Raw genomic sequence first — 44,704 nt, forward strand, 5'->3', positions numbered from 1 at the left:
GCCATGCCCTTTTTTATTTGCTCTGTCGTAACAATATACTTTTTTCAAAGTTCAATAAGGTTTTTTACCTTGTTTTTTATGAATCAAACCTGAATTTTTGTTTTCAAGCCAATTACCAGTTACTTTTCGAAACTATACAATAATATTAATTGATATATAAAACCTCCATCATTAAAGCCCATGTATATAGATTTTAATTTATGAGATATTATATCACTCCTTAATAGCCCCTATCATAACCCCTTTAATAAAATGCTTCTGTATGAACGGATAAACACATACTATGGGAATAGTGGCAAACATAACACTTGCAGCCTTCAAACTGTCCGGCAGCATACCTGGAGACATATTGCCCTCAGCAAAAGCAGACTCCAGTGACTGGCTGTTTGCGATAATCTGATAGAGTTTAAGCTGTAACGGGTATTTATTTGGATCAGTAATATAAAACAAAGCATCCATAAAACTATTCCATTTTCCTACTGCATAAAACAAACTTAATGTAGCTATGATTGGAAGAGACAGCGGCAGCACTATCCTTACCAGAACTCCAAAGTCGGTACAACCATCAATTCTGGCTGCTTCCTCCAGGCCTTCAGGTAATGAATTGAAAAATGACTTCAAGAGAATCAAGTTAAAGGCACTGATTGCACCCGGAAGAATAAGGCTCCACATATTATCCAATAGCCCCAGACTTTTAACCAGGATATAGTCCGGTATTATACCTCCGCTAAAATACATGGTTATTACAATTATCAACAAGAAACCGCCTCTGCCTTTAAGCTGCTTTTTTGAGAGCGGGTATGCTGCTGCAATGGTCAAAGCCATACTTACCACTGTGTATATAACAGTTATTATTATTGTAAAAACCATAGACCACATCATTGACTTATCTGCAAATATAGCTCTATATGAGTCAATTGTAAATTCAACAGGCCACAAAAATACCTTTGAGGATATGATTGCTGAATTTGAACTAAGGGATACGGCTGCTACATTTATTACAGGCAATAGACAAAGTAGTGCTGCAATTGCTGTAATAACTATCATAACCACATCAAAACCCTTGTCAAAGTTTTTTTGCTTTTTATTATTACTTATTTTATCTTTACTTAATATACTATTTGATAATTTAGCTTCCATAGCTTATGCACCTTTCTTTACCAGATTCCCTGTTCGCCGGATTTTTTAGCAATAAAGTTGGTTAGTATTATCAGTATCATACCAACTACAGACTGGAACAATCCTACTGCTGTAGCAATACTATACCTGAAAGACTGAATACCTACCCTGTATACAAACGTACTGATAACGTCCGAAAAGTCATTAACTTGTGGATTACCGATAATAAAAGGACGATCAAAACCGATCATTGCGATTTTACCTACATTCAATATCAATAACACAATGATTGTCGGTTTAAGTGCAGGTAATGTAATATGCCATATCCTTCGGAGCCTCCCTGCTCCATCCACCTCTGCCGCCTCATAAAGCTCAGGGCTTATACCCGATATTGCTGCAAGATAAATAATCATGCCCCATCCTGCACTCTGCCAAACACCAACCCCTGCATATGTGAAAAGCCAGTTCCATTTTTCTGTGAGAAACGCTATTTCCCCTAATCCTAAAGATTTCATTAAGGAAGGTATTATACCTGTACTTGGCGAAAATACTTGAAGAACTATACCTCCTATTATTACCCATGATAGGAAGTGAGGTAGATACAAAAGTGTTTGTGAAGTTCTTTTAAACCAGTTTATCTTGAGTTCATTAATTATAATAGCCAAAATAATTGGAGCCGGAAAACTCATAATCAAGTCAAATAAATTGATCATCAAGGTATTTCTGACAGCTCTATAAAAGTCACTCATTCTAAATATCTCTTTAAAATTGTCCAATCCAACCCATGGGCTTTTTAAAACTCCTTGAAAAGGGTTGTATTCTTTAAATGCAATTATAGTTTGGTACATGGGTATATACTTAAATATAATAAAATACGCCATTGGAAGGAGTAACATCAAATACAGAATCCAATCTTTTTTCAAATAGAATAGTATATTCTTTTTTTTAGGCATGTCAGTAGGAGCAGGAATGCTAGTTTTTGCAGCTATATCACTCATTATTATTACTATCCCCCTTTTTATATTTTCTCTCTCTCTTTACTTTATCAGGAAATGAGTTACATTTTCATTATACTGCCCTCCAAAGTTTATTCAAGAATGACAATTTTACGATATATCACTTTTACTTATCCATTGATTCCAGCCACTTTAAAGGTTTTTGGAACTTCTTTTCATAATGGAAACAAACAGACCCCAGTGTTTTACTATATTTCCCAGTAATAATCGTTTGCATCTTCATGAACTTAGATAAATTAATACAATTGAAATTAATATTGATTGCTGTATAATAATTAAAAGTGATATATTTTACAAAAGTGTAACTTGTTATATAATTATTTCTGCTATAGGAAAACAACATATTAGTAAAGGATTCTATTCATGCTGATTTAGGGGTGTACTGTGAAGAATTATACTTTGATAGTTAAGCTTTTTATAGCACTTTCACTTTTTATTATTATTCCGGTAATAATAGTTGCCACCATATCCAATTATACTATTATGGATTATTCAGAAGATGAAATCACAAAATGGGGTATAGATAAACTAAAAGTTGCAAACAGCATTACCGGCTTGTTAACTGATCTTGTAAATAAGGATGCTGTACGTATTTCCATGGATAGTAACCTTACAAATTTTTATGACTATACCAAGTTTCAAGCAAATTCAAAAAACAAAGAAGACTTATTCATTATGTATAGGATACAAAGCATGCTTTCCGGTATTGTCAACATAAATGACCGATATCACTCGGTGTATTTGTATTTGGATAATTCAAACTATGTAATTACAAGTGAAAAAGTATGCCTTAAGGAAAACTTTGATGACACAGAATGGATTAAATCTTATATGTACAGCAAATACTTAAAGGAACCCATAGCATGGCTAAATCCCAGGCTGACAAGTCAAAGGCGTTCAAGCAATACAGTTGATGGTTTGGATGAGAGCAAAAGTTCCAACTCGTCAAACTATGTTTTGTCATATATTTATCCGCTTACTTCCTACACAACGGAATTAAGCGGAGCTATTGTTGTAAATATATATGAAAATCAATTAAGCAAATTAATTAACAGCGACAATCTAAATAATGAGGGATATATAGGCATCATTAATTCAAAAGGTGATGTGGTATCAGATGTGGATAAAACATCGGTTGGCTCAAACATATCCTCCAAGGATTACGTAGCAAGTATACTTACCAACAAACAACAGGTTGGTGACCTGACTACCAGGATTAATGGCAAAAAACATTTGATAACATATACAAAAGCAGACATTAATGATTGGATATTTGTGGGCACATTTTCCCTTGATAATCTTACAAATAGCTTTACTTCCATTAGGATGCTTATAATTTATATATGTGTGGCTCTTCTGGTAATTGGAATTCTTTTGTCCTATTTTATATCACGAAGGTTATACAACCCTGTTAAAAAGCTGGTTAATGACATAAAAAGCAGAAAAGGTATAGATATAATAGGAACTGAAAATGAAGTCACCCTCTTGTCTAAAGCCTTTGATTCTTTGATTAAGCAAGAGGACCATCTTTTTAATACAATTGAGAAAAATACAAGGCACCTTAGGGAGAATTATCTATTAGGGCTTTTAAAAGGCAGGTCTTCAGAGAGTGATGAGCATCAGGATATGTTTTACAACCAGTATTTCATATGTGCAATTATATCTATTGACTGTTTTAATGAATTTGCAGCAAACTTTTCAAGCGATCAGCAGTACTATTTAAAGACAGCTATATTAAGTATATCTCAAGATGTAATCTCGGAATCCATTCCATGTTCGGGACTGGTTATGGAAAAAGATAAAATAGTACTTGTCATTAATCCTGACAAGTCTGATTACTGGAATATTATTGCTGTTTTGAAACAGTGTTTTGGAACGATACAAAAAGAAATTTCCAAGGTAATTGACAGTTCTGTTACTTTCAGCATTGGAAATATTTATAGCAGTCTGACAGATGTAAAAACCTCATATTTTGATGCACAGAATATCTTAAAGCTCAGGTTTATGAAGGGCCATGGAAGCATAATATCCAACGAAGATATATATGATGGAAACAGTAAATACTATTATCCGTTTACATTTGAAAAACAAATTATAAACTTTGTTGATGCAGGCTCTAAAGAAGCCCTTATAAATTCATTGAACGATTTCTTCAATGATATCAAAGAAAACAAAAAGCTCACTTATGACAATGTTATCTTAATTATCAATCAATTGCTTGGAAGCACCATCAAGTACCTCCTTGATTTGAATATAAGTGTAAGTGATATTTTTGGAAACGACTTCAATATATACAGCCAATTGACTGAAATAGAAACATTGGATGATGTAAGCCTGTGGCTGGCAAAAATATACCTTCGCATTATTGAATACTGCGAGAAGCCCAAAGCTGACTCCAGGACACATATTAACAATATCTTGAACTATATACATAAAAACTACAAAAAGGATATTGATATAAACATGCTGGCTGATCATGTAGGCTTAAGCTATTCACATGTTCGTAAGATATTTAATGATGAAACGGGAGAAAACATAGTAAACTATATAAACAATTTAAGAATAGAAGAGGCACAGAGACTTTTAAGGCAAACTGACCTTAATATAAACGAAATCGCACTTAGCCTGGGATATAATAACAATCAGAGCTTTAACCGATTCTTTAAGAAGTATGTTGGTATAACACCCGGTGAGTACAGAAATATAAAGGCGAAGGCAATATAAGATAAGTGGCTTTTGATAAATTCCACATCAAAAGCCACTTATCTTAATATAATTTTATTTAAACTCAATCGGACTACCGATTACCTCAAACCTGACCCTTTGAACCTTAGTACCTGTCAGCTTCTGGCTTCTTTCATCAGGCTGGCTTCCTCCGGCAAACAATTCAAATACGCCTGGCTCTAGAATACTTCTTCCTTCATCATCAACCATGGCCATTTGTTCAGGGCTTACCTCAAACTCTGTTGTTACCACCTGCCCCGGTTTCAGTTGATAGAGTTTCTTCACGCCCACCAGCTTCCATCTAGGAACAGTACTGCTAGCCTCAAGATCCTTAAGATAAAGTTCCACAACCTCATCCGATTCATAGTCTCCTATATTCTTTACAGATACACTGCATTTTATTTTGTCACCTATATTAATTTTATCCTTTGAAATCTTAATATCACTATATAAAAACCTTGTATAACTAAGACCGTATCCAAAAGGATAGAGTGCTTCATTCTCCATGTACTTATATGTCCTGTTTTGCATGGAATAATCCTCGAAATCGGGAAGCTCTTCAGTAGTCCTATAGAAAGTAACAGGGAGCCTTCCTGCCGGGCTGAACTCTCCAAAAATCATCGATGCAATTGCCCTGCCTCCCTGTGCTCCGGGATACCAGGCCTGTATTATGGCAGGTATATTCTCATCTGCCCATGTCACGGAAAGTGCACTTCCTGAAAGAAGCACCAAAATAACAGGCTTTCCTGACTTATATACAGCCTCAAGAAGCTCCTGCTGTAGTCCGGGAAAGTTTAGGTGCAATTTGTCTCCTCCTGCATACTCGTTTGAAACATCCCCTTCTTCCCCCTCAAGAGTTGCATCAAGCCCCATACACATAACAACCAGATCAGACATTTCAGCAGCCGCCATAGCCTCTGCAAATCTCTCCCTGGGCTCTGCAAGCCCGGTTTTTACCTTGTACAGATGGCAGCCTGACGAGTAGTTTATTCTAGTGTCCTTTGAAACAGCTTCACGTATTCCATCCAAAACAGTAATGTATTGGGATGCCGTACCAAAATAATTGCCAATTAAAGCATCTCTGCTGTCGGCATTTGGGCCTATAACCGCTATTGATTTTATCTTGTTCTTATCTAAAGGCAGCATGTTGTTTTCATTCTTTAGGAGCACAAGAGATTTTCTAGTGACTTCAAGTGCAAATTCTCTGTGCCTAGTACAATCATTCATTTCATAGGGAATTTTTGTATACGGAACTTCGTTCGGGTCATCAAACATACCAAGCTTCATTCTTGTAACCATAAGCCTCACGACAGATTCATCTATGGTTTCTTCTGTCACAAGGCCTTCCTTATGTGCCAATAACAAATTTACATACATGTTTCCGCAGTTGAGGTCACATCCATTATTAACAGCCAGTGCAACCGACTCCGGTGCGGTCTTTGTTACCATATGGTTTTCATGAAAATCCTTGATAGCCCAGCAGTCAGATACCACATGCCCTTTAAATCCCCATCTTTCCCTCAGTATTTCTTTAAGAAGCGTCGGGCTGCCGCAGCAAGGCTCTCCATTGGTACGGTTATACGCTCCCATAACAGCCTCTACATTTGCTTCCTTGACACAATCCTTGAATGCAGGAAGATATGTCTCTCTAATATCTTTTTTTGATGCAACGGCATTAAACTCATGTCTTTTGCTTTCAGGACCGCTGTGGACTGCAAAGTGCTTTGCACAGGCTGCGGATTTGAGATATTTGTCATCATTTCCCTGAAGACCTTTTATAAAAGCTACACCCAGCCTTCCTGTCAAATATGGATCTTCCCCATATGTTTCATGCCCCCTGCCCCACCTTGGATCCCTGAATATGTTTACATTTGGTGACCAGAAGGTCAATCCCTTGTAAATATCATGATCTCCTTTTCTTTGAAACTCATGAAATTTTGCCCTGCCCTCAGTTGATATAACATCCGCTGCTTTATAAAGGAGGTCTTCGTCAAATGTTGCAGCCATTCCTATAGCCTGTGGAAACATTGTGGCAGTACCTGCCCTTGCTACTCCATGAAGTGCTTCATTCCACCAATTGTAGGAAGGTATTCCCAGCCTTGGTATAGCTGGAGACTGATGCAGCATCTGGGTTACCTTTTCCTCAAGTGTCATTCTGGAAACTAAATCCTTAGCCCTCTCTTCAAAGCTTAGTTTTGTATTTTTATAATCCGGTACATCTTGCATAAAAAATCCTCCCCTTGTAAGGCGTTATTAATAGATTTGTCTATTCAATTCATCTTCAATTCCTGATTTTCTGTAAAAATACGAGTTGACCACATCCCTCCATTCCTTTGCATGTTCTATCTGTCCTTCCAGTCTCTCAAGCACATGGGAATAAAAATCACAATCAACTTTGTCTTTTAAGCTATGCCACTGCTCTTTCAGATGAATTGCCTGCTCCACCCCTTCAAAATGGGTATTATATATATACTGAATGATGGTTTCACCGGATTTCAACTTATATGTGTAGGGAACATGATGAAAAAACAACAAAAGCTCCTCGGGACAGGTATCTATGTTTTCATATGTTTCCGCGTTTTCTTTATAGTACTGATTTGTATAGCCTGTTCCGTTTTTCACTGTCCTGTCAATCCCTATCCCCTTGCAGTCCGCACGATGGTATGTGCCCCATTTTGAATATTCATAGCCGTCCACATTAGGTCCGAAATGGTGGCTGGGATTTACCATCCATCCGATTCCAAGAGGCGATGTATAATTCTCATATATCCTCCATGAGCTTAATAGCATGCTTGATATGGTATCAACAACAATCTTGTCGTTGGAATAAGTCATCCTTATCCATTCTTCAGTTATCTCCTCTTTTGAAAGGTCAGGGTTCCAACATAGCCTTCCAAATCCGTAAAGGTTTGACTGGGCCATTTGAAAACCTGTCCAGCTCATCTCATTCCCCACATTCCCAACGGCTGCAATTCCTCCATGCTTATTGTTGAAGGCCTTTCCGTTGACGATGTTCTTGACATTTGATCCTTCCCCTTTTGCAAATGTATCAAAGTCTAGTATTTCCTTCCACATCGGCACCAAATAGCACAGGTGCCTTTGCTGGCCTGTATATTCCTGAGTAATCTGAAGCTCAAGAATGGTATTGGTTTTTTTAAGTCCTCCGAATAGAGGCGATACAGGCTCCCTAACTTGAAAATCCATGGGGCCGTTTTTAATCTGCAATATCACATTATCATGAAACATTCCGTCAAGAGGCATAAAATGATCATATGCAGCCCTTGCTCGATCTGTTTTTCTATCCCGCCAATCCTGCTGGCAGTTATAAACAAAACACCTCCATATAACTATACCTCCATGGGGTTTAAGAGCTTCTGCCAACATGTTGGAGCCATCCGCATGGTTGCGGTTGTATGTGAAAGGCCCTGGCCTGAACTCCGAGTCCGCCTTGACTAAAAATCCCCCAAAATCAGGTATATAGCTGTATATTTCCTCCGCCTTCCTTGCCCACCATCTTTTTACCCCCGCGTCAAGGGAATCAGCGGTTTGAAGGCCACCAATCTCCATGGGGGCTGCAAAATTAACGCTTAAAAATGTTTTAATTCCGTATTCCCTGAATATGTTTGCAACCTTTGCAACATAAGGCAGATAATCTTCTGTTATGAGTCCTGTTTCAACTTTATGCACATTAACGTTATTAATTGCAATACCGTTAATGCAGATTGATGCCAGAAGTCTTGCATAGTCCCTTATTCTTTTCAAATTACCTGTAAATCTATTATTCGAGTAAAAAATTGAATTTCCTGCATAACCTCTTTCAACGCTTCCGTCCATATTGTCCCAATGATTTATAATTCTTAAAGGGTTGGCGGGATTTTCTATCATGTTTATCCCATCAAGTGCCTTATTAGTCTGAATAAGCCTAAGCAGCGAAAAAGCTCCGTAAAGCACTCCCTTATCAGTTTTTGCTGTAACTATAATATATTCTTTTTCCCCATTTTTTACTGACTTTATTAGGTATCCATCTTCATTAATTCGGTTTTGCTCAATTTCACCCACAGCATTGTCAATATCACTCTGTCTTCCTAAAGTTCCGATACAGATAAACTTCCCCTTATGGCTTGCAGCGGATATACAAGGCTCTGTTCCCAGCATTTTCTTAATTCCTGTACGAAACTCCGCTAATACTGATTGGATGATAGGCGAATCCTCAACTGCAATTATATCTGTACACCAGTTTAAATATTTTTTTCTTAATTCAGGGTCATTAATCTCCTTATAGCTTAGCCAGCAGCTATACCCCTTATTCATTTTAAATTCTTTTTCCATATCTGATCCTATCATGCTATATCCCCCCATAACAACCAATAAATTTATCACTATGCCCATAATTAGTCATTCATGCCTTAATATAATTTTAATATGATTGGTCAGTATGAAGAATAGAATAATTAAAGTTTACTTGTAAAAATTAAAGATTCACTTGAGATATTTTTTATTATGATATATCATGTATATAATCTTTTATTTCTCTATAACCCGTTTAAATACGGCATTGATTTTACTTTGTTAAAAAATATAATGGAATATTTGCACTATTTCAATATAGAGGTGCATGTAAAAAATAAATAGTTTTATATAATTTTATTTAGTCTTTAGTCATTTTCATTCATGCCTTATTGAAGGGAAGTTTACATAATGAATTTTACAGAAATTGATAACCTGATACCTGATATCAAGTATTTTATCAACAGAAAATCCACTCCGTCATGGAGCGTTGAGAATAGCACAATTGATTTTGACGACCTTACTTTTGTATACTCAGGGTGTGCTGTGTATATGGTCAACGGTATCGAATACTCACTAAAACCTGGAGATTTTATCTATATCACAAAAGGAAGCCAAAGGCAGGCTCATACTTATCAAGATAATCCTGTTAAATGCTATGCAATTAATTTCGGCTGGCTCCTGCCCCTCCATGATATAGTGCCTTTACCGCTTCCAACCATATTCAGAACCGGTGTCTTTAAAGATCTCCTGGATTTATATAAGGACCTGGATTCTGTCTGGATTGAAAAAAGCCCCGGCTATATGCTAAAAGTAAGGGCAATCTTTATGTTAATCCTTCACAAGCTTTTATGTATTGCTCATTATAATAAATCTTCCCTTATTACCGATATGCGGGTGCAAAAAGTCAAGGAATACATCATTGCAAACTACAATAAAAATATATCTTTAGAAGATTTATCATGCATTACAGGCCTAAATCCCGTATACCTGGGTGCTTTGTTCAAAAAGAACAACAATTGCTCGATAAAAGAGTATATCAACAAGGTGCGGATAAATGTTTCTGAAAATCTTCTTTGCACAGGAGGATATACAGTAAGCGAGGCAGCACAGTTAAGCGGGTTTAGCGATATTTTTTATTTCAGCAAGGTATTTAAAAAGCATAAGGGAGTTCCACCGTCAGATGCTTTGAAAGGATCAAAATCGCTTGCGATTTTGCAACCTTGATTGTTGTCGTGAGAAATTGTGGTGTAGCATACACCATAATTTCCTAGACATAAACAAAAGCCTATTAATCAAAGCTTTTTATCAATAAAATTCCAGAAGTTGACTCCAAACAGGTTTTCCACATCCCTTTGTACCTGCTCTTGCGTTACTCTATAGCCCACTGCCATCAAGTCGCTGTACTTACTTTTAAGTACAGCGGCTATAACACCTTTGGAATGCTCCCACTTGCTGATAAGCTGTTCAAACACACGGCAATCGGAATGCTGAGGTATAAATGACGTACCCAGCCATTCAAATCTCATTTTTGTTATATGATCTATCAATGAAGGAGAATTGAGATACCACCAACACCCGAAAATCATTAGATTTCGGAATTTTCTTGCTGTTATCACAAGTTCATGCTGGTTTTCAAGAGACAGCAAGGTAACTAAAAACTTATTGTATTTATAATTGGAGCACAGATATTCCAGCTCCTTTATATCAACCTTGCCAAGCGAATCTCCTGCCAGTTCCAGCTCCGGATTAACATCACGCTTTACCCCTATCATCAATGCAAAGGGAATGTTTTTCTGTCTGCATACCGGCAATACACAGCTGTCTATAATTTTAGCCCTTATTGAGCTGTCCGACATGCTAAAATCCGGCGGCAGAGATACGGCACAGTATAAAGCCTCCATCCGCTCTATGCACTCTAAGAGAAACCTTTTTATTTCATCAATGGTTTGCCTTGACAGATCTTTCTGCACATTAAATCCAAGCCCCTTAAGTTCTAAGACCGAGTTCTCCCAGCCGTTTAACACCCTGTCGACACGAAGGGCAGCCTTAAACCTGTCATCCTTGATGTAACCATTTTCCCACACTGCACTTTCAGTTTTATCAAGGGGGTCATTTGTCATTACCACGCACTTGAGATTGGCTATGTCAAAAACTCTGTTTATATGATCCTTTAGCGTCCTGGAACTGAAATATTCACGATAATAGTTTAAATCCCTGTTGTTTACGTCAATTCCAAGCTTACTGAATATGGTGATTATTGATCTGGCAGGCTCACTCACAGGAGAATTATTAATAAACAGAGCATCCCACACGCACTGAGCCTGATCACTTTTACTCAGGCTGTAGAAGCTTTTGCAGTCCATATCAATTTGCCGCATTGTTTCTGCAACGAGATAATGATATGTCAATAGTTCATCTATTCCATAAAGAAACAAGCTTTTAAAGCACTCTGAAAATAGGTGTGTGTGAATATCCGTTATTCGTACATTATCGACTGCTTTATCCACTATTTGTGTCAACTCGTATAAATTATTCATAGCTTAAAATATTCTCCCTAAGTTTTATCTCTGCACTCTTCCTGAGCCATCACCGCCCATAAGGGTTTTTACCTCATTAACGGTAACATGGTTGAAGTCGCCCTCTATGGAATGCTTAAGGCACGAAGCTGCTACCGCAAATTCGATGGTATCCTGCATATTGTATTGATTAAGGATTGCATATATCAGGCCTCCACCAAAAGCATCTCCACCTCCGACCCTGTCTACAATATGAACTGGATAGCTTTTTGAGAAATAAAACTCATTTCCGTCATAAAGCATTGCGGCCCAATTGTTGTCAGATGCGGATATGCTTCCCCTTAGGGTAATAGCTACTTTTTTAAACTTAAATCTGTCTATTAGCTTTTTTGCAACATCCTTATAACCTCCGTGGCTCAGCTTGCCTCCTGATATGTCGGAGTCGTCGGCTTTTATTCCAAAGACTTTTTCGGCATCTTCCTCATTGGCAATGCAAACATCCACACATTCCATCAATTCACCCATTATCTGCCCTGCTTTTTGTGTTGACCATAGGCTTTTCCTGTAGTTTAGATCACAGCTTATTGTCAATCCTTTTTCTTTTGCCGCCTTACAAGCCTCTTTTGCCAATATGGTTGTATCTACTCCTAAAGCAGGCGTTATTCCTGTAAAATGGAACCATTTGGCTTTATCAAATATTTTATCCCAGTCAAACTCCTCAGCTTTAGCAGAAGAAATGGAAGAATGTGCTCTGTCGTATACAACCTTGGAAGGCCTCTGTGATGCACCTTTCTCAAGAAAGTATATACCTAGCCTTTCTCCTCCTTTTGCTATAAATTCTGTATTTACCCCATATCTTCTAAGTTCATTTATGGCTGACTGACCGATAGGGTTGTCAGGCACTTTTGTTACAAATGCTGTATCTATTCCATAATTGGCCAGAGATACGGAGACATTGGCTTCTCCTCCTCCATACGCAGCATCGAAAGATGTAGCCTGGTTAAACCTTAAATACCCAGGGGGTGAAAGCCTCAACATTATTTCTCCAAGACATATAACCTTTGACATTACGGCACCTCCCAAATTTTACATTCTAATTTGCACCATTATCATTAATATACTTATTTTAGATATGCTTTACTTCTTATTCCTGGCCTCATTAATCTTTTCAATAAACTGCTTTGCCAGCTGAGTTATTGAGTTGTAGTCACCATTTTTAGCTCCTGCAGTCAGATTCCCTCCAACGCCTACAGCTACTGCTCCGGCTTTTATCCATTCACCCACATTTTCCAGTGTTACTCCTCCTGTAGGCATCATGACAGCATAAGGCATAGGCCCTTTAACTGCTTTAATAAAAGTCGGCCCCAATACTTCTCCCGGGAATACCTTGATTATATCTGCACCTGCCTCAAGACACTCCACAGCCTCTTTCACAGTCATAGCACCAGGCATGCATGCCACTTGGTACCTGTTGCATATCTTTACAACATTGGCACTCAAATATGGACTTACTATGTACTGTGCTCCTGCAATAATTGCAGTTCTTGCCGTCTCCGAATCCATAACCGTTCCGGCTCCTATTATTATTTGACCCGATGTGTATTTGCTGCTTAGTTCCTTAATAATTTCCGTAGCCCCCGGTACTGTATATGTAATTTCTATTGAGGCAACTCCCCCCTCAATACATGCATCGGCAATTTTAAAAGCCATATCGGCATTGTCGGCTCTTACAACAGCCACAAGTCCTCCCTCTTTGATATTTGAAAGAATTTTCTGTTTATTATACATAATCCCACTCCCCCGATTTAATATAATACAGATATAATATACTACAATACTTTTGCCGATTTCTTGTTATAAATTGCTTGTAAATATGCAAAAATTGCTATAATATAAATTCATAACTTTTGTAGCAAGTATTAAAAGAGGTGACGTTATGAAGCTTCCACGCCAGCATTTCACTTTAAGGCAGCACATGAAAACCAATGATTTTGAGCTTTTTCACTACAATGACAGCATACCTGTTGAAGTGGATTTTCATAACCACGATTTCTATGAAATATACTTGTTTCTTTCAGGAAGTGTTACATATGTAATCGAGGGAAAATCATACAGATTAAGACCTAAGGATATTTTAATAATAAACAACAAGGAGCTTCACAAGGCATTTATCAATGAAGGGGTTCCCTATGAGCGAATTGTAATATGGATTAATCCCCAGTATATAAAAAGTCTATGCAGCGAAAAAACAAATCTGTTTGAAGCTTTTGATTCCTCATCGGTAAACAAACACAACCTTTTAAGGTTAACCCCCGATGCCTCGGAATTCATATATAGCATTGTCGAAAAGCTGGGCCTTGCATGCAGCAGCATAGCTTTTGGAAACGATATATTAAAAACGTCTTACCTGATGGAGCTTCTGATTTATTTAAACCGTGCATTCCAGTTACCTATCGGCAAGGAAACCCAATTGGATATTACCTGCAATGATAAAATTAATAACATTATTCAATACATAAATAATAACCTAAATGGTGATGTCTCACTTGAAACATTATCATCCCGGTTCTTTTTAAGCAAATATCATCTTCTCAGGGAATTCAAAAAGAATACAGGGTATACCGTTCACAGGTATATACAGCAAAAACGGCTTATTATAGCCAGAGAGCTCCTAAAGGACAATAAGCTTGTGACTGACGTTTGCAGTCAATGCGGCTTTGGAGATTATTCAAATTTTATCAGGGCCTTTAGAAAAGAATTCGGAATATCTCCCAAAAAATACAGCAAAAAACTGCATTACTAGCTTTATAATTTTGCTTCACTTACAAACAGCAATATTTGCAATATTTTCGGCAATAAAAGCAATAAAAATGGCACTTTCGTCCTATATAATAATATTGAAAAATTGCTTGCAATTTTTATTGGGAGGAAAGGGGATCTTTACATGAAACTAAGCAGAAATACAGTTAAAGAATATTCAATTTGGAAAGATGCAAATATTGGTGTACCAAATTACGATATTGAAGAAATGGTTTCTAAAACCAAGAAAAATCCTACCTGGATACATTTTGGAGCCGGAAATATATTTAAAGGTTTTATTGCACCTCTTCAGGACACATTATTAGGTTTAAAAAAATCAGAAACTGGAGTAATTGTTGCAGAAACCTATGACATTGAAATTATAGATAAAATATATGCCCCATATGACAACTTAAGCCTTCTGGTGCTCATGAATCCTGACGGAAGTCTTAAGAGCAGCGTTGTAGGAAGTATCGCAGAAAGCCTTATAGGTGATTCTTCAATGCAAAGTCACTGGGAAAGGCTAAAAAGAATATTTGAAGAGCCTTCTCTGCAGATGGTCAGCTTTACAATAACCGAGAAGGGCTACGCCCTTACCGGAGCCTCCGGTGATTATTTAAATGATGTAAAACATGACTTTGAAAGCGGTCCGGAGCAGCCAAAGCATATCATGTCAAAAATTGCATCCCTTGCGTATTGCAGATACTTAAAAGGAGAATCGCCCGTTGCATTTGTCAGCATGGATAACTGCTCCAAAAACGGAGAAGTACTTCAAAATTCTATTAACACCATTGTTCGGAATTGGATAAAAACAGGCTTTGTAGACAATAAATTCCTGGACTATTTAAATAATCCGAAAAAGGTGTCCTTCCCATGGAGCATGATTGATAAAATCACCCCCAGACCCTCAGATAAGATAAAAGAAAGATTAGGTGAGATTGGATTTGAAAGCACCGAGGTAATTTGTACAGACAAGAATACGTTCATATCCCCCTTTGTTAATGCTGAAATATCACAGTATCTGGTGATTGAAGATCATTTTCCAAATGGCCGCATGCCACTTGAGGCAGCGGGTGTACTATTTACAGACAGGCAAACAGTGAATATGGTTGAAAAAATGAAGGTTGGAGCCTGTCTAAACCCTCTTCACACTGCCCTTGCAGTATTCGGATGCCTTTTAGGTTACCGGTCAATTGCAGATGAAATGAAGGACCGGTATTTGAGAAAACTTGTGGAAAAAATCGGCTATGATGAGGGCCTTCCTGTTGTAGAACACCCCGGAATCCTTGATCCGCAAGCCTTTATTAAAGAAGTTATTGAAGCTCGATTTCCAAATAAATACATACCTGATACACCTCAGAGAATAGCCACTGACACATCCCAAAAAATTCCTGTAAGATTTGGCGAAACGATCAAAACCTATTTTGCTAATGACAAATTGGATATCAACAGCTTAAAATACATTCCTCTTGCTATTGCAGGATGGTGCAGATACCTCTTAGGAGTAGATGACAATGGAGATTTTATGGAGCTAAGCCCTGATCCAATGCTAGCTGAGCTAAAAAGCTATGTTTCCGAAATCAAATTTGGCAATGAAGCATCTGTAGATGATCGGCTTAAGCCCATATTGTCCAACGATAAGCTATTTGGTATAGATCTATATTCTACCGAATTGGGCACAAAGGTTGAAGGGTATTTCAAGGAAATGATATGCGGCAAACACGCTGTTAAAACGGTTTTAGAAAAATATATTTAGTCATGCATTAATTAAAATTGATTAGGAGGGGCAAAATCTAATGAAAATGACATTCAGGTGGTTTGGTGAGAGCCATGACAGCATCAAGCTTGAGCACGTAAGACAGATACCTGGAATTACAGGTGTAGTTGGAGCACTTTTTGATATTCCTGTAGGTGATGTATGGCCTATGGAAAATATACTTCAGCTGAAAAAAACTGTTGAAGACGCAGGTTTGGAACTGGAAGTAATAGAAAGCGTCAACATCCATGAAGATATAAAACTTGGGCTTCCAACCAGAGACATATTCATCGATAATTACAAGCATACTATAAGAAACCTGGGTAAAGCAGGCGTTAAGGTTATCTGCTACAATTTCATGCCGGTATTCGACTGGTTAAGATCGGAGCTGGCCTTTAAGCTTCCTGATGGCTCGGAGGTGCTTTATTATGATAATAACATTATTAAGGATGTAGATCCCATAAAGCTGGTTGAAGATATGGAAACGAATTCAAACGGCTTTTCGCTTCCCGGATGGGAACCATACAGGCTTAAGGAATTAAAGGAAACATTCGACAAGTATAAGCATGTGGATGAAGACAAACTGTTTTCAAATCTTCAGTATTTCCTGGAAAATATAATCCCAGTATGTGAGGAGGTTGATGTTAAAATGGCCATTCACCCTGATGATCCACCTTGGCCTCTCTTCGGACTTCCCAGAATAGTTACTGGCAAGAAAAACCTTGAAAGGCTTGTAAAACTAGCAGATAGTCCCTATAACGGTTTAACCCTTTGCAGCGGATCTTTAGGTGCCAACCCCGAGAACAATATACCTGAGTTAATCAGGCACTTCGGCAGCATGGGAAGAATTTATTTCGGGCATGTAAGAAACATTAAGTTTATATCGGAAAGAACCTTCCATGAAACTTCCCACCTGTCATCCGACGGTTCTTTTGATATGTTTGAAATAATGAAGGCATACCATGACATAGGTTTTGAAGGATATATACGTCCCGATCATGGCAGGATGATTTGGGGCGAGAAGGCAAGACCCGGATACGGGCTTTATGACAGGGCTTTAGGAATTGCTTACTTAAATGGAATATGGGAATCATTAAATAAAATGCAGAAAATAAATTAATCCCACATATAATTATAAAAAAAGAAAAAGGATGTATGGAAATGAGTCAAAGAAGTCATGAAATTGATTTTGAAATCATTGGCAGTGAAATGCAGTTGGTTGAAATAGAACTGGATCCTCACGAAAGTGTAATAGCAGAAGCCGGTGCAATGATGTATATGGACAGCTATATTCAGATGGAAACCATCTTTGGTGACGGCTCTGATAAAAGTAATGCAGGCGGCCTGATGGGTAAATTCCTTACGGCAGGAAAGAGACTTCTTACAGGAGAGAGTCTTTTTATGACCATTTTCACAAACTGCGGCTCGGGAAAGCAAAGGGTTTCTTTTTCAGCTCCCTATCCTGGCAAAATCATACCCATGGATTTAAAGCAATTTAATGGAGAGCTTATATGCCAAAAGGATTCATTCCTTTGTGCAGCAAAAGGAGTATCTGTGGGAATTGCATTTAACAAAAAAATCGGTGTAGGGCTGTTCGGCGGTGAAGGTTTTATTATGCAGAAGCTTGAGGGCGACGGGCTGGCCTTTGTTCATGCCGGTGGAACCATCATAAAAAAAGAGCTTCGTCTGGGTGAAACCATTCGTTTGGATACAGGCTGCCTTGTTGCTCTTACAAGGACCGTAAATTATGACATACAGATGGCAAAAGGTATTAAATCTGCTATATTTGGAGGAGAAGGTCTATTCCTTGCCACCCTCACCGGTCCTGGAACAGTTTGGCTCCAGTCACTCCCATTCAGCAAGCTGGCCGGCAGAATTATGTCAAATGCAGGATCAAAGTCAAGGGATGAAGGATCTATATTGGGCGGAATTTCAAACATATTCGAAAACCGCTAAATATTGCATAAAGTAAAGATAGCCCATAATGAATCTTCATTCAAAATGGGTTATCTTTATTTTGCAACATTAGTCGTTGTCAAAAATCCTAGTGTATCCTTCAAGCTCATGCAGCGAACTGAATTCCTCATCCTTTTCAAGATACTCCAATAACTCCGGGCTTAAAGTTACGGCAGTTTCCAGGTCTTTTACAGCTCCACCTTCGCAGCCCTCATACATAAGAAATAAAGCCCTGTTATAATATAAAAATGAGCAGTTGATATTATTCCTTATTCCATCACTTATTACTTCAACCGCCCTTTTATAATCATTTCTGTCCTTGTAGATTATCGAAAGGTTCAAATAAGCATAAGGGCTATCTCGTTTCATACCTATGGATGCTTCATATTCCTCTATTGCTTTCTCTATGTATCCCAGCTTAAACCATATTACTCCCATATTAAAATGGGCTTTATAATGATAAGGATCTATTTCCATACTTTCTTTAAAATGCTTTAAAGCTTCCATGTCATTAGCCATTTCCTCATAGATAACCCCCAAATTGTTATGGGCCCAAAAATCATCAGGCACAATTTCGATGACCTTTTTATAGGCTTCAATGGCCTCTTCCCTGAAGCCTGTTTCATCCAAGGCGTTAGCTAGAAAAAACCACGCTCTGCTGTACATTGGGTTAATCTCAATTGCTCTTTTATAGTTTTTTATAGCTTGCTGGTACTCCCCCTTATTATCATGTAAAGTAGCAAGCCCATAATAAGCCCTTGCCTCTTTATTATTTATCTCCAGGACCTTTTTATAAAGCTCTTCAGACCTCATATCATTTCCAATAGAGTCGCTTAATACTGCCATATCAAGTAAAAGCTCGGTATTTCTCTTATTTAGCCTTAACTTTATCCCATAAAATGCCAATTTAATTTTTATCGATAGATTCCCAAGCTTACCCACAATTGTTTCAAATATACTCATATATCTCTAATATACCTCAAAATTCATTTATAGTTCATATAGGCTTTTTCATTCATATAGAAAAATATTATATCACAATTTCCAATGCATTATAGGATAATTAGTGTTGACAGCGGGAAAAATAAACTGAATCACATCACATAATTATAGGAGGATTTATGGGAAAACTTTTTGGAATATTCGATAACAAAAATAATAAGGAAGAAACTGGAGATGTTTTTCTAAATACTCCCGATGCTAACCTAAAAGCTGAAGGTGTTATTTTAAATGGACCTGAAGTTAATTCGGATGCAGAAGATGTTGATTTAAAGGATGAGCATTTCGATTCACATAATGAAGAACATGATTCAAAAATTGTTGACGACAAAAAGCTTATCCTTCGTCAGGAAGAACTTGATATATCTAAAAACAGAGTACAGATCGGGCAAGTTGAGCTGAGCAAGGAAATTGTAGAAGAGCATAGGGAGGTTGACGTTCCTGTTCTTCATGAAGAGGTTGTTATTGAGCGAAGGGCTATCGACAGGCATCCAAGTGATTCCCCAATAGGTGAAGAAGAAACTATAAGAATCCCGGTAACTGAAGAACGAGTTGAAGTAGGAAAACACACAGTAGTTACAGGAGAAGTTTTAGCCTATAAGCGTGAAGTAGAAGAACACAAAAAGGTAGTTGAAACATTAAAAAAGGAAGAAGCTCGAGTTCACAAAGATGGTGAACCAAATATAGTCGGTAACGAATCAGATTATAACCTCCATTAAGAATCGGACTTGAAGCCTATAAGTTCACCTCTCAAGTTTAACAAGTTTGAGAGGTGTTCTTATCAATATCAGGAGAATTTGTGGGAGGATGGCTATGGAAAGCGATAATTACAAGATTTTGCTTCGTGAAGAAGAGCTGAGCATCTCCAAAAAATGGGTTAAAACTGGGGATGTTATAGTCCGAAAAGATGTTCTTCATGATGAAATTTCCTTAACGGTTCCTGTCTTACGCGAGGAACTGATAATTGAGAAAAAAATTCGTGGTGATGATATTGAAGACACTAGCGAAAAAACAGAAACCATACGCATTCCCATATGTGAAGAACGGGTTGAGGTTGTCAAGCACCCTGTGCTGTTGGCAGATGTGACAATTTACAAGCAGATGCAGCAAAATATACAACATATTGATGTAAGCTTGAAAAAAGAAAATGTATCGTGGCAGATTGAAGGAAGCGAATACATTGCAGTTAAAGAGATTGAAAAAACATAGATTTGAGATAAGAAAACAAAAATGTTTTGCAATAATTATGGAAACTCTAAATAATTATTGCAAAACATTTAATTTAAAAAACCCTACAGCCCATATTCGGCCATTCCAACAAACCTTAGAATGAATAAAAATCCCAGTATATAAACCAGAGGATGAACCTGCCTTACCTTACCTGCCGCTATTTTTACCAAGGGATAAACAATGAGTCCAGCAGCAATCCCATTGGCAATACTAAAGGTAAACGGCATCATTACTACTGTCAGGAATGCAGGCAGTGCCTCAGAAAAGTCATCAAAATCAATCTGCTTCAAAGCTCCCATCATGAGAACTCCTACAATTATCAGTGCAGGTGCAGTTGCTTCGGATGTAACCAGTCCCGCAACTGGTGTGAAAAATAGTGCCAGTACGAAAAATATTGAGACAACAACAGACGTTAACCCTGTTCTTCCCCCCTCCACAACACCTGATGAACTTTCTACATAAGTAACTACCGTTGAGGTTCCAAGTGCCGCTCCGGCAGTTGTTGCAATGGAATCACTCAATAATGCCTTGTTTATTCTGGGCAGCTTCCCGTTTTTATCGAGCATTCCAGCTTTATTACCTGTACCCACTAAAGTTCCTATAGTATCAAAAAGATCTACAAGTGTAAAGGATAGTATAATAGCTAAAATACTTGTTATTGCTGCCAATGCACCACCATTCCCGTCTAATCTCAGTAATCCTGGAAAATCCATTTTCCAGAGTGTAGGAGAAAGGCTGGGTGGAGCAGATACGACTGTAAATCCTTCAGGTATGGGCACTATCTTTAGAATAATTCCCAACACGGTTGTAATCAATATGCCAATAATCATAGCACCTTTTACCTTCCTGGTCATTAACACTCCTGTAACAACCAGCCCGAATAACGCAAGCAGGGTTGAAGGCCTGGTAAGGTTCCCGAAAGCAATAATTGTATCTGGGTTTGAGCCTACGATTCCGGCGTTTTTAAAGCCGATAAGTGCTATAAAAAGCCCTATCCCTCCGCTAACCGCATGCTTTAATGTAAGGGGTATTGCATCCACTATCATTTCCCTTAGTTTGGTAAGGGTTATAATGATAAAAACTACTCCTGAAATAAAAACTGCCGCCAATGCCTGCTGCCAAGTATACCCCATTCCAATAACTACAGTAAACGTAAAAAATGCATTAAGCCCCATTCCAGGTGCTTGAGCAAAAGGATAGTTTGCAATAAGACCCATCAGCATGGTTCCTAATGCGGCCGAAAGACAGGTAGCAACCAAAACAGCACCAACAACTGGGTCATTGAAGGCTGTAAACCCCTGTGCTTTGTCCCCTAGTGCACTTGCTGAGTTCATTCCCGCCATTTTAAGAATACTGGGATTTACGAAGATTATATATGCCATGGTAATAAATGTAGTAAATCCTGCAATGACTTCGGTTCTGACGCTTGTATTGTTTTCCTTAAGCTTAAAAAAATTATCCAGAAACTTCATCGTCATCCTCCTAATTAAATACTTTATAATCTTATATTTGCCAGATTCATATGTTTTTAACCTTGATACTTGTCCACAAGTGTTTCACTGATTATTTTACATATTTCCTGCTTATACTTATTTATAAAAAAGTGCCCCTCGGTAAACTCATAAAATTTGCATGAGCCGTAAGTCAGTGACTCCCAATTTTTTAGATCTCCGAAGGAAACCAATTTATCTTCTGTTCCATTCAAAATCGTTATATCACATCCTAGCCTAAAATTATTATTTTGAAACTTATACCTCTCCACCATACTAAAATCAGCTCTTAAAATAGGAAGAAAGATAGCTTTTAAAGCATCATTCTCGAATACTTCTTTATTTGTACCACCATACTTAATTATTGATTTAATAAATTGATCATCATTTAAGGTATAAATGTATTTGGGTTCTGCTAATGAATCAAGAGCACTTCTGCCTGAGAAAAAAATATGCTCAGGCTTTTTCAGGTTTGCTTGGTTTATTTTTTTAGCTATTTCAAATGCAAGGATTGCCCCCATGCTGTGGCCGAAAATAGCATATTTCCCCTCACCAATTTCCTTGGACATAACCTTAAAAATATCTTCTGCGGCCTCATCCACCCTTTTATATAGAGGTTCATTAATACGTTTACCTCTTCCCGCTAATTCCACAGGCTTAATATCTATTGATTGATCAAGGCATTTTCTCCAGCTTAAATATACCGATGCAGTGCCTCCTGCATAGGGAAGAAAAAAAAGCTTTATCCTTTTCACCCCATTTCCTCCATTCATATATGGTTAATCTTTTTTTGCCAAACAGTCATTCATTATATTAAATATGTCTTTACAGGTTTCTATTGTTGCAACAGCAGACAATGGAACAGTTACCTTATAGGTTTTCGTCAGATACATCCCAAGACTGAATAGTCCGAGAGAATCCATTCCCAAGTCACCATAAAGGTTTGTATCTTCTTCTATCTCACCTTTTTCAACACCTACATATTCTGAAACCTTTAATGCAAAATCATTCCAATCAACAGTTCTACTCATAATCAGCCTCCATATGTATTAGTTAATTCAATTAATGCCATTTCTTTAAGTTTTTCAGAATCAACCTTTCCCACTCCGGAGTTCTTTGGAATTTGGTCAATAAATGAAATCTGGTCAGGAACCATATAATTGGGTAATTCCTTTCTTACATGTTTCATTATATCTTTCAAATCCAAACGAAATCCGTTTTTAACAACAATAAACGCCCATATCATCTCACCATAAAGCTGGTGGGGAACCCCAACTACTGCAGAGTTTTCAACCCCCTCAATCTTATTTAAATAATCCTGAACGAATATAGGGGAAATAGATTTGCCTCCCCTTTTAATAAGATACTTCCTTCTTCCAAGCAGGGTTATCAGGCCCTCTCCCTCATTCCTAACGATGTCTCCTGTCTTAAACCATCCATCGCTAAAGCTACTTTCACTCTCATTTGGATTATTAAGATAACCTTTAACCACATTGCTTCCTCTCACATAAAGCTCTCCCTCACAGCCAAGTGGTACGAGATTACCGTCTTCACCCCTGACCTCTATAGAGTTTGAAGTACCCCGACATATTCTCATCATACTGGTAGGTTTGTCATACCCATCCTCAACAGTCTGTTTGCATACCATAAACACATTGGATGTTTCAATCAAACCATATCCATTAGCAAAATACCTGATATTTATAAACTTTTCCTTCATCCTTCTTACAAGTGAAGGGAATATAAAATCCATCCCACCTGCTATGGCTTTAACACTGGTCAAATCAAAACTATCTAGCATAGGAAGTGACAAAATCCCTTCAAAGTATGCAGGAGGAGCAGATAATCCTTGGGATTTCCACATTGACATCAGCTGCAAAAACCTTATTGGTGATATATCCTGAGAAAATATTATAGGTATATTGACAAATATCATGCCAATAACCGTTATTATGCCTGCCGTTGAGAGAGGAAACGCAATGGAGTTTCTATATCTTGTTATACAGTCGGAATCAATCGGTGTTATAAGATCAATGGCTGCATAGACCTCTGAAGCTACATTAGACTGGGACATGGCAACTAATTTAGGTACCCCTGTAGTACCGGAGCTTGATGCTATTATGAGAGGTAAATCAGGGCTTATGCCATTGGCAAGTGCTTTATCAAGGTCAATATTATCAATACTTGATTCAAAGGAATACTGGCAGACCGATCCCTTATCAATTGTCACAATCCTGTAGGGTGAAACTGCCTTCTCAGATGCCTCCTTAAAGCTGTCGTACTGCTTCGAAGAAACAACGGCGATTTGAACTCTGCTTTTTCTAAATATATCCGCCTTGGCGGCATCAGGAATCATATGAAAAAGAGGAACAGCACAAGCCCCAATTCTTGCTATAGCTGTAAAAAGACAGAATACTTCCGGACAGTTGGGCATGGAATAACCCACCGCTTCCCCAGACTTTACACCTAAGTTTATCAGATGCCTGACATATGAATCAACACCCTCAATATACATTTGAACGCTTATCTGACTTTCATTAAAGTACATTATTATATCATCCGGATTAGCATTACTTACAAAGCTTTGGTATATCTTATCAAGGGTGTTTAAGTTTTTATCAATCATTGAGACCTCCCTGTAACAAGTATATTTATGATTTTACTATAAGGGCCTAAATATATCTCAACATCCAATCAGCTGCGGTATGCTTTATCCAGTGGATTTGTTCCCCGACTGGCATTGTATGAGTTACAACCTGACTGTTTGAAAAAACAGGTTCCTCCTCTATTATTATTTGCTCTTTAACCCCCTGTGCCATCTCGTATAACTTTTCAGCCTTTTCAAAGGTCATCCAGTTGTCATGCTTACCGTGTACAAATAAATACGGACAATTGATTGTTCCTTGAGCCAATATGCTCATTTCATTTAAAAATTCATCAGCAGCCTTCCCACCTGTCTGGAAATCATACCATTCCCCTTTCTTCATCCATTGGGGAGTAATATTCTTGTCTACCTGCGTAATAAATAATGGAAACAGCGTCACACAAGATGAATGCCTTGAATCCATGGAAGAAGCCTTATAAGCATATCCTCCTCCCATACAAAGACCATAAGCTCCATAAGCCCTATTTTTGATGTCATCACGCTTATCCAGATAGTCGGGAATTAATGAAAAAGCACTGCTCAAATTATTGGCAGTACACTTTATATCTCCCATTAAGAGTGATTCTCCATTTCCGGGCATATCTGCAATAAACACAGCAATCCCCCGTTCTACAAGAGGCATTGCCAATGTATGCATTTCCTCCTTGCAGCTTCCAAGGCCTGAATATATAATGACACAAGGGCTTTTCAAATTATTACTCTTTTTAGGATGGTGCAGATAACAAAATAGGTTCTTATCTTGAAATGACAGTTCTATACACTCAACCTTTGTTTCCAAATATTGGACGCTTTTTCTATAGCAATCCCTATACATCCCGTAAACCCTTTTCTTCTCAGAAATCCCTGACAAGTTTATAAGGAAAACTGCATACCAACATTGTGCTGCATGAAAGAAATACTCCCTGGCCGATAAATAATTCCCGTGGATTTCTGCACTTTTGCCGAGGGATTCATATTTTTCAGCCTTTTTCTCCCATTCCTCAAACCAGGATTTCTCCAGCGATCTGGAGTTAATGTGATTTTTACCCTCAACCCTTGTCAATACATACTCAAGATCAATTGGGTTTACACCATATACAAGAAGTCTGGTAATTACAGGATTTAATATACTTCGTATAGTCCACTCCATATTTACCTCCCTGTTATCTTTTAATGATAATCGGTACTTCTTAGGGATTTGGAAAAGGTTTTTTAAATTATGTATATTTACTTTTTGTTTACATATTTATTTTATCGCTAAAAATGCAATTTGTCATTATACAAATCGCATCTTTATAGAAGAAGGATATTAATATATTGATTATTATAATTCTGCACTTATATTTGAGGATACGCCTCTTGCATACTCAATGATCTTCCTGGCAGCAAGTGCACCTTGGCCAACCGCTGTTGAGATTTGCTTAAAGCCTCCTGTGCAATCGCCTGCAGCAAATAAACCTGCCACATTGGTCTTTTGTTCCCTGTCCACATTGATAGAAGTACCTTCTGTTATTATTCCGAGTTTTCTGGCAAAATCCACACTGGAAGCACTTTCATTGGCTATAAAAATACCATCCAGCGTATCTTTTGCCCCGTCGTTAAAGCATATATACTGAAGATACTCTTCTCCCTCAAGCTTCAAAATGCTTTTTTCCACAACTTTAAGTCCCTTCGAGACATCCAAGTAATCATCGTTACACTGCAACTTCCGACCATTAGTGTATATTGTGATATCCCTTGTAAAAGCCTTAAGCTCCTCTGCTTCATGTAGGGCAAAATCTCCGCTGCCAAGAACACCTACTTTCAAATCTTTATAGAAGAATCCATCACAGGTGGTACAATAGCTTACACCGTTCCCTTCCAACTCCTTCAATCCTTCTATCTTAAGCTTTTTTTGAGGCTGCCCCGTCGCTATTAAAACTGTTCTTCCCGTATACTTGTTTTTAGTTGTTGTAACTTCAAAATTTTCACCCTTATTTATGCCTAAAACTTCTTCGCAAACAATCTCCGCTCCAAGTCTTAACACTTGCTGTTCGCCTGCTTTTAACAGTTTTTCCCCGCTTATAGTGCCGGTAAATCCAAAATAGTTCTCAATTTTTTCGGCCCTTGCTACTGCACCATCATCTTTTCCAATTACCAATGTCTTAAGGTTGGCTCTCACTGTATAAAGTGCTGCCGACAGACCTGCCGGACCTTTTCCCACAATAATTACATCATATATCATGGCATACTTCTCCATTTCCTTATGTTTACAAGTAATACTCAAGTATGATCTCCTGTTTCTTCAGCAAATCACAAACAGCATCTACAGCTCCTTCAGATCTTATGCTTGCATCGGGCTTGAAACTGTTGAAAGACGATTCATCTATGTTTATAATAAGTATTTCACTTGGCTGATTCAATAATTTAAGCTTTTCAGCTTCAAAATCATCCAGATTAAAGACCGATGTAATAAAAATTTGTCCCGAATCGGTAAATATCCTTGCCAGCTCACCAATCTGCCTTATATGCTCATCTCTACCCTCATAATCTGAAACCGTATCTGATACAAGCCCATGTAAAAGGCTGGAAATTCCCAGATAGTATGCTTTGTATTTCAGCTTGAATAACTTATTTTCCAATTCTTTGCCTATATCCTGTATCACTTTTTCATTTCCTTCATTACCTGAAGTAATAACGATAAACTTTGACTTGTGGCCATATGCATCTTCTCTCGCTTTAGATGATATTAGGCTTTTTTCCCATAAAAACTCCCTGTCTTTAATATGCTCCAGCAGTGTATTGTCAGAATCCGATACGCCTTCAAGAATAATCCCTCCACCCGAAATCTCATAATTATCCACTATTACAAATCTTCCTGTAAACTCAATTTCAGATATTGGATCAAAAGCTATGGGCTTAGTAGTTTCCAAAATGCATTCAGCCACATCATGTCTTTCAACCTGATCCTTATAGGTATCGATATTAAGTTCAGCTGCATCAATAATACTAAGTATCTCAACCAGCTTAACGGCAATTCTCATTGTTCCTATTTTCAGTTTGTAATTCTTATTTTTGATTAGCGGTGCTTTGCCCACCCAAAAGATGTTTACCCTGAAACGGGAGCTTACCTCCGGCAGCTTTTCATTTGCTTTAACCATTAACTCCCCGGGTTTAATATATATCTGCGTTGTTAAAGTCATTCCAACCGCCTCATCAGCGTAGGCAGTGCTCCTAGGCTTTACATTGAATCCCTCAATACTTTTGATAACGCTTCTCTTTTGAGAAGGTAAAAAAACAACCTCGTCTCCGGTGCTGACTGTGCCGCTCAAAATGGTACCTGCTACAATTCGCCTGTCATCACCCTCCTCGGTAAACTTGTAAATATCCTGAACAGGCATGCGAAGGGGAAGTTCCTGATTTTCCTTTTTGTTGATAAATCCATCCAATTGACTAAGTACGGTAGGCCCTTCATACCAATCTGTTTTAGGTGATCTTAGTGCAATGTTGTCTCCGTTAAAAGCACTTATGGGTATAAAGTTTACCGGTTTGATATTTATCTTGTTCAAAAACTCAGTAAATTCAGCAGTAATTGAGTCAAACACATCTTTATCGAAATTTACCAGATCCATTTTATTTACCAACACCACAACCTGACGAATTCCTAACATGGATACAATATGCCCGTGTCTCTTTGAGTTTTCCTTAATCCCTTCCTTGGCATCTATGACAAGAAGTGCCGCTTCAGCCCTTGATGCTCCGGTAACCATGTTTTTCAAAAATTCAATATGCCCGGGTGCATCTATAATTATATAATCCCTTTTATTTGTTTTAAAAAAGCATCTGGCAGTATCGATGGTAATTCCCTGTGCCTGTTCATCTTTTAATGCGTCCAGAAGAAAGGCATACTCAAAAGGTCTTGAATTCTTTCTGCAGTACTCCTTTACCGATTCAAGCTTGCCCTCGGGAAGAGAGTCTGTATCAGCTAATAGTCTTCCTATCACCGTGCTTTTTCCATGATCCACATGCCCTACTATAACAATGTTCATCTGTTCTCTAGTCACCATATTACATATACCCTCCCCTTCTTAAAGTCTCAAGCCCTCCGCCGTCATCCTTATCTTGTGCACGGCCTGATCTTTCTGCAACATTTGCAAATTTACCGCTCTTTAGTTCTTCAATAATTTCACTAACATTCCTCGCGGTTGATTCCACCGGAAAAGTACATGGATAGCACCCTAATGATCTGTATCTTTTACCGTTTCCCTGATCGAAATATAAAGAAGTGATGGGTATGTTCTCCCTTTCGATATATTCCCATATATTTAGTTCAGTCCAGTCAAGCAGCGGGTGAATTCTTATATGAGTTCCCGGAGCAAAATCCGTCTTAAACTGGTTCCAGAACTCAGGAGGTTGGTCTCCTACATCCCAGTCATTTTCTTTATCCCTTGGAGAGAAATAACGCTCTTTTGAGCGGCTCCCCTCTTCATCAGCCCTTACGCCTACGATAACTCCGGTATACTTTTCCCTGTTTGTATCAGGTATGTATTTGCCTGTTGTAATATCCATTATGTACCTATCCCACTCACCGGACAGTGTGTTCTTTAAAGCCTCTGATTTTAAGGCTTGGCAGCAGCTGATGCGGTCAACCTTTCCATCGGGAAATGTATTTTTTTCAGCCAGTGCCTTGCTGTTTTCACCGTATATCATAGTCAGCTTCCATTTCAGTGCAAGGTCGTCCCTGTACTTAATCATTTCCGGTATTTTAAAGTGGGTATCGATATGCACCAGAGGTATGGGCACATGTCCGAAAAATGCCTTCCTCGCCAGCCAAAGCAGCACCGTACTGTCTTTTCCAATAGACCATAACATACATATGTTTTTAAATTCCCTGTATGCTTCCCTTAATATATGAACACTTTGAGCTTCCAATTTATCTAAATGATTCATACCTCATCCTCCAATCTAATGTGAAGACCACATTCCTTTTTGTCCGGGTTCTCCCACCACCATCTTCCGCTGCGAACATCCTCGCCAGGCCTTACGGCCCTTGTACATGGCTGACAGCCGATGCTGGGGAAACCGTTTTTATATAAATTGCTGTATGGTATATTGTGCTTCTTTATATATTCCCAAACCATATCCTCAGTCCAAAAGGCTAAAGGATTTATTTTATATATGGAATGACTGCTGTCCCATTCGAAAATTTCTATCTCCTGCCTTGTCGCGGACTGGTCTCTTCTTAACCCGCAAATCCAGCCATCTACGGTGCTTAAAACTCTTTTTAGGGGTTTAACCTTTCTTATCTCACAGCATCTTTTTCTTTGCTCGACACTTTCATAAAAGAAATTCGGTCCATACTTTGACACTGCAGCTTCCAAGTCTTTGCTGTCAGGAGCATATACCTCATAATTGAAGTTATACCTTTGCATGGTCTCTGCCATAAGGTCATAGGTGTTTTGAAAATGCCTTCCTGTATCTAAAAAGAAAATTCGGGCTTTAGGGTTATTTTTAAGCAGAATATCGGTAAGAACCTGATCTTCAATAGAAAGACTCGATGCCAACACAATTTTTGAACTGCCTATTTCATTAATAACAAATCTTATAATATCTTCAGGGCTTTTTTTTACATACTCATTGTTTAGCTCAATTAAATTTAATTTACTCATTTATTTTCCCCTTCCATATAAAAATGTAATAGAGTTATCGCTTCTATCTGTCGATTAAATCACGTAATCCTCTGGTATAAATACCCTAAAATCTCTAGGTCTCACAAAAATATTTTGTTTTTCTTTAAGCCCAAGTTTCCTGTATTTCTCTTTGCTGATTTCCGCCTCAATATAATCTCCGCTGTCAAGCCTCCTTAGTTCCAGGTTTACTATGGGTCCTACAGCCCTTATAAAAACAATCTCTGCCCCAATAAATTCATTTCCTTTTGCATCAAGGCTTATTTCAATATCATGGGGGCGGATATAGCTAATTGCATTTTTATTTCTGGTTTCAGCGTGTTCCGGTACATCAAGCTTCATTGATCCTATTTCAACCTTCCCATTATGCACCCTTCCGTGGAAGAGGTTTACATTCCCCAAAAAATTATAAACAAAAGGGTTAACAGGATTATCGTACACCTCTTCAGGTGTACCTATTTGCTCTATCTTTCCTTTATTTAATATTACAATTCTATCTGCTACATCAAGTGCCTCCTCCTGATCATGTGTAACAAAAACACTTGTAATTGGGTATTCATCATGCAGCTTCCTGAGCCATCTTCGAAGGTCCTTTCTTACTTTTGCATCTAGAGCTCCAAAAGGCTCATCCAGCAGTAATACCTTCGGCTCAACAGCCAACGCCCTTGCAAGAGCAATTCTCTGACGCTGACCACCCGATAGCTGTGCAGGATAACGTTTCGCCAGTTCCTCCATCTTTACAAGGGAGAGCAGTTCATTCACCTTATTGTTAATTTCCTCCTTGTCAGGCCTCAGCTTAGAAGGTCTGACCTTCAAACCGAAAGCTATGTTTTCAAAAACATTCATGTGTTTAAATAATGCATAATGCTGAAAAACAAATCCAACTTTTCTATCCTGTGTACTTTTTCGTGTGTTATCTTCACCGTCAAAAATAATGTTTCCGCTGTCAGCCGTTTCCAACCCGGCAATTATTCTTAAAAGAGTTGTCTTCCCTGAACCTGACGGCCCCAATAGAGCCACCAGTTCTCCAGTGTTGATCTGAAGATTTATTTCGCTTAGTGCCTTAAATGAATCAAAGGACTTTGTTATATTGGAAATCTCAATACTCATAGCCATCCCTCCAGCTTAAAATTTAAATTTAGGAGTTATTTCCTCTGCCAAAGGAAAATCAATTACTCTTTCGGTATTGCTGACTAATCTTCCAGTCGGCAATATTTTTTATAATGAGATTTATAATAGCAATTATTGTTAGCAGTGTTGCAACCGCAAAAGCAGCAGAAAACTTGTATTCATTGTATAGAATCTCAACATGAAGGGGAAGTGTATTAGTAAGCCCTCTTATATGACCTGATACAACCGAAACTGCACCGAACTCCCCTGCTGCTCTTGCAGCTGTGAGCATTACCCCGTATAAAAGTGCCCATTTGACATTGGGAAGGGTTATAAGAAAGAATGTTTTTAAGCCGCTTGCCCCCAAAGTAAGTGCAGCCTCCTCTTCCGAGGTTCCCTGGACTTCCATTAAAGGAATCAATTCCCTGGCTACAAAGGGCATTGTTACAAATAAAGTAGCAATAACAATACCGGCAGGGGCAAATATCACCTTAATACCCAAAGCAGTAAGAATTGGAGCTAAAAGTCCATGACTGGTGCTGAAAAGCAAAACAAATATCAATCCTGCAACAACAGGGGAAATTGCAAAGGGTAAATCTATTATAGTAATTAGCAGGTTTTTTCCTTTAAACTTAAATTTAGCTACTGCCCAAGCTACTATAAGTCCAAATGCAGTATTTATGGGAACAACAATGGCTATTGTAAAAAGTGTCAGCTTTATGGCTTTCATAGCCATGGGATCACTGATTGCAGCATAGTACACACTTGCTCCCTGCTCAAAAGCTTTAATAAATACTGAAATGAGAGGAACCAGGAGCATTAGTACAAAAAACATTAGTGCAATTGTTGTTAAAACTATGGGGACGATTTTTGATTTACTTACCACTTTTCTACTATTTTGACTTATGATCTTAATATTTATAGGAATACTTCCACCCATATTTATCACTCCTACTTTTTTATTTATTTATGCCTGTTACTGGTCCACCATTGGAAGATATTGATGATTAAAAGCATTATAAAAGATACAACAAGCATTATGGCAGCAATAGCCGTACCACCTGCATAATCATATTGCTCAAGTTTTGTTCTTATCAATAACGGTGCTATTTCAGTCTTTAACGGCATATTGCCAGAAATGAAAACAACAGATCCGTATTCACCTAAAGCCCTTGCAAATGCCAGTGCAAAGCCTGTTATTACAGCTGGCAGCAATTCCGGTATGATAACCTTACGAAACGTTTGAAATCTTGTTGCTCCAAGACATGCTGCTGCTTCTTCTACTTCAAGATCGATACTTTGCAGCACCGGTTGAACTGTTCGTACTACAAATGGAAAACTTATAAATATTAATGCTATTGTAATTCCTATAGGAGTATAAGATATTTTTATACCCAATGTTGCAAAAAAGTTGCCTATCCAACCATTCTGGGCATAAAGCGTAGTAAGTGAAATGCCTGCAACAGCAGTAGGAAGTGCGAAAGGCAAATCTATGAGGCCGTCAATTATTTTTTTGCCGGGAAATGTATACCTCTCAAGAACCCACGCGATCAGCAGCCCAAATACAGCATTTATAGCGGCTGCCAAGAAAGAAGTACCGAAAGAAATCTTTAATGCAGACAATACTCTTTCTGAAGAAGCTATATCCCAAAATTTCGCGGACCCTATACCTGAGCTGTTAAGAAAAACCATTGATACAGGTATCAAAACCAGTAAGGTGATATAGATCAAGGATAATCCCATAGTTATTCCAAAGCCCGGTATAACACTTTTCTGCTTCAGTTTTAATGATCTTATTGTCAAATTCATTCACTCACCCCGATATGTAATTATATTAATCTTCCGGCTTACTCATTTATGCCTTGCATAAATGCGGTCAAAAATCCCTTCATCATCGAAATGCTCTTTTTGTGCCTTATTCCATCCTCCAAAAACTTCATCAATTGTAAAGAGCTCAATTTTGGGAAACTGTGAGTCATATTTCTTTGCAATTTCTTCATTTCTCGGCCTGTAATAGTTTTTTGCAGCTATTTCCTGACCTTCATCACTATACAGGTATTTTAGATATTCCTCCGCTGCATTTCGTGTTCCGTGCTTATCAACCACTGAATCTACAACAGTTACAGGCGGCTCAGCTAAAATACTTATTGAAGGGAATACTATTTCCAATTTATCTTTTCCAAGCTCATTGATGGAAAGGAACGCTTCATTTTCCCATGCTATGAGGACATCACCCATCTCACGCTCAACAAAAGTTGTAGTAGAACCTCTAGCACCGGAATCCAGTACTGGAACATTCTTATAAATTGCTTTTACAAATTCCTTAGCTTTTTCAGTGTCATTATTATTCTTTTTCAGAGCATATCCCCAAGCTGCAAGATAGTTCCAGCGTGCTCCCCCTGATGTTTTTGGGTTAGGTGTTATTACCTCCACATCAGGTCTTACAAGATCGTCCCAATCCTTTATGTTTTTGGGATTACCTTTTCTTACGAGAAAAACAATGGTTGATGTATAGGGTGTAGAGTTGTTTGGCAAACGTTTTTGCCAATCTTTATTAATTATTTCTTTATTTTTATTTATGGAATCGATATCATAAGCCAAAGCTAAAGTCACCACGTCTGCTTCGTTTCCGTCAATAACTGTTCTTGCCTGGCTGCCTGAACCGCCATGAGACTGCTGAATAGTCACATCCTGTCCCGTTTTATTCTTCCAGTACTTTGAAAAAGCTGTGTTATACTCCTGATATAATTCTCTGGTAGGATCGTAAGAAACATTTAAAAGCGTAACCGAATTGGTACCTGATGAATCACTCTGCTTTCCGCCGCAGCCGGTAAGTGCCAAAGCTATAGAGACCGAAATAGCAGTTACCAACATTTTTCTCACATCAAACTCTCTTTTTAGTAGTTTTTTAATTTTCATATTCATTCATATCACTCCTAATAAAATATTTAACCTACAGATTTTATATACCATTATCAATATATTAGTATTCTTATCATTTTAGTAGGTTTTTTTAGATTTTTTATGGGGCTAAGCCCCATATTTTTAATTCATAGTATTCTTATCTGTTTTATATGTAATAATTCTAATGCCATATGAAATATATGTCAATAGTTTTTCGAAATTTTTATCATAATATTTTGAAATGAAAATTAATACAATTTACAGATCCCCTTTAAGCCCTATATCCTCGGCAACCTTTTGCATTCCTTTTATAGTTTCTTCTATGAGGAAATCCAATTCCACTCCTAAAAGCCCTGCACCTTCTTCTATCACATCGCGGTTAACCCCTGCGGCAAAACCTTTCTGCTTCCACTTCTTTTTAACTGACTTGGTGCTCATATCTAGGATACTTTTATTAGGTCTTAAAAGTGCAGTTGCTACTAGACCTGTTAATTCATCAGTTGCATATAAAACCTTCTCCATTCTTTCTATAGGTTCAACATCGACGCATATCTTCCATCCATGGCTTTCAACTGCTCTTATATATTCCTCCGGCCAGTTGTTGGATGCCAGAATTTCCCTGGCTTTTTACAATGCTCCTGGGGATATTTTTCATAATCTATATCATGCACAAGCCCGATAATACCCCTTAATTCAATTTTTTTAACATCCAAGCCATATTCTCACCTAAGTTTATAAAAGTATGCTTACCTTCTTCATCATTTTGAACTTCACCGATATCTCTTGCGAGAGTCATATTCCAATAACTTGAAGTTGCAATAGGCATCTCAGCAATACCGAAGAAAAAATTTATTGCAGAATAAACAAAATTTGCCCCAGCACGTCTTACTGCTACCACAGGAGCACCTACCTTACGCTTTAGCAAACCGTTATTCGCCTTTGATACATAGCCACATCTGTCAATAAACGCCTTAACTTCGGAAGTTACATTGCTAAAATATGTAGGTGATCCAATGATAACTCCGTCAGCATCAAAAACCTTTTCCAATAAATCATTCAGTTTGTCATCATCTATAACACAGCGTTTGTTTTTATTTTTAAAACATCCTCCGCATGCCTTGCAACCATATAGAAGCATGCCTCCTAACTGAACATATTCAACCTCTATGCCATTCTTAACCAGTATATCCCCTACTATCTCGAGACTTTGCCTGGTATTGCCGTTTGCCCTTGGGCTGCCGTTAATCGCTATAACTTTCATATTCCCTATCAACTCCTTAATATTTATGCTATAAATTCTATAAAGAATTTCATGCGAAATCAAGTATCCATTATAAGTAAATTATAAATTTTGATAAAATTGCCTGATGAATAATCCTTGCTTATGGGCATAATAAACTCAAAAACATTTCCTTTATATAGGTTTGATTTTAAAAATATACTTTAAATATTTATGAAATTAGGAGTTGATTTTTTGAGTTATATATATCGTTTAAAATACAGGGTAGAAGATGAGGGTTATATTAATGCTGTTAAATATATATTCCAAGTATTCTGCTGCAGTGTTCACGACTTTTTAACAGATACGGTTTTGGACCTTAAATACAGCAGGAGAATTTTGCGAGGTAATAACAAATCCAGGTATAAACATCTTGGAGCAAATGATGTATATCACACAAAATATTCTGCAATGCCATTAATATTCAGAAATATCTCAATAGACCCTCAAGATGTGCTGGTTGATGTAGGATGTGGTAAAGGCAGGGTAATTAATTACTGGCTTAGCCAAAAATACAAAAATGAAATTATCGGGCTGGAACTGGATCCGGAAGTTGCAAAACAGACACAATCACAATTTTCCAAATGGGAAAACGTAAAGATAGTTCCAGGTGATGCTATATTAAATCTTCCTCATTCAGGAACAGTTTTTTATTTTTATAATCCTTTTACAGAAGAAAAGGTCAGAGAATTTGAGCGGCAAGCTGCTCAATTATCCGAACGGAAAGCAATAAAGATAATATACTACAACCCTAAGAGCATTCATGTATTTAACAACAATAACTGGGATATTGTTGCAATAAATTTTGAAAAAGACTATGGAATTAAAAGATGGGGAAGGATTAATAAATATCATGACTTAGCAATAATAACCAATCGAACCTGCGATTAACAAAGAAATGAGCATTATGACTAAAAGGAGTAAGTTTATATGAATATAGAGCAGCAAAAGCACTTTAAAAAACCACCCCAATCATACTGGATGGAATCCACTTCCCAACCTGAGTTTCCGGTTTTAAATGAAGATATAAAAGCTGATATAGCAATTATTGGCGGCGGATTTGTGGGGATCTCCACTGCCTATTTGCTTAATAAGCATGGAATAAGGGTTGCAATCCTTGAGGCTGATCATATTCTTCAGGGTACTACCGGCCATACCACTGCAAAGATCACCTCACAACATGGTTTGATATATAGCAAGATAAAAAGCCAAATGAGCGATGAATTGGCGAAACAGTATGCAGATGCAAACGAATCGGCAATCAGGATGATTGAGAAGATAGCAATTGAAAATAAGATTGAATGTGATTATATCCCCCAATCTGCCTATGTATACACGTTACAAAACGACTATGTTGACAAGATAGATGATGAAGTAAAGGCAGCCTCTTCCCTAGGTATAAAAGCAAGTTTTCTCGGAGAAACGCCTTTGCCTTTTCCTGTAAAAGCAGCTATCCGTTTTGATGATCAGGCACAATTTCATCCACGAAAATTCCTGCTCCCTCTAGCTAAGAAAATAACAAGTAACGGCAGCCAAATTTTTGAACAAAGCAGGGTTGTTAATATTGAAGAGGATGGGGATTATATTTTAATTACCGGTCATGGAAAAAAGGTTACTGCAAAGAAGGTTATCATCGCGTCCCATTATCCATGTTACAACAAAGCTGGCATGTATTTTTCAAGAATATATCCTGAACGGTCATATGTGGTTGCGATCAAAGTGAAGGAAAAATACCCGGGTGGGATGTATATTACCGCTGAAGATCCAGGACGTTCACTCCGTAACCAAATGTCCAAACTCGGTGAACTTATTTTGGTAGGCGGAGAGCACCACAAAACCGGGCAAGGTGAGGATACCGTCAAGCACTATGAGGCATTAATTGACTTTGCAAATGAAACCTTTACTGTAGAAGATATTCCTTATCGCTGGTCTACTCAAGATTGTATGACTTTGGATGACATTCCCTATGTAGGGCATTTCACGTCAGAAACCCCCGATATGTATATTGCTACAGGTTTCGGCAAGTGGGGAATGACTAACAGTATAGCCTCTGCAATAATACTTAGCGAATTGATAGTTAAAGGCAGCAGCCCTTGGCAGGATGTTTATAACCCCTCCCGGCAGACAATAGCTGCTTCTGCCAAAAACTTTGTTGTTGAAAATCTCAATGTTGCAAAAGAGCTTATATCCGGTAAAATATCTTCTCAAAAGCAGGATGTAGATATTCAGCCTGGAGAAGGTAAAATCATTGAAGCAAATGGCCAAAGAGCAGGGGCATATCGGGATGAGCAAGGTACTTTGCATGTTGTAGACACAACATGTACACATATGGGATGTGAGCTAAATTGGAACTCGGCAGAAAAATCATGGGATTGTCCCTGCCACGGCTCTAGGTTCACTTATGAAGGAGATGTTGTTGAGGGACCAGCGGTAAAGCCATTAAATGTTCACAAGGATGTAAATACTATTGAAAAGCTTTTAAAAGATGATTTTTAGAACTATACACTTATAGCAAATACATTTTACCAAACAAAATTTTAATATAAATTCTAGTATAAAAAAGAACTAATCAGAAATTAGTTCTTTTTTATACACTAAGCTTCATCTTGATTTGATTCCTTAGGTAGTGAAAGAATGAATTCAGTACCTTCATTTATTTTACTTTGAACCTCTATACGACCTTTATGAGCCTCGGTAATAGCTTTCACAATAGTAAGTCCGATACCCGAGCCGCCTGTAAATCTGTTTCTGGATTTATCCGCCCTATAAAATCTTTCAAATATAAACGGCAAGTCTTCTTCCGGAATTCCTGGACCATTATCCTTAACACTTATCTCGGTTATATCCTCTGCTCCTTTAACGCTTATATTTACCGTTCCGCCGCCAGGCGTATACTTTAATGCGTTAGATATAAGATTTATAGCCACTTGGCTGATTTTGTCCTTGTCTGCAATAACATCTTCACTCTCTCCCTTAAATACGATTTGGATGTCTTTATTTTTGAACTCCGGTTCAAAGTTTCGAATAATGCTCTGTATAAGCTTCGAAATATCAAAGCGTGTTTTATTCAGAACAAGAGTTTCACTCTCATACTTGGCTAGCTTTTCAAGATCTCCCACCATTTTATTGATTCTGATTATTTCCTCATGGCAGCTTTTTAGCCTATTTGCATCAGGCTTCCAAATGCCATCTATCATTGCCTCCATATGGCTTTGCAAGGTTGCAAGGGGAGTCCTAAGCTCGTGTGCCACGTCAGCACCAATCCTTTTTCTTAGTATTTCCTGCTTTTCAAGGGTTCCCGCCAAATTATTGATTGTAGATGTAAGCTGACAAATTTCCTTTGTATTTGACCGTTCTAAAACCCTATCTGAAAAGTATCCTTTGGCAATTGACTGTGCACTTCTTATTACTCTTGATATAGGGGAACTTAGTCTCCTTGCTATTATACTTCCCAATACAAGAGAAAACAGCATTGAAAAAATGCCTATTCCTATAAGCAGTTTATTTAATGTATTTATAAAAGCAAGGTCATTATCACTAAGGTAGTATGGACCATATGAACCTATTTGTACTTCTCCAACCTTAGTAAATCCACTATTCACACCATATGGAATCTCGGTATACGTTCCTTTCATATGAGGATAACGGCTGCTCACGTTTTGAGCCATATGTTCTATAATCCGCTGGCACATGCCATTGTTATGAACTGTTGCATCCCAAATCATCCTTCCATTTATATCCTTTAATTTTATTATCAATCCATTTTCAAGTGCTCTTACGCCAATAGTCTCAATCATTTCCATATCCCACTTGCCGCTATTCCGGTACTGGTGGCTGATTGAAGATATAACATCCTTGTTTTTTTGTTCCTGATTATACTTAACATATTCTCTAAAATACTTATCAAGAAACAAATTAGTTATAGCCATTATAAGTACTACACTTATGAGAGCAACAATTGCGTATGAAAAGGAAAGTTTTACTCTTAAGCTATATTTCACGTTCCTTCCCCCTTTTTAGGTTTTATTCCCCATCAAACCGATAACCTATACCATGAACTGTCAAAATATATTTTGGTACTTTAGGGTCAGTTTCTATTTTTTGTCTTAAGTTTTTAATATGGGTATCCACTGTTCTGTCAAAGCCCTTAAAATCATCTCCTAATGCTATGCAAATCAATTCTTCCCTGGTAAAAGTCTTTTTCGGGTATTTTACTAGAGTCATAAGAATCTTAAACTCATTAGGTGTAAGGTTTACTGTGTTGTTATTTTTTCGAACTTCATATTTCAGGTTATCTATTACTAGGTCATCATTAAACGATATAATATTGGAAAGGGGCACAGGATCTTCAGCTGCTCTCCTTAACACTGCCCCAACTCTTGCAACAAGCTGCTTTGGGCTAAAAGGTTTGGTTATATAATCATCAGCACCAATATCAAGTCCCTTAAGAATATCCTCTTCTTCCACTTTTGCAGTAAGCATTATTATAGGAACCCTCGATTGCTTTCTTATTGTTTTGCAGATTTCCTCTCCCGACATATCCGGAAGCATTAAGTCTAAAACTACTAAAGAGGGCTCTACTCTCTCAAACATACTAAGTGCCTGATCCCCATTATATGCCTCATGGACTTCATACCCACTATGTTCAAGATAAGACTTTACCACTTCAACAATCTTTTCTTCATCATCAACCACCAATATCTTTTTCCCAAAGTTAACCATATCATCAACCTCCGAGGAATATTTCGTCATAGTCATATAGTAATATTAACATTTTCCGTTTCATAAGAAGAAGGCTCCTCTAGAATAATTTTATTTTCTTTAGCTGTATGTGAATAGTCTCAATAATTCTTTGAATATATATTCATCAACCAGCATTTCGATTTGTAATGTATATTTACCAATACCTGATTAAATTATAAGCGGCAGCTTGAAGCAATTATATAAAATATTTATGAAGATTTAATGAAGAAAAATCATTATTGATTTTAAATTCCTAAATTCCATACCTATAACTCCATATGGTTTTGAATTTTTGTAATACGAATGTACCACAGTTATCCATTTAATACAAGTGCCAGTAGGATTGAAACGGGCAGATTTGCACATACTATTAAATACAATGTTAAATTGTTTAACTATGTTAAAAGTGATAAATCTATTACATTTGTCTGTCGCAAATCCCGTTGAACCGTTCGTTATTCGCTTCGCCAAATGTAAGATTATTAACACTTTTAACTAGAATAAAATAGGAGGATATTTGAATGGGCAATAAATCGGTTGAGATAATGTCCGCAATGACTACAACCTCACAAGAAATTACCCCCGATATACTGGTTATGAACTTTACGGTTGTAAGTGCCTGTTTAGTTGGAAATCCAAATAGCAATAAGGGTGAGTGGGTGCTTGTAGATGCAGGGCTGGAAAATTCAGCAGACTTCATATTGCAGTCTGTTGAGAAGCGTTTTGGCAAAGATGCTCGACCCCAAGCTATTATTCTAACCCATGGACACTTTGACCACGTTGGGTCGGTTATTAAGCTCTCTGAATTATGGGACGTTCCAGTATACGTCCACCAACTAGAAATACCTTATGTAACAGGAAAGAAAGATTACCCTGTTGCAGACCCTACGGTAGATGAGGGTTTGGTAGCAAAAATGTCGCCAACCTTTCCACATACAAGTATTGATATAAGTTTTCGTGCTGTAGCTCTTCCTAATGATGGTAGCGTACCAGGCATGTCTGGCTGGAAATGGATACACACCCCAGGTCATACCGAGGGACATGTTTCGTTATTCCGTGAGAAAGATCGTGTGCTTATCGTGGCAGACGCTTTTTCTACGACAAAGCAGGAGTCTTTATTATCTGTAATGATGCAACGCGAGGAAATTAGCGGTCCCCCAAAATATTTGACTACAGACTGGATAGCAGCAGAAAAATCTGTAAAAACACTCATGGATTTAAAACCTTCATTGGCGATTCCGAGTCATGGAAAACCTTTGAAAGGAGAAGAGCTTTCAAGACATTTAGAAATGCTTGTTAATCACTTTGATGAAATCGCTAAACCTGAACAAGGACGATTTGTTAGCAAACAATAATCAATAATAGCTTTAATCTTATAAATCTTGGTCATTTTATTTAATCACTATTTAACAAAACCCCGAAGTGTTTTGCAACCTTGATCGTTGTCGTGAAAAATTGTAGCGTAGTATACGCCAACAAAATAAAGAGCAAGATGGTTTATTTTCCACCTTGCTCTTATTGTTCTGTGTTTAGATGTTAGACAAATTTAACATTAATCTCAACATTCCCATACGCTATAGTGAAAGTGCCAAAGGGTACTTAAATTACTTCTGCCCCAAATCTCCCTCTTTACGCACAGCTGCCTGAGCTGCAGCAAGTCTAGCTATAGGCACGCGGAATGGTGAACATGATACATAGTTCAAACCAACTCTATGGCAGAACTCAACTGAAGATGGATCTCCTCCGTGCTCTCCGCAAATACCGAGCTTAATATCAGGTCTTGTTTGTTTACCAAGTTTAACCGACATTTCAACTAGCTTACCAACGCCAGTCTGATCAAGCCTTGCAAACGGATCGGATTCATATATCTTTTTGTTGTAATATTCCTCAAGGAACTTACCTGCATCATCACGGGAAAAACCGAATGTCATCTGTGTCAAATCGTTTGTACCGAATGAGAAGAATTCAGCTTCCTTAGCGATTTCATCAGCTGTCAATGCAGCTCTTGGAATCTCTATCATTGTTCCGACTTTATATTCAAGCTTAACGCCTGCATTCTTTATAACTTCGTCTGCTGTTTTAACAACAACATCTTTAACATATTTCAATTCTTTGATTTCGCCTACCAACGGAATCATTATTTCAGGTACAACATTCATACCCTTTTTATTTACGTTTATGGCAGCCTCTATAACGGCTCTTGTCTGCATTTCAGCGATTTCAGGATAAGTAACCGCCAAACGGCATCCTCTGTGACCCATCATTGGGTTGAACTCATGTAGATCAGCTACTATACCCTTCAAGTCTTCGAAAGTAAGACCCATTTCTTTAGCAAGGGCTTTGATATCTTCGTCAGCCTGTGGTAAGAACTCATGAAGCGGTGGATCCAGGAATCTTATAGTTACAGGATAGCCCTTCATTTCAGTAAATAGTCCTTCAAAGTCGCTTCTTTGCATTGGGAGAAGCTTATCTAATGCTTTTCTTCTCTGCCCTTCAGTCCTTGCAACAATCATTTCTCTCATTGCAGGAATTCTATCAGCTTCGAAGAACATGTGCTCTGTACGGCAAAGACCTATACCTTCTGCACCAAACTCCATAGCCTGTTTAGCATCTGCAGGTGTATCAGCATTTGTCCTAACCTTTAGTGTACGGATTTCATCTGCCCATCCCATTAACTTGGCAAAATCGCCAGTCATCTCAGGCTCAACAGTTGGAAGCTTTTCACCATAAACATTACCAGCTGAACCGTCGAGGGATATCCAATCTCCTTCAACATATTTCTTGCCGTTTTTATCCAAGAAATACCTTTCTTCTTCATTTATTTTGATTTCACCACAGCCAGCTACACAGCAAGTTCCCATACCACGAGCAACAACGGCAGCATGTGAAGTCATACCTCCGCGGCCTGTAAGGATACCTTCTGATACATGCATACCTTCGATATCTTCAGGTGAAGTTTCAAGTCTAACAAGTATAACCTTCTTTTCTCCAGCTTTATATGCATTAACAGCATCTTCAGCTTCAAAATAAACCTTACCTGTAGCAGCTCCCGGTGATGCAGGCAAACCTTTTGCAACAGGAACAGCAGCTTTAAGAGCTTTTGGCTCAAAGTTTGGATGTAAAAGAGCGTCTAGCTGCTTAGGATCAACCTTCATAATTGCCTCTTCCTTGGTAACCATTCCCTCTTCAACCAGATCAACAGCTATCTTTAAAGCTGCAGCAGCAGTTCTCTTACCATTTCTTGTCTGTAGCATGAACAGCTTACCTTTCTCAATGGTAAACTCCATGTCCTGCATGTCTCTATAGTGCTTTTCCAATTTGTCCGCTATATTTAAGAATTGATTGTATGCTTCCGGATTGATTTCTTTTAATTGATCAATTGACTGAGGGGTTCTGATACCTGCAACAACGTCTTCACCCTGTGCATTCATCAGGAATTCTCCGTAGAGCTTCTTTTCACCTGTAGATGGATTTCTTGTAAAGGCAACACCTGTTCCAGAATCGTTACCCATGTTACCGTATACCATTTCCTGAACGTTAACCGCAGTACCCCAGTCACCAGGGATATCATTAAGCCTTCTGTATACGATAGCACGCGGGTTGTCCCAGGAACGGAAAACCGCTTTTACTGCTTCTAAAAGCTGTGCCTTTGGTTCCTGTGGGAAATCAAATCCCTTTTCCTTTTTGAACAACTCTTTATATCTCTTAACAACTTCTTTGAGGTTAGCTGCAGTCAAATCTGTATCGAAATGAGCATTGTTTTCTTCTTTTACCTGATCAAGAATTTTTTCAAACTTAGGCTTATCAACTTCCATAACAACATCGCTGAACATCTGAATAAATCTTCTATAACTGTCATATGCGAATCTTTCGTTATCTGTAAGCTTTGCTAAGCCTTCTACAACTATATCATTAAGACCAAGGTTTAGAATTGTGTCCATCATACCTGGCATTGAAGCCCTTGCACCGGAACGGACAGATACGAGAAAAGGATTTGAAGGGTCACCGAATTTTTTCCCTACAATCTCCTCTGTTTTTGCCATCATAGCATAGATTTCATCTTCAATTTCTTTAGAAACTACTTTACCATCTTCATAATACTTTGTACAAGCTTCTGTTGTAACGGTAAACCCTCTCGGAACCGGAAGTCCTAAACCAGTCATTTCAGCCAGGTTTGCACCTTTACCACCAAGCAGGTTTTTCATCGAAGCATTACCTTCGCTGAATAAATATACATACTTTTTCATTCCAAAAACCTCCCGTATTTATTGATTATTATATTAAGTAGAAAGAAAGATGTTTGTAATAGTACACCTTCCGTAATTCACAGGATGAGCTTCCAAACTAAATCGCAAAAGTATTACAATAAAGCATTATGATATGTAGATATATTAAAATCAACAATCCTTATTATAACATATAATTTATAATTTTCATTATATTTTTATTAAATTTCAAATTAT

The 44,704-nt window shown here is 37.9% G+C and carries 36 protein-coding genes and 1 pseudogene; 11 read left to right on the top strand and 26 right to left on the bottom strand.

The window, feature by feature from the left end:
• Nucleotides 1-213 precede the first annotated feature (213 nt).
• Both VIO64_RS19720 and VIO64_RS19725 read right to left on the bottom strand, forming a co-directional pair.
• The gene (locus tag VIO64_RS19720; RefSeq protein ID WP_331921458.1) at nucleotides 214-1,140 is read right to left on the bottom strand and encodes a carbohydrate ABC transporter permease; all 927 of its coding nucleotides are present in this window, start codon (nucleotides 1,138-1,140) and stop codon (nucleotides 214-216) included.
• A 17-nt stretch (nucleotides 1,141-1,157) separates the two neighbouring features.
• Entirely contained in the window at nucleotides 1,158-2,117 is a 960-nt protein-coding gene (locus tag VIO64_RS19725; RefSeq protein ID WP_331921459.1) for an ABC transporter permease, read from the bottom strand.
• 402 nt (nucleotides 2,118-2,519) lie between these two features.
• On the opposite strand from VIO64_RS19725, the gene VIO64_RS19730 reads away from it, so the two are divergent.
• Entirely contained in the window at nucleotides 2,520-4,859 is a 2,340-nt protein-coding gene (locus tag VIO64_RS19730; protein ID WP_331921460.1) for an AraC family transcriptional regulator, read from the top strand.
• A gap of 54 nt (nucleotides 4,860-4,913) precedes the next feature.
• Here VIO64_RS19730 and VIO64_RS19735 read toward each other — a convergent pair whose 3' ends face one another.
• Both VIO64_RS19735 and VIO64_RS19740 read right to left on the bottom strand, forming a co-directional pair.
• The gene (locus VIO64_RS19735) at nucleotides 4,914-7,085 is read right to left on the bottom strand and encodes a glycoside hydrolase family 3 C-terminal domain-containing protein (RefSeq protein ID WP_331921461.1); all 2,172 of its coding nucleotides are present in this window, start codon (nucleotides 7,083-7,085) and stop codon (nucleotides 4,914-4,916) included.
• 27 nt (nucleotides 7,086-7,112) lie between these two features.
• Nucleotides 7,113-9,203: an alpha-glucuronidase family glycosyl hydrolase gene (locus VIO64_RS19740; RefSeq protein ID WP_331921462.1), complete on the bottom strand. Its 2,091-nt coding sequence runs from the start codon at nucleotides 9,201-9,203 to the stop codon at nucleotides 7,113-7,115.
• 354 nt (nucleotides 9,204-9,557) lie between these two features.
• Here VIO64_RS19740 and VIO64_RS19745 point away from each other — a divergent pair, with 354 nt between their 5' ends.
• On the top strand, nucleotides 9,558-10,373 hold the full coding sequence (locus tag VIO64_RS19745) for a helix-turn-helix domain-containing protein (RefSeq protein ID WP_331921463.1): 816 nt from the start codon (nucleotides 9,558-9,560) through the stop codon (nucleotides 10,371-10,373).
• A 68-nt stretch (nucleotides 10,374-10,441) separates the two neighbouring features.
• On the opposite strand, the gene VIO64_RS19750 is transcribed toward VIO64_RS19745, so the two are convergent.
• The 3 genes from VIO64_RS19750 to VIO64_RS19760 all read right to left on the bottom strand — a co-directional run bounded on the left by VIO64_RS19750 (nucleotide 10,442) and on the right by VIO64_RS19760 (nucleotide 13,453).
• Nucleotides 10,442-11,686 (bottom strand): glucuronate isomerase, encoded by a 1,245-nt coding sequence (locus VIO64_RS19750; protein ID WP_331921464.1) that lies wholly within the window; start codon nucleotides 11,684-11,686, stop codon nucleotides 10,442-10,444.
• Between the two features lie 24 nt (nucleotides 11,687-11,710).
• Nucleotides 11,711-12,733: a sugar kinase gene (locus VIO64_RS19755; RefSeq protein WP_331921465.1), complete on the bottom strand. Its 1,023-nt coding sequence runs from the start codon at nucleotides 12,731-12,733 to the stop codon at nucleotides 11,711-11,713.
• Between the two features lie 69 nt (nucleotides 12,734-12,802).
• Nucleotides 12,803-13,453 carry a bifunctional 2-keto-4-hydroxyglutarate aldolase/2-keto-3-deoxy-6-phosphogluconate aldolase gene (locus VIO64_RS19760; RefSeq protein ID WP_331921466.1) on the bottom strand — a complete coding sequence of 217 codons (651 nt, stop codon included), beginning with the start codon at nucleotides 13,451-13,453 and terminating at the stop codon, nucleotides 12,803-12,805.
• Nucleotides 13,454-13,601: 148 nt separating this feature from the next.
• Here VIO64_RS19760 and VIO64_RS19765 point away from each other — a divergent pair, with 148 nt between their 5' ends.
• From VIO64_RS19765 to VIO64_RS19780, 4 genes are all read left to right on the top strand, one after another.
• Complete coding sequence (locus VIO64_RS19765) at nucleotides 13,602-14,468, top strand: AraC family transcriptional regulator (RefSeq protein WP_331921467.1); 867 nt, start codon at nucleotides 13,602-13,604, stop codon at nucleotides 14,466-14,468.
• A gap of 141 nt (nucleotides 14,469-14,609) precedes the next feature.
• Nucleotides 14,610-16,220 carry a mannitol dehydrogenase family protein gene (locus tag VIO64_RS19770; RefSeq protein ID WP_331921468.1) on the top strand — a complete coding sequence of 537 codons (1,611 nt, stop codon included), beginning with the start codon at nucleotides 14,610-14,612 and terminating at the stop codon, nucleotides 16,218-16,220.
• A 40-nt stretch (nucleotides 16,221-16,260) separates the two neighbouring features.
• Nucleotides 16,261-17,340: a mannonate dehydratase gene (gene uxuA, locus VIO64_RS19775; RefSeq protein WP_331921469.1), complete on the top strand. Its 1,080-nt coding sequence runs from the start codon at nucleotides 16,261-16,263 to the stop codon at nucleotides 17,338-17,340.
• Between the two features lie 41 nt (nucleotides 17,341-17,381).
• Nucleotides 17,382-18,176, top strand: a complete 795-nt coding sequence (locus VIO64_RS19780) for a TIGR00266 family protein (RefSeq protein ID WP_331921470.1) — start codon at nucleotides 17,382-17,384, stop codon at nucleotides 18,174-18,176.
• Nucleotides 18,177-18,245: 69 nt separating this feature from the next.
• Here the strand turns inward: VIO64_RS19780 and VIO64_RS19785 are convergent, their stop codons facing one another.
• Nucleotides 18,246-19,139 carry a tetratricopeptide repeat protein gene (locus VIO64_RS19785; protein WP_331921471.1) on the bottom strand — a complete coding sequence of 298 codons (894 nt, stop codon included), beginning with the start codon at nucleotides 19,137-19,139 and terminating at the stop codon, nucleotides 18,246-18,248.
• A gap of 353 nt (nucleotides 19,140-19,492) precedes the next feature.
• Here VIO64_RS19785 and VIO64_RS19790 point away from each other — a divergent pair, with 353 nt between their 5' ends.
• Both VIO64_RS19790 and VIO64_RS19795 read left to right on the top strand, forming a co-directional pair.
• Nucleotides 19,493-19,894, top strand: coding sequence for a YsnF/AvaK domain-containing protein (locus VIO64_RS19790; protein WP_331921491.1), 402 nt, complete (start codon nucleotides 19,493-19,495; stop codon nucleotides 19,892-19,894).
• A 94-nt stretch (nucleotides 19,895-19,988) separates the two neighbouring features.
• Entirely contained in the window at nucleotides 19,989-20,384 is a 396-nt protein-coding gene (locus tag VIO64_RS19795; RefSeq protein WP_331921472.1) for a YsnF/AvaK domain-containing protein, read from the top strand.
• Nucleotides 20,385-20,467: 83 nt separating this feature from the next.
• Here the strand turns inward: VIO64_RS19795 and VIO64_RS19800 are convergent, their stop codons facing one another.
• From VIO64_RS19800 to VIO64_RS19870, 15 genes and pseudogenes are all read right to left on the bottom strand, one after another.
• Nucleotides 20,468-21,877 (bottom strand): NCS2 family permease, encoded by a 1,410-nt coding sequence (locus VIO64_RS19800; RefSeq protein WP_331921473.1) that lies wholly within the window; start codon nucleotides 21,875-21,877, stop codon nucleotides 20,468-20,470.
• Between the two features lie 56 nt (nucleotides 21,878-21,933).
• On the bottom strand, nucleotides 21,934-22,650 hold the full coding sequence (locus VIO64_RS19805; RefSeq protein ID WP_331921474.1) for a thioesterase II family protein: 717 nt from the start codon (nucleotides 22,648-22,650) through the stop codon (nucleotides 21,934-21,936).
• A gap of 24 nt (nucleotides 22,651-22,674) precedes the next feature.
• Entirely contained in the window at nucleotides 22,675-22,926 is a 252-nt protein-coding gene (locus VIO64_RS19810) for an acyl carrier protein (protein WP_331921475.1), read from the bottom strand.
• Nucleotides 22,927-22,928: 2 nt separating this feature from the next.
• Nucleotides 22,929-24,521, bottom strand: a complete 1,593-nt coding sequence (locus tag VIO64_RS19815) for a class I adenylate-forming enzyme family protein (protein WP_331921476.1) — start codon at nucleotides 24,519-24,521, stop codon at nucleotides 22,929-22,931.
• 46 nt (nucleotides 24,522-24,567) lie between these two features.
• Entirely contained in the window at nucleotides 24,568-25,689 is a 1,122-nt protein-coding gene (locus VIO64_RS19820; protein WP_331921477.1) for an alpha/beta hydrolase, read from the bottom strand.
• 174 nt (nucleotides 25,690-25,863) lie between these two features.
• Nucleotides 25,864-26,760, bottom strand: coding sequence for an NAD(P)/FAD-dependent oxidoreductase (locus tag VIO64_RS19825; protein WP_331921492.1), 897 nt, complete (start codon nucleotides 26,758-26,760; stop codon nucleotides 25,864-25,866).
• A gap of 28 nt (nucleotides 26,761-26,788) precedes the next feature.
• Nucleotides 26,789-28,585, bottom strand: coding sequence for a GTP-binding protein (locus tag VIO64_RS19830; RefSeq protein WP_331921478.1), 1,797 nt, complete (start codon nucleotides 28,583-28,585; stop codon nucleotides 26,789-26,791).
• A 1-nt stretch (nucleotide 28,586) separates the two neighbouring features.
• Nucleotides 28,587-29,468, bottom strand: a complete 882-nt coding sequence (gene cysD / locus VIO64_RS19835; protein WP_331921479.1) for a sulfate adenylyltransferase subunit CysD — start codon at nucleotides 29,466-29,468, stop codon at nucleotides 28,587-28,589.
• A complete protein-coding gene (locus tag VIO64_RS19840) occupies nucleotides 29,465-30,187 on the bottom strand; it encodes a phosphoadenylyl-sulfate reductase (RefSeq protein ID WP_331921480.1) in 723 nt (240 codons plus the stop codon). The genes cysD and VIO64_RS19840 overlap by 4 nt, the downstream gene beginning before the upstream one ends.
• A gap of 54 nt (nucleotides 30,188-30,241) precedes the next feature.
• Nucleotides 30,242-31,315 carry a sulfate/molybdate ABC transporter ATP-binding protein gene (locus VIO64_RS19845; protein WP_331921481.1) on the bottom strand — a complete coding sequence of 358 codons (1,074 nt, stop codon included), beginning with the start codon at nucleotides 31,313-31,315 and terminating at the stop codon, nucleotides 30,242-30,244.
• 58 nt (nucleotides 31,316-31,373) lie between these two features.
• Nucleotides 31,374-32,255: a sulfate ABC transporter permease subunit CysW gene (gene cysW / locus VIO64_RS19850; RefSeq protein WP_331921482.1), complete on the bottom strand. Its 882-nt coding sequence runs from the start codon at nucleotides 32,253-32,255 to the stop codon at nucleotides 31,374-31,376.
• Nucleotides 32,256-32,278: 23 nt separating this feature from the next.
• Nucleotides 32,279-33,124, bottom strand: coding sequence for a sulfate ABC transporter permease subunit CysT (gene cysT, locus VIO64_RS19855; protein WP_331921483.1), 846 nt, complete (start codon nucleotides 33,122-33,124; stop codon nucleotides 32,279-32,281).
• Nucleotides 33,125-33,166: 42 nt separating this feature from the next.
• Nucleotides 33,167-34,189 (bottom strand): sulfate ABC transporter substrate-binding protein, encoded by a 1,023-nt coding sequence (locus VIO64_RS19860; RefSeq protein ID WP_331921493.1) that lies wholly within the window; start codon nucleotides 34,187-34,189, stop codon nucleotides 33,167-33,169.
• A 288-nt stretch (nucleotides 34,190-34,477) separates the two neighbouring features.
• Nucleotides 34,478-34,914, bottom strand: a pseudogene (locus tag VIO64_RS19865) (hydrolase); the annotation flags it as partial.
• Nucleotides 34,908-35,480 (bottom strand): flavodoxin family protein, encoded by a 573-nt coding sequence (locus VIO64_RS19870; protein WP_331921484.1) that lies wholly within the window; start codon nucleotides 35,478-35,480, stop codon nucleotides 34,908-34,910. The pseudogene VIO64_RS19865 and the gene VIO64_RS19870, both read right to left, overlap by 7 nt.
• A gap of 213 nt (nucleotides 35,481-35,693) precedes the next feature.
• On the opposite strand from VIO64_RS19870, the gene VIO64_RS19875 reads away from it, so the two are divergent.
• Both VIO64_RS19875 and VIO64_RS19880 read left to right on the top strand, forming a co-directional pair.
• The gene (locus VIO64_RS19875) at nucleotides 35,694-36,389 is read left to right on the top strand and encodes a class I SAM-dependent methyltransferase (RefSeq protein WP_331921485.1); all 696 of its coding nucleotides are present in this window, start codon (nucleotides 35,694-35,696) and stop codon (nucleotides 36,387-36,389) included.
• Between the two features lie 39 nt (nucleotides 36,390-36,428).
• Nucleotides 36,429-37,994 (top strand): FAD-dependent oxidoreductase, encoded by a 1,566-nt coding sequence (locus VIO64_RS19880; RefSeq protein WP_331921486.1) that lies wholly within the window; start codon nucleotides 36,429-36,431, stop codon nucleotides 37,992-37,994.
• 98 nt (nucleotides 37,995-38,092) lie between these two features.
• On the opposite strand, the gene VIO64_RS19885 is transcribed toward VIO64_RS19880, so the two are convergent.
• Together VIO64_RS19885 and VIO64_RS19890 are read right to left on the bottom strand one after the other, a co-directional pair.
• On the bottom strand, nucleotides 38,093-39,499 hold the full coding sequence (locus VIO64_RS19885) for a sensor histidine kinase (protein WP_331921487.1): 1,407 nt from the start codon (nucleotides 39,497-39,499) through the stop codon (nucleotides 38,093-38,095).
• Nucleotides 39,500-39,521: 22 nt separating this feature from the next.
• Nucleotides 39,522-40,220, bottom strand: coding sequence for a response regulator transcription factor (locus VIO64_RS19890; RefSeq protein WP_331921488.1), 699 nt, complete (start codon nucleotides 40,218-40,220; stop codon nucleotides 39,522-39,524).
• Between the two features lie 542 nt (nucleotides 40,221-40,762).
• Here VIO64_RS19890 and VIO64_RS19895 point away from each other — a divergent pair.
• Complete coding sequence (locus VIO64_RS19895) at nucleotides 40,763-41,596, top strand: MBL fold metallo-hydrolase (RefSeq protein ID WP_331921489.1); 834 nt, start codon at nucleotides 40,763-40,765, stop codon at nucleotides 41,594-41,596.
• Between the two features lie 249 nt (nucleotides 41,597-41,845).
• Here VIO64_RS19895 and ppdK read toward each other — a convergent pair whose 3' ends face one another.
• A complete protein-coding gene (gene ppdK / locus VIO64_RS19900; protein WP_331921490.1) occupies nucleotides 41,846-44,488 on the bottom strand; it encodes a pyruvate, phosphate dikinase in 2,643 nt (880 codons plus the stop codon).
• Nucleotides 44,489-44,704: the final 216 nt, after the last annotated feature.

This window comes from Pseudobacteroides sp. (assembly GCF_036567765.1).
Lineage (GTDB): Bacteria > Bacillota > Clostridia > Acetivibrionales > DSM-2933 > Pseudobacteroides.

Excerpts from the sequence above, each read along its gene's own strand:
- VIO64_RS19720 (WP_331921458.1), bottom strand. The coding sequence starts at position 1,140 with ATGGAAGCTAAATTATCAAATAGTATATTAAGTAAAGATAAAATAAGT.
- VIO64_RS19725 (WP_331921459.1), bottom strand. The coding sequence starts at position 2,117 with ATGAGTGATATAGCTGCAAAAACTAGCATTCCTGCTCCTACTGACATG.
- VIO64_RS19735 (WP_331921461.1), bottom strand. The coding sequence starts at position 7,085 with ATGCAAGATGTACCGGATTATAAAAATACAAAACTAAGCTTTGAAGAG.
- VIO64_RS19740 (WP_331921462.1), bottom strand. The coding sequence starts at position 9,203 with ATGATAGGATCAGATATGGAAAAAGAATTTAAAATGAATAAGGGGTAT.
- VIO64_RS19745 (WP_331921463.1), top strand. The coding sequence starts at position 9,558 with ATGAATTTTACAGAAATTGATAACCTGATACCTGATATCAAGTATTTT.
- VIO64_RS19750 (WP_331921464.1), bottom strand. The coding sequence starts at position 11,686 with ATGAATAATTTATACGAGTTGACACAAATAGTGGATAAAGCAGTCGAT.
- VIO64_RS19755 (WP_331921465.1), bottom strand. The coding sequence starts at position 12,733 with ATGTCAAAGGTTATATGTCTTGGAGAAATAATGTTGAGGCTTTCACCC.
- VIO64_RS19760 (WP_331921466.1), bottom strand. The coding sequence starts at position 13,453 with ATGTATAATAAACAGAAAATTCTTTCAAATATCAAAGAGGGAGGACTT.
- VIO64_RS19765 (WP_331921467.1), top strand. The coding sequence starts at position 13,602 with ATGAAGCTTCCACGCCAGCATTTCACTTTAAGGCAGCACATGAAAACC.
- VIO64_RS19770 (WP_331921468.1), top strand. The coding sequence starts at position 14,610 with ATGAAACTAAGCAGAAATACAGTTAAAGAATATTCAATTTGGAAAGAT.
- uxuA (WP_331921469.1), top strand. The coding sequence starts at position 16,261 with ATGAAAATGACATTCAGGTGGTTTGGTGAGAGCCATGACAGCATCAAG.
- VIO64_RS19780 (WP_331921470.1), top strand. The coding sequence starts at position 17,382 with ATGAGTCAAAGAAGTCATGAAATTGATTTTGAAATCATTGGCAGTGAA.
- VIO64_RS19785 (WP_331921471.1), bottom strand. The coding sequence starts at position 19,139 with ATGAGTATATTTGAAACAATTGTGGGTAAGCTTGGGAATCTATCGATA.
- VIO64_RS19795 (WP_331921472.1), top strand. The coding sequence starts at position 19,989 with ATGGAAAGCGATAATTACAAGATTTTGCTTCGTGAAGAAGAGCTGAGC.
- VIO64_RS19800 (WP_331921473.1), bottom strand. The coding sequence starts at position 21,877 with ATGAAGTTTCTGGATAATTTTTTTAAGCTTAAGGAAAACAATACAAGC.
- VIO64_RS19810 (WP_331921475.1), bottom strand. The coding sequence starts at position 22,926 with ATGAGTAGAACTGTTGATTGGAATGATTTTGCATTAAAGGTTTCAGAA.
- VIO64_RS19815 (WP_331921476.1), bottom strand. The coding sequence starts at position 24,521 with ATGATTGATAAAAACTTAAACACCCTTGATAAGATATACCAAAGCTTT.
- VIO64_RS19820 (WP_331921477.1), bottom strand. The coding sequence starts at position 25,689 with ATGGAGTGGACTATACGAAGTATATTAAATCCTGTAATTACCAGACTT.
- VIO64_RS19830 (WP_331921478.1), bottom strand. The coding sequence starts at position 28,585 with ATGGTGACTAGAGAACAGATGAACATTGTTATAGTAGGGCATGTGGAT.
- cysD (WP_331921479.1), bottom strand. The coding sequence starts at position 29,468 with ATGAATCATTTAGATAAATTGGAAGCTCAAAGTGTTCATATATTAAGG.
- VIO64_RS19840 (WP_331921480.1), bottom strand. The coding sequence starts at position 30,187 with ATGAGTAAATTAAATTTAATTGAGCTAAACAATGAGTATGTAAAAAAA.
- VIO64_RS19845 (WP_331921481.1), bottom strand. The coding sequence starts at position 31,315 with ATGAGTATTGAGATTTCCAATATAACAAAGTCCTTTGATTCATTTAAG.
- cysW (WP_331921482.1), bottom strand. The coding sequence starts at position 32,255 with ATGGGTGGAAGTATTCCTATAAATATTAAGATCATAAGTCAAAATAGT.
- cysT (WP_331921483.1), bottom strand. The coding sequence starts at position 33,124 with ATGAATTTGACAATAAGATCATTAAAACTGAAGCAGAAAAGTGTTATA.
- VIO64_RS19860 (WP_331921493.1), bottom strand. The coding sequence starts at position 34,189 with ATGTTGGTAACTGCTATTTCGGTCTCTATAGCTTTGGCACTTACCGGC.
- VIO64_RS19870 (WP_331921484.1), bottom strand. The coding sequence starts at position 35,480 with ATGAAAGTTATAGCGATTAACGGCAGCCCAAGGGCAAACGGCAATACC.
- VIO64_RS19880 (WP_331921486.1), top strand. The coding sequence starts at position 36,429 with ATGAATATAGAGCAGCAAAAGCACTTTAAAAAACCACCCCAATCATAC.
- VIO64_RS19890 (WP_331921488.1), bottom strand. The coding sequence starts at position 40,220 with ATGGTTAACTTTGGGAAAAAGATATTGGTGGTTGATGATGAAGAAAAG.
- VIO64_RS19895 (WP_331921489.1), top strand. The coding sequence starts at position 40,763 with ATGGGCAATAAATCGGTTGAGATAATGTCCGCAATGACTACAACCTCA.
- ppdK (WP_331921490.1), bottom strand. The coding sequence starts at position 44,488 with ATGAAAAAGTATGTATATTTATTCAGCGAAGGTAATGCTTCGATGAAA.